This is a genomic window from Bacteroides sp. AM54-2NS (assembly GCF_003602935.1).
GTDB lineage: Bacteria > Bacteroidota > Bacteroidia > Bacteroidales > Bacteroidaceae > Bacteroides > Bacteroides xylanisolvens.
Window position 1 is genome coordinate 1 of record NZ_QTMZ01000037.1, and the last position, 56,911, is coordinate 56,911.

The following is a 56,911-nucleotide window of genomic DNA, read 5'->3' on the forward strand; positions in this document are numbered from 1 at the left end:
TATATAATAGGTATAGTGTTGTTTACCTCTTTTTTTTCGTGCACTGTATAGTGGTGCGACCAAAGAGGTGCGCCTGATTGATTCTTTAAACGGGAAAGCGTATACTTATCGTTATCGAAGCTGGATTCCTCCTATAAATATGCCAATGAAGCTTATCAACAGGTAAATTTTTATAAGTCGGGGAAAGCGGAGGCATCTAATAATCTCGGATTCTGTGCTTTTATGGCGATGGATTTTGACCGGGCGGAAGCGTTGCATAAGGAAGTATATAAACTGACTAAAAATGAGCTTGAACTGTTGATTGCTGATATCGGACTGATGAAGATTTGTCAGCGGACAGCTATGAACAAAGAATTTTATGATTATCGTAACAGTGCGCTCCGGCGTATGAAACGTATTCGGGAAGAGAGTGATTTGTTTGCTGACCGCCACGAGGCACTTCGACTGGATTATGCTTTCACCGAATTTTTCATTGTGTCTTCTATTTATTACTATTATCTTCAGCAAAGGCAGGAAGCCATCGCATCTCTCAATCAGATCCCGGAAGATGAAGTATTGGCAGATACGAATCAGTTGCTTTATTATCATTATATCAAAGGATCGGCTTCATTGGTGGAAGCCACCAAGCCGGAGGACAGGAAAATGCGTGAGTTCGACCAGCTATATATTACCTGGCGGACTGCGGTTCAGACTAATCATCCTTATTTCGAAGGAAATGGTCTGCAAGGGTTGGCTAATCTGATGGTTTCTCCCAATAACTTCGAACTCTTCCGAACAAGGAGGGGATATGCGCTGGATCAGTTCGGTTTTCCTGTAGATTCGCTTTTGCCTTTGCGAATGGCACAGCTTGCGCTTGAAAAATTCCGGGAGTATAATGATTTGTATCAGATTGCCGGTGCGTATGTATCTATCGGTAAGTATATGAATGAGCACGGACGTTATTCGGAAGCATTGGATACGCTTACAAAAGCGTTAGATTGTGTGAACCAACACCATATGCTTTATTATCATCATGCAGTGGATACGTTGGACAAGTTGCGTATTTATGCGGAAGGAGATACGACATATACTGGAGTTCCGTGGATTATGGAGGAAGACGTAAGGACGGTGCCTGAATGGATTTCGAGGATTCGGGAACAATTGAGTGTATCGTATGCCGGGCTTGGAATGAAGTATGCTTCTGATTACAACCGAAATATATATCTGGATATTCTGAATTATACCCGTCAGGATAAAGAGTTGGAGAGTCGTTATCTTTCGTTGGAATCCGATTCACGACAAATGACGCTTGTGCTTTCTTTGGTTATTGCCGGACTTGTACTGGTGGTTATTCTTTGGTGGTTTTTCAATAAGCGATCTAAAATAAGGAATCAAGTAGATGTGGAACGTCTGCAACGGATACTGGCTCTTTGCCGGGACATCACTTCTTCTATACCAATGAATGTTCCGTTAATTCAACAAGGCATCGACCAACTGTTTGGGAAAGGGCGTCTTCAACTGGAAATTCCGGAGGAAGGAAAAGCGGCACTGGTTCCTTTGCATCGGTTGAACCGTGATGAAAAAGCGTTGGTGCACGTGCTTGAACCGTATATCGTTTGGGCTGCGGACAATGAGCAGATGGTAGAAGCGTTGAGTGACGAGCGGATGCAATTGGAAAAGCAACGATATGTTTACGAACAACATATCGCGGGAAATAAACGCCAAAATCTGATTAAGAAGGCTTGTCTGGCCATTGTGAATGGGATAAACCCTTATATCGACCGTATCTTGAATGAGGTGCATAAGTTGACGGAACGAGGATATATCGATCATGCAAAGATAAAGAAAGAGAAGTATCAATACATTGACGAGCTCGTAACTACGATTAATGAATACAATGATATTTTGGCTCTTTGGATTAAGATGAAGCAGGGGACGCTTAGCCTGAATATTGAAACGTTCGATCTCAATGAACTCTTTGAACTGTTAGGCAAAGGGAGACGTGCTTTTGAAATGAAAAATCAGAAGTTGGAAATAGAACCGACTACGGTTATGGTGAAGGCTGACCGGGCATTGACTTTGTTTATGATTAACACGCTGGCGGAAAACGCCCGAAAATATACTCCGGAAGGAGGAACAATCAAAGTGTATGCCCGTACTATGGACGCGTATGTCGAGATTTCCGTAGAAGACAACGGAAGGGGGATTTCCGAAGAAGATGTGGCTCGTATTATCGGTGAGAAAGTATATGACTCTCGTGTCATCGGAATGAAGAATGTAGCTGATCCGGAGGTTCTGAAGGAAAATAAGGGCAGTGGTTTCGGACTGATGAATTGTAAGGGAATCATTGAGAAATATAAGAAAACGAATGAATTGTTCCTGGGATGTGTCTTTGATGTAGAGAGTGAATTGGGGAAGGGGAGTCGTTTCTATTTCCGTTTGCCTTCGGGAGTGCGTAAAGCGATGGGAGTCTTGTTGCTTTGCCTGTTGCTTCCGTTTGGGGTGAGTTCTTGTCTGCATGATCCGATTCCTCCTATGTTGCAGGAGGGCGATTCGATAGTGGTGGTTACGGATTCTGCCTATGAGGATTTACTGGATGCAGCGTCGGATTATGCGAATGCCGCCTATTTTGCTAATGTGGATGAAGATTATGAATTTGCTTTGCAATATATAGATTCTGCTATACTCTTGTTGAACGAGCATTATGAGAAATATGCGCGTCCGGATCGTCCGCATCGGTATATGAAGCTGGTGGGGGAAGGAACGCCTGCCGAAATCAGTTGGTGGAACGAATTGTTTGATTCGGATTATCATGTGATTCTGGATATCAGGAATGAGGCGGCAGTTGCTTTTTTGGCTTTGAAACAGTTGGATGCATACAGTTATAATAATTCGGCATTTACGGATTTGTATAAGTTGCAAGGAGAAGATCAGACTCTCGAAGCGTATTGCCGACAGTTGGAACGGTCGAATACGAATAAGACAGTAGGAATTATTTTATGTTTTGTTTTACTGATTGTTTCTTTGGTCGGATACTATTTCCTGTATATGAGAAAACGTTTGCAGAATCGTTTGAATCTCGAACAGGTACTTGAAATTAATCAAAAGGTATTTGCGGCATCTTTGGTCAGACCGCAGGAACAAGAAAATGCAGAGGCACTTCAACGGGAGGAAAGTACGCTTAAAGAAATCCCGCAACGTATTGTGGATGAAGCATTCGGTTCGGTGAATGAACTATTGACAATTGACCGGATGGGAATTGCCGTTTATAACGAAACGACACATCGACTGGAATACGCTTCTCGTCCTGGGCAGGAAATGCCGGAGATGGTAGAACAGTGTTTTAGTTCCGGAGAATATCTTTCTGAACAGCATCTTCAGGCAATTCCGCTGATGGTGGAAGCAGGAGGTGAACATCAATGTGTCGGTGTGCTTTATCTGGAACGCAGGGAGGGAACGGAGCAGGAAACAGACCGGCTGCTTTTTGAACTGGTAGCGCGATATGTGGCTATTGTCGTATTTAATGCAGTGGTGAAACTGGCTACTAAATACCGGGATATTGAATCGGCGCATGAAGAAACACGCAGAGCTTCCTGGGAAGACAGTATGTTGCATGTACAGAATATGGTACTTGACAACTGCTTGTCGACAATTAAACATGAGACGATCTATTATCCGAATAAAATCAAACAGATTGTAGGGCGGTTGAATACACAGAAGCTTTCGGAAACGGAGGAGCGTGAAGCGGTGGAGACTATGACGGAATTGATTGAATATTATAAGGGAATCTTTACGATTTTGAGCTCGTGCGCTTCCCGTCAATTGGAGGAAGTCACTTTCCGGCGTACTGTAATTCCGGTGCAGGAGCTTTTGGACGCTGCCGGAAAATACTTCAAGAAATCAATGAAGAACCGTTCGGAGAGGATAGAACTGGAGATAGAACCGATGGAAGCGAAGGTGATAGGAGACGTGAACCAGTTGCGTTTTCTATTGGAAAATTTGATTGATGAAGCATTGACTGTGCGTGAAGATGGGGTGATACGTCTGCAAGCACGTCTGGATAATGAATATATTCGTTTTCTCTTTACGGATACGAGACGTGAAAAGAGTGTGGAAGAACTGAATCAATTATTTTATCCGAATCTGGCACGTATGACTTCCGGTGAGAAAGGGGAGTTGAGAGGAACGGAATATCTGGTATGCAAGCAGATAATCCGCGACCATGACGAATTTGCGGGACGCAGAGGATGTCGTATCAATGCCGAACCGGCTGAAGGCGGAGGATTTACGGTTTATTTCACCATTCCGCACCGATAAAAGGAGAACACATAAAAGTTATTAGATAAGAAACATGGAAGAACAGAAGTTTAAAGTTATTATCGTAGAGGATGTAAAACTGGAGTTGAAAGGGACAGAAGAAATATTCCGTCATGAAATACCGAATGCGGAAGTGATCGGTACGGCAATGACGGAAAGTGAGTTCTGGCCGTTGATGGAGGCGCAGCTTCCCGATTTGGTATTGTTGGATTTAGGACTGGGAGGTTCTACGACCATTGGTGTTGACATTTGCCGGAATATATTCAAACGCTACAAAGGAGTCCGGGTACTGATCTTCACAGGTGAGATTCTGAATGAAAAGTTGTGGGTGGATGTATTGAATGCCGGTGCCGACGGAATTATCCTCAAAACGGGAGAACTACTGACGAAAACAGATGTGCAGGCTGTGATGGACGGAAAGAAGCTGGTATTCAACTATCCGATTTTGGAAAAGATTGTAGATCGTTTCAAGAAATCGGTAGCCAACGATGCCAAGCGTCAGGAAGCAGTCATCAGTTATGACATTGATGAATACGACGAACGTTTTCTCCGCCATTTGGCATTAGGATATACGAAGGAGATGATTGCCAATCTGAAAGGGATGCCTTTCGGCGTAAAATCATTGGAGAAACGACAGAATGATCTTATCGGACGCCTTTTCCCAAATGGAGAACGGGTGGGAGTGAATGCTACCCGATTGGCAGTACGTGCACTGGAATTGCGTATTATCGATTTGGATAATCTGGAGCCTGACGAAGAATAAGTAATGGCAAGTAATACCTCTGGAAAGTAATGAAGAATAAATGGCGTATGCCCCATCCCGCTACGATGTTCCTTCTGCTGACAATGGCAGTGGTCTTTCTTTCATGGATATGTGATATCTATGGGTTGAAAGTGACATTGCCGCAGACAGGTGAGGACATCCGTGTACAAAGCCTGTTGAGTCCGGAAGGAATCCGTTGGTGGTTGCGGAACGCTATTAAGAATTTCACGGGCTTTGCTCCGTTGGGCATGGTGATTATCGCTATGTTCGGACTGGGAGTAGCACAACATTCCGGTTTTATTGATGCGTGCATCCGCATGGGAGTAGGGAACCGGCAGGAAAAGAGGAAAATCATCTTGTGGGTGATTGTGCTCGGTTTGTTGTCGAATGCCATTGGGGATGGTGGATATATTATTTTATTGCCTATTGCCGCTATGCTGTTCCAGTGGGTGGGACTTCACCCGATTGCTGGGATTGTTACAGCTTATGTCTCTGTTGCGTGCGGGTATAGTGCTAATATTGTATTGAGTACGATGGACCCGTTATTGGCGCATACCACACAAGAGGCGGCACTGGCGCAAACGGGTTATCAGGGGAACACGGAACCTCTTTGTAACTACTTCTTTATGAGTGCTTCAACAGTAGTCATTACAGCTATTGTGTATTGGATTACTCAAAAATGGCTTCTTCCCACGTTAGGAAAGTATGAAGGCAGTGTGAAAGTGGTGGCTTATCATCCTTTGTCTCGCAAAGAGCGGCGTGCCATTATGATTTCCATTGTTGTAGCAGCTGTTTATGTTGCTCTTATCTTGTGGCTTACTTTTTCTTCTTATGGAATTTTGCGTGGGGTGAACGGAGGTTTGATGCATTCGCCTTTTATTGCCGGTATTTTGTTCTTACTTTCTTTGGGAGCAGGTATTACGGGGATGGCTTATGGATTCAGTTCCGGACGGTATCGCACTGACAATGATGTGATTGAAGGACTTACGCAGCCAATGAAACTTCTTGGAGTGTATTTCGTTATCGCTTTCTTTGCTGCACAGATGTTTGCCTGTTTTGAATATTCCCATCTGGATAAATGTTTAGCTATCATGGGAGCTGATTTGCTCTCTTCGTTTGAGCCGGCTCCTTTGTCCGCCCTCATCCTGTTTATTCTATTCACGGCATTGATAAACCTGATTATGGTATCTGCTACCTCCAAATGGGCTTTTATGTCTTTTATCTTTATTCCGATGTTTGCACAGATGGGAATTGCTCCGGATGTAGCACAATGTGCTTTCCGTATCGGAGATAGTTCGACGAATGCCATTACTCCTTTCTTATTCTATATGCCTTTGGTACTGACTTATATGCGGCAGTATGATAAACAGATTACGTATGGCTCATTGCTTAAATATACCTGGAGATATTCATTAGGTATCCTGGTTGCCTGGACATTGATGTTTATTGTCTGGTATTTGTTGAAAATACCGATGGGATTGTAGCCAGTACGTGAAAAAATATCAAGTAGGCAACATGTGGACGATTCTATTAAATGAAAAAATCGCAAACGCTATTTTAATAGCTGTTTGCGATTTTTCTAAGTGATTCCGAAGCGATTCGAACGCTTGACCCACGCCTTAGAAGGGCGTTGCTCTATCCAGCTGAGCTACGGAACCATCCTTATTTGCGGATGCAAGGTAGTGCTTTTTATGAAAACTCAAAAACTTTCCGGCACTTTTTTATTCATATTTTTCTTTATGGCTATGAATCAGTAATTTATAAAAGAGAAATATTTTGTTTAGTTATATGGTTTGGGATGAATAAATAGGAAAACGTCATTTTTACGAAGAATAACGAAAGTTATATAGGTTTCAAAAAGGTCAAAAAAATAAAATACGGTTGTGTTTTTCTATTATAACTTCTACTTTTGGACGATAAACAACTAAAAAACACATAAAGTTATGAAGAAATTGATTTTTTTATTTGCATTTTGTATTGTAGTGACTAATGTTTTTGCACAAACCGCCCCAGAGCAATTGAAAAAAGAAGGAAATGACGCATTTAATGCTAAAAATTATCCAGTAGCGTATGCGAAGTTCAGCGAATATCTGAAACAGACTAATAATCAAGATTCTGCAACAGCTACTATTGTGGTATAGCAGCAGACGAAGTGAAAAAGTATGCGGAAGCCGTGACCTTTTTCGATATTGCTATTCAGAAAAAATTTAATATAGGAAATGCGTATGCTCGTAAGGCTTTGGCTTTAGATGCACAAAAGAAGACTGCTGAATATGTAGCTACATTAGAAGAAGGGCTGAAAGTCGATCCTAAAAATAAGACAATGGTGAAGAATTATGGTCTTCATTATCTAAAAGCAGGACTTGCAGCACAGAAAGCTGGAAAGGCTGAAGAAGCAGAAGATTGTTTCAAGAAAGTAATTCCGTTGGATCACAAGCAGTATAAAACAAATGCATTGTACAGTTTAGGAGTTCTGTGTTATAATGACGGAGCTAATATCCTGAAGAAAGCTGCTCCTTTGGCAAATTCAGACGCAGACAAATATGCTGCAGAAAAAGCAAAAGCGGATGGAAGATTTAAAGAAGCATTAGACTATTTGGAAGAGGCTGCTAAGATCTCTCCGGAAAATGAAAATGTGAAAAAGATGCTTCCTCAAGTGAAAGCTGTTATGAAGTAATTTGACCAATCTTATAAATGATAAAGGGTTGCCGGTATGATACGTCGGGCAACCCTTTTTTATTGCTATCTTTTTCTAATCTATACTTTTTGTGTACATTTGCCGTTCCTAAACGCTGAAATATTTTATGCATTTATATAATAAGGAACAGGCCATTAAACGGATGAATCAGTTTGGACAACACCATCGTCCTTTTGTTTTTGTTATCAATTATCTACAGGATGCATCTTATATAGAAGAGGTTGCTGCTGTTGATTCTACTGAACTTTTGTATAATTTGAATGGATTTACCAATCAAGCTACGTCAACTGAAAAGTATACACCTTCTTTTTCTGCTAAACCAGCGAACTCTATCCATTGGCAGCCTTCTGCAGAATCTTTCTATTCCTATCAACGCTCGTTTAATATTGTCCGACAGAATATCTTGGCTGGAAATAGTTTTCTCACAAATCTGACTTGTCGCACTCCGGTAGATACCAATCTCACTCTGAAAGATATTTATTATCATTCTAAAGCGATTTATAAGCTATGGGTTAAAGACACTTTTACTGTTTTTTCTCCAGAAATATTTGTGAGAATTCATCAGGGAAAAATTAGCTCATACCCGATGAAAGGGACTATTGACGCTTCCATTCCTTCTGCTGCCCAATTATTGATGAACGATCCTAAGGAGGCGGCAGAACACGCTACTATCGTAGACTTGATTCGTAATGATTTAAGCATGGTTGCCAATCAAGTGTTCGTTTCCCGGTATCGGTATATCGATACATTGCAGACTAATCAGGGGGCGATTCTTCAGACAAGCTCTGAAATTCAAGGCGTATTGCCGGAAAACTATTCGGAACATTTGGGAGAACTTATTTTCCGACTTTTGCCAGCCGGTTCCATTACCGGTGCCCCCAAGAAAAAAACGATGCAGATTATTCGGGAAGCTGAAACCTACGACAGAGGGTTTTATACAGGAATTATGGGCTATTCGGATGGAATTAATCTGGATAGTGCCGTTATGATACGTTTTGTAGAACAGGAAGGAGAAAAAATGTATTTTAAAAGCGGAGGTGGAATCACCTGTCAGAGCGATGCGGAAAGTGAGTATAACGAAATGAAACAAAAAATATATGTACCCATTTATTGAGACTATCCGGATAGAGGATGGACAGATTTATAATCTTGATTATCACACAGAGCGTTTCAATAGAACCCGTTCAGTCTTTTGGAAAGATACTGTTCCGCTTGATTTGCGTGAGTATATATCGCCACCAGTTTTAAACGGGATTCATAAATGCCGGATTGTGTATGGAAAAGAAGTAGAAGAAGTCACGTATGCTCCTTATCAGATGCGGAAAGTGTCCTCTTTGCATCTGATAGAATCCGATACCATTAATTACACTTACAAAAGCACACATCGGGAAGAACTGAACGCTTTGTATGCCCAAAGAGGAATGGCAGATGACATTTTAATCGTGAAAGACGGCTATCTGACAGATACTTCTATTGCCAATATCGCCCTCTACGATGGGCACACATGGTTTACTCCGGCTCATCCGTTACTCCGGGGAACGAAGCGGGCGGAACTTCTGAATAAGCAATTCATTGTTGAGAAAGACATCGCGCAAGTACATTTAAACGACTATTCACATATCATGTTATTCAACGCCATGATTGACTGGGAACGTATTGTATTGCCTATAAATGAGAAACATTTCATTCTATAAACGATAATTAACTGAAATATACAGAGCATTGCTGAACAAATGTCACTTTTGTACTGTTATATTTATGTGTTTTTCATAGTATTAGATATAAGATTAATTAAAGAGATTGTACTCCACTTGTGAAAGCTAAAGTACGTCAGAGACAGAAGAGTCTGTTTTTTTGATAAATGTGTTAAAGCATCGGTTTTACCAGGCCGATGCTTTTTTTATGTCCTTTTACCCCCTTTTTTAGTTTATATGAAATAAAATTTGTACGTTTGTAGAGTAATAATAGAAAATGATAAAGATGAACATACCCGTTATCTTTCAGTTTTTAAAAGATCTTTCCGCGAATAATAATCGTGAGTGGTTTAATGAGCACAAGGCAGAATATGAAACAGCCCGTGCCGAGTTCGACAACTTTTTGGCAACAGTGATTGCCCGTATTTCCCTGTTTGATGAAACTATCCGGGGAATTCAACCCAAAGACTGTACTTATCGCATTTACCGGGATACCCGCTTCTCTGCGGATAAAACACCTTATAAAATACATTTCGGTGGTTATATCAATGCCAAAGGAAAGAAATCCGACCACTGTGGATATTATGTCCATTTGCAGCCGGATGGTTCGATGCTTGCCGGAGGAAGCTTGTGTCTGCCTCCCAATATCCTGAAAGCAGTGCGTCAGTCTATTTATGACAATATCGAGGAATTTGTTGCGATCGTAGAGGATCCGGAGTTTAAGAAATACTTTCCGGTGATAGGGGAGGATTTTCTGAAAACAGCTCCGAAAGGTTTCCCGAAAGACTTCAAGTATGTCGATTATTTGAAATGTAAAGAGTATGTTTGTTCATATAATGTTCCTGATGACTTCTTTACCCGGCCGGATATGTTGGAACAGATGGACAAAGCGTTCCGCCAGTTCAAGCGGTTTGCTGATTTTATAAATTATACGATTGATGATTTTGAATAAATAATGCCTGGAATATAAACTTTAAAATTTAACTTATATGGTAGTAGATACTTTAGAAAATCTGGAGAAATATGCGTCTTTAAATCCTTTGTTTGCACAAGCCATCGACTTCTTGAAGTCTCATGACCTCCAAGCCATGGAAATTGGTAAGACAGAACTGAAAGGGAAAGATCTGTTCGTGAATATCGCACAAACCAAGCCTAAAACAAAAGAGGAAGCCAAACTGGAAACTCATAACGAATTTATTGATATTCAAATCCCGTTGTCGGGAACAGAAATTATGGGGTATACCGCTGCTAAAGATTGTGTTCCGGCAGATGCACCTTATAACGCAGAAAAAGACATTACTTTCTTTGAAGGATTGGCAGAAACATACGTTGCCGTAAAACCGGGAATGTTTGCTATCTTCTTCCCGCAAGACGGTCATGCTCCCGGCATCACTCCGGATGGTGTGAAAAAAGTAATCGTAAAAGTAAAAGCATAATCCTAATTCAATTCTGATATGGAAAAGACACTTAATCTCATAAAAAATGATCCCTGGCTGGAACCTTTTGCTGGTGCTATCACCGGGCGTCATCAGCATGTATTAGACAAGGAAGCTGAATTGACGAATAAAGGCAAACAAACCCTTTCAGATTTTGCATCGGGGTATCTTTATTTTGGATTGCATCGCACCGATAAGGGATGGACTTTCCGTGAATGGGCGCCCAATGCTACTCATATTTATATGGTGGGTACATTTAATAATTGGGAGGAAAAAGCAGCCTATAAGCTGAAAAAACTAAAGAATGGCAATTGGGAAATTAACCTGCCGGCGGATGCCATTCATCATGGCGATCTCTACAAATTGAATGTATACTGGGAAGGCGGACAAGGCGAGCGTATTCCTGCATGGGCTACTCGTGTGGTGCAGGATGAACAGACCAAGATATTCAGTGCACAAGTCTGGGCTCCGGAGAAACCCTATAAATTCAAAAAGAAAACATTTAAGCCCGACACGAATCCACTGTTGATTTATGAATGTCATATCGGAATGGCACAACGGGAGGAAAAAGTGGGCACTTATAACGAATTCCGCGAGAAAATACTTCCCCGTATTGCTGAAGAAGGGTATAACTGTATCCAGATTATGGCCATTCAGGAACATCCTTATTATGGAAGTTTCGGCTATCATGTATCCAGCTTTTTTGCTGCCTCTTCCCGTTTTGGTACTCCCGATGAATTGAAAGCATTGATCGATGCCGCCCATGAGATGGGAATTGCTGTGATTATGGACATTGTTCATTCACATGCAGTGAAGAATGAAGTAGAAGGATTAGGAAACTTTGCCGGTGATCCGAATCAGTATTTCTATCCGGGCGTTCGTCGTGAACATCCGGCTTGGGATTCTCTATGCTTCGATTATGGCAAGAACGAAGTGATTCACTTCCTGTTGTCTAACTGCAAGTACTGGCTGGAAGAATATAAATTTGACGGCTTCCGTTTTGACGGAGTCACTTCTATGCTATATTATAGTCATGGTTTGGGTGAAGCCTTCTGTAACTATGGAGATTATTTCAACGGTCATCAGGATGATAATGCGATTTGTTACCTGACATTAGCTAATGAAGTGATTCATCAGGTAAATCCGAAAGCGATAACCATTGCGGAAGAAGTTTCCGGTATGCCGGGGCTGGCTGCAAAAGTAGAAGATGGCGGTTACGGCTTCGATTATCGTATGGCCATGAACATTCCGGATTACTGGATCAAGACAATCAAAGAAAAGATTGATGAAGACTGGAAACCTTCCAGCATGTTCTGGGAAGTAACCAACCGTCGTCAGGATGAAAAGACCATTTCGTATGCAGAAAGCCATGACCAGGCATTAGTGGGAGACAAGACAATTATTTTCCGTCTGATTGATGCCGATATGTACTGGCATATGCAAAAGGGAGATGAAAATTATGTTGTCAACCGAGGTATCGCTTTGCACAAGATGATTCGTTTATTGACCTCTTCAACCATCAACGGAGGCTATCTGAACTTCATGGGAAATGAATTCGGGCATCCCGAATGGATTGACTTCCCGCGTGAAGGTAACGGATGGTCATGTAAATATGCCCGTCGCCAATGGGATTTGGTAGACAACAAGAATCTGACCTATCATTATATGGGTGATTTTGATAAGGATATGCTGAAAGTTCTGAAGAGCGTGAAAGACTTCCAGGCAACACCTGTTCAGGAAATATGGCATAATGATGGCGATCAGGTATTGGCATACGGACGTAAAGACCTTATATTTGTCTTTAACTTTAATCCGAAACAGTCATTTACCGACTATGGATTCCTGGTAACTCCGGGAGCTTATGAAGTAATATTGAATACGGACGACGTTGCATTTGGAGGAAACGGTTTGGCAGATGATTCTGTAGTGCACTTTACTATTGCCGATCCGCTGTACAGTAAGGAAAAGAAAGAGTGGTTGAAACTCTACATTCCTGCCCGTACCGCCGTAGTGCTTAGAAAGAAGAAATAATTTTATCTTTAAATAAGAAGCCCCTGCAACTATCATTGTATATCTGCAGGGGTTTTCTCGTATATTGCGCTATTGAATGATTTAGTTCTAGTTTACCAAAAAGGTACTTGGTCCGAGAATATCATACATATCACTCACGTTGCGTGTTTTCAGTAATACTCCTTGTGGAGTATAGAATAACTGATATTTGATGTCAACGTTATCTTGGCCTACTTTAATTACAATAATAGCTTGCCATTTAGGAAACTCTACCATCGTCACATTATCTACCACCCAACTTGCGTATGGCCCGGATACAAAAGCATTATAGACTGCCGGTGACAGACGATCAAGGCTAACAAGATCAGTCTGTGTCATCACCCATTGCCCCCGGACGTTAAACCACACATTTTTAGTAAATCCGTTCATTACAAAGTTGGCGCAATAATATCCGTCATCTTGTGACCAGGCAATGCCGTTTGCTTTGGGATACATTTTCTTGAAAGTTGCCTGTACATTGCCGGGAGGGGTATCTCCAAAAACAGATGTAGATAATAGCAAAAACAGTGTGATCGCACAAATCATAAATTTCTTCATAAGCTTTGAGTTTAGAGAATTAGTTATAACTAAACAGCCTTTGAGAATATTTGTTTGAGCGATGTACATAAATAATCCTCCGGGCATTTATAAGTGAAATGCCCGGAGGATAAGGAGTATGCGGTTCTTACTCTTTTTACTTAAAAAGTAATCTTTAAAATTTTTCCGTTATAACCTCCGACTGAAACGTCTGTCGGTTTATAAGGTAATAAGCAGATTTCTTCTTTAGCACCGGTCATCAAATCAATGGCCTGATAAGACTCCATTTGAGGAATCTGCAAAAAGTCGAGGCATGTGAAGGCACGTTGATGGCAACATCTACCAGTTGACTGTCGAAATTAATAACGAAAAACAGAATTTCGTTTTTGTATTTTCGCATAAAAGTATATTGTTTATGCTCATTGAAACGCCATCCGTTTATATTGGCATACATCAAGTCAAAGAATACCCCCTTTTTGATTGCCTGCTCTTCGTTGCAAAGCGTCAGTACTTTTTGATAGATAGAGTAGAGGTGCTTATGCTCTTCAGTAAGCATTTTCCCGTCAAATTTTCCTCCGTTGCGCCAACGACGTATAGTATCTACGCTCCAATAATCAAATATGGTAGTCCGTCCGTCTCTTCCGCTGAATCCTTCGCTATCCATGCCTAGCTCTCCGAACTCCTGACCGAAATAAATCATCATAGGATTGGTGTTCATACATGCAGAAACAATTAGTGCGGGAATCCCTTTACGCGGATTACCGGCAAAGAAATCAGATGCGATACGTTGCTCATCGTGATTCTCCAAAAAGTTGAGCATTTTTTTCTCTATTCCATTCAGACTTTGCCAGCAATGAGTGATTGCAGTGGCAGATTCATATCCGCAGGCTACATTTCGTAATGTATCATACAATCCTACCTTATCATATAGATAGTCAAACTTGCCACGGAACAGATAGTTACGATATTCACTGGGATTATAGACTTCTGCGATGAAAAGTATTTCAGGATAAACCTCTTTTACTTGAGGAATAGCCCATTCCCAAAATTCAACGGGAACCATTTCTGCCATGTCACAACGGAAACCGTCAATGTTCTTTGACGCCCAGAAAAGAAGAATGTCCAGCATCTTTATCCAAGTGTCCGGAGTTGGGGAGAAATGGCAGGTTCCGCCGTTCTGATAATCCACTCCATAGTTTAATTTCACCGTTTCATACCAGTCGGTGATATTGGGCGTAGCATCAAAACGATTGTTACCGGTAGCTTTAGCCGGAAATTCCCGGTAAGGCTCTGCTGCACCGTCTTTCATATCGAACTGGGCACGAAGTTCCGCTTGCGGGATATAATAGAAATTATTGTATGGACTGAAAGATTGACTGGGGTCATCGTTAGCCCCCAATTCCGTCGTACCGTCGGGCTGTGCGTCCGAATGGTATTGGCGTGCTACGTGATTAGGTACAAAATCTATAATCACTTTCAAACCTGTGCGATGTGTACGGTGTACCAGGTTCTCAAATTCTTTCATACGTCCCTGTACATCGTTGGCCAGGTCAGGATCTACATCATAATAATCCTTGATGGCATAGGGAGAACCTGCTTTTCCTTTCACAACGGCAGGGTGGTCCGGACTGATGTTATAACGACGATAATCCGTTTGAGTGGCATGTTCGATGATACCTGTATACCATATATGTGTAGTACCTAATTTTTTGATTTCACCAAGTGCTTTGAGCGTGAAATCAGCCATTTTCCCACAACCGTTGGTGGCAATGTCTCCGTTGTAAACACAATGGTTGTTGTTATTTCCAAACAGACGGGTGAACACTTGATAGATAATTATTTTATTTTCGTCATTCATATAGAGTAGATTATTAATATTCGTATTCATTCTTTTTTTCGATGGATAGGAGGTTACTTCCATATTTTCCCTTTTTCTTCCAACAGTTGATTAAGTACTTCATTGGCTGTATTATATCCTTGTCCGAAGATTTCTTCTGCTTTCTCCAGTTCGGTATTGCTATATCCGTATAGATTGTATGGTTCGATTAATAAATCACACTTTTCCCTTTCTGGAAAAGTATTGGCGCGGAACATAAAATGGAATGAACGCATAGCAATGCTTACAATATTCATTTTGTAGTCCTCTGCCATGATGGGGCTTACGTTGACAGCCACCACCTTATCACACACTCTACGCAGGGTAGAGACAGGAAGATTCATCATCAATCCTCCGTCTACATAGTTAGTGCCATCTATATTGACTGGTGCGAACATAACAGGCATACAGCAGGAAGCTGCGACCCGTTCAGCAATACTGCCGCGGTGAAAATGAACCATGCGTCCATGATCGAGGTCGGTTGCTGTGATAATCAGAGGAAGTTGTAAATCTTCCAAGTTTTTTGCTTTTACGTTGGTTCGGAGAAAGTCTATAAATTCACAAAGGTCAAATAATCCTTTTTTAGGAATTACCAATTTGGTTAAATCCTGGAATTTATGTCCGGAGAAATAATCAAGTACTTTGTGGGGTTCGTTGCCATCTGCATAAAAGACACCGGCAAGTGCTCCTGCGCTTACTCCGGAGATGATTTCCGGTTTAATATCATGCTCTAAAAGAGCTTGCATAACTCCCAGATGGGCAAATCCTTTAATAAATCCTCCGCTTAGTGCATAGCCAATCTGATATTTCCGGCTATTCCTGTTATTTGTGAATACCTCCATGAGTTGCTTTCTTTAGTTCGCCACGAATTTAGTGAATTTATTGAAAGTAGGAGGAATATAATGAATAGTTTTTTTAAGAGAACGTTATAAGTAGTTTTTTGTTATCCATAGAACACAATAAATGCGGATAACATGGAACTTTAATTGCGTAAGTATAAAGTTTTGTTATCCGCATTTAAATATATCACAATAGAGCGCAAATATACGGATGGAATCTTTACACCAGCACTGTGTGCTGATTAGAATCCGAAATCGTCTATCTCCACTTTATGTTCTTCGTTTTCTTTAAAAGGTTTTGCTTCTTTTTGCACTGGATTTCCTTCGATATAGATAGCGCGGAATGGACGGGCAGGGCAAACATATTCGCATCCTCCACAACCTACGCATATTTCTTTGTTTACATGAGGGATCGTTAATCCGTCTTTATATGGTACCATTGCCACAGCCTGTGTAGGACAGTGCTCGGAACACGCTCCGCAACTGGTTCCATCAGTATAAACGATGCAATTTTCTTCGATAAAAACAACATATCCCATTTGTGTAAGATGTTTTTGCTCTACACTTATGGGAAGAATTGCTCCATTGGGACAAACGTCTCCACAAACAGTACAGTCAAAGTTGCAAAATCCTTTCTCAAAACTAACGGTCGGCTGCATTATGCCTGCCAAACCATACTCCATAAAAGCAGGTTGCAGAACATGAGAGGGGCATTTGCTGACACAAAGATGACAGGATGTACATTGTTGTTGAAAGTGTTCCTGATTGATAGATCCCGGAGGAGTGATTGGATTCTCCTTTTTGTATGCCTTTTTGCCTTCCAGTCTTGCAACGGATTCTTTGGCTTGGGACAGGAGTTTGGGAGCAGCTCCGGCAGTAACAAGACCGGCAACCAAAAAGCGGCGTTTGGATGAATCCGTGTCCGGTGATGATGGCACAGGGGCTTCTACGTTTGCTTGTTGTTTCTTTAAAGAAGGGGTGTAGACCAATGCCTTTTGCTTGCATGCTCCCAGGCAATCGAAACAATCTACGCAGCGGCTATAATCAATGGCATGTTCTTTACTATTGATGCAGGAGCTTTGCATTTGGTAGCACAAAGCCCGCATCCATTACATTTCGCAGTATCGATACGGACCTTAAATAATGAAAAGCGGCTCAATAATCCCAATACTGTTCCTACGGGACAAACCGTATTGCACCATGTCCGCCCATGTTTCCATGCCATTACAAAAATAACTGCCAGAGTGATAATAGCAATGAGAAGAGAAGAAATGCTTAAAACAGAGGTATCTACCTGATAAAACGTATAATTGTCGAACCTGGAAAAGACGGATTCCAACAGATTATTCCCCAACATGTAGATAGGTTTGAATATATGCACTACCACACGTCCATACGCGCTGTATGGATCGAGCAGGCCTACAATAAATGTAAATCCGCATAGAAATCCGATTACTGTCAGCCCGAGTACGCCCCAACGCAATTTGTTTTTCGCGGGACTGTAACTATATCTTTTTTTCTTTTTCCCTGTTGATTTTGAAATGCGTGCAATGACATCCTGCAAAATACCCATAGGGCAAATTGTAGAACAATAAACGCGTCCAAATAAGAGCGTTAACACAATGAGAAATAATAAGATACCTATACTTAGTGAAAGGACAGCTGGAATAAATTGCAAATGTGCCAGCCGATGAAAACTGTTCGGTAATATTTCTGCGAAATCGAGAAAAAAGAAAGAAATCAGCACAAATAAAAGTGCTGATATTCCAATACGTAGCTTTCTTAACATTGTTATTTTACATCTTAATTCGCTTGACATTCAGCTTGTCAATGTTCATGGTTCCTATTTTCAGTGCTTCTCCTTTAGCGAGGTGTCCCACAGTATCTAGTGGCATCTCACGTACTTGATTGAAGAATTTGGCAGCAGCCGTGTCCACTGCTACAATATCCGGTGAAATGAACAGTCCTTTCGCTAATACGACATCCGAGGCAGAACGTCCTCGCGGGCCATTGGTTTTCATGATACGATAAGCGTCCACTACGTTCAGTACAGCTTTCTTTTGCAGTGTGCAGATATCGGCAATACATTGCTGCAAGTCATTCTGGTGGAAAAATCCACGGTCCCAGACAATTCCCATGTGATTTTTCATTGAGATAGTCAGATTGGCGCCCCCGTGATTTTTCAGGATGGGAACATTGATCCATACATCGCAATTCAGGATGGCTTCATGTATCTTTGCTTTTTTCATCTTCTGACCGTTGGGTAAGTTTACCGGCTTGTAATAAGACTCCAAATGAGCAGGCATTACTTTTGCTCCGGCAGCTTTTGCCGCCGCTTCGATGCCGCTGTTTTTGTAGCACTTCTGCCAATCGTCACACGTATGGTCGAATACGGTCACTTCTTTAGCTCCGGCAGCAAAGCATTGTTTCACGATTTCAGCAATCAGTTGCGGGTTGGTGTTTCCTGCCAGTTCCGGCACTTTATCCCAACCGATATTAGGTTTTACGACCACCTTCTGTCCCGGTTTGACGAATTGTTTCATACCGCCCAGTTCGCTGATAGCACGGCGGAACATAGCTTCCGGTTCTCCACCCATAACGGCTACCAAGTCCGGATTGCCTCCGTTCGTATTATTAATAGTCTGGGTTAATATCTCCATTGCCTCCGAATGCTGAATACTCAATGCGGCACCGGTTATGGCTACTGTTTTTAAAAAGTCCCTTCTGTCCATTTTTGTTTTTACTTTAGAGTTTTGCAATCGCTTTCAGTAGGGCGTAGCCGCCAAACCATTGAATTAACATACCGGGAATACCAATGCGGAAATCTTGCACTGCTGCATGGAAATTTCCGATGAATGCCCATTCAAAAGCAGTTCCTATAATCTGATAGGAGAGAACGACACCGAGAATAGCCCATAAAGAAACGGATTTCAGTGTTCGTGCAGCCAAGGCGGAAGTACCGGCAAGTAAAGCGGATTTTATCAATATAATGGGGAGTGCAGCTCCCGAAGGCATTGCAAATAACAGGTGATTGATGACAGGAGAAAGAATTGCTGTCAGTAATCCCACACGAAAGCCATATTTATAAGCTGCGATCAACGTGAAAAAATAGATCGGCAATAAAGTAGGGCCACCGTATGGTACAAGATGACAGATTTGTGGAAGTGCAATGTTGCCTGTCACAAATAGCAGGGCAAAGAGGTAAGTTCTTACATTGCTGTAATTCAGTGAATAGAGTTTAGCAGATGTTTCCATTTTCGTTGATAACTTTAAAGTTTAATAGAACGATAATATATAAAAAATTAGACTTCTTTCCGCAGAAAAGGTTTAATCCGGACAAAGAACTATTTGCTAAAGTAACTGTCTAAAATTAGTTAATAGAAAAAAGGAGACTTCGTTGCGTTTTGAATAACAACTTATAATACGAACTAATTTAAGCATTTACTTTATGATATTAAAAATGGGACAGAAAAGTTTCAAGCCTATTTGAAACACTTTGTTTCACTACGGGAAACTGTTTGTTTCACCGCTTGAAACCATTCGTTTCACACCGAGAAACAAACAGTTTCAAAGCTTGAAACATATTTTGAAACTATTTGGTTTGTACTTTAGTCTTATTCGGCGTCCATTCTTTCCCGGATCTTTCCCCATGCATGCGTATCAAACAGGCAACTTTGGCGCATAGTCCCACACATTTCTCTGAATCTGGACATAGGTATCGTATAACTCAACTTATCCGCTTCAAAGTACGGACGCACCGACGGGTCGAAGAAACCGATAAATGTTCGCCTGCCTCCTTTGCGGTTTTCAAGAGTGGCTTGTGTCACTATGGAACTGCAACCGGAACCGAATAAGGAAACGACACCATCTTCGGCATTGTTATCATAGTAAGCCCATGTAGTCAGTCCGGAAAGCATATCAGGATTGGCGATAAACATGACGCCTTCTATTTGTTCCAGACTTGCCACTTTGTCTATACGGGCAAAATGAAGGTATTTCTTTTCAGCTTTAGGCACTCCGATTTGCCGTATGAATTCAACGACCATTTCCGGAGTCTGTTTATATCGTTCTTTTAGTGAGACAAAAGTCGGTACGCGTTCAGGCATTTCTGTAAAACCTGTGTAGAATTTGCCGCCACCGCAACCGATATTTTCTGCATTCAAACTGATAGTGCCACCTTCTCTGACAGTCTTCATACCCTTAAAGAAGCAACCGTTAATTTTCTCTGTTGTTCCTTCCAGTATATCCGAATACCAAAATACAAGAGGTAATTCGGCATTCTCTCCGAATGCCTCCTTGAAGTTCTGAATAAATGTTTGGATGTCCATAGCTTTTCAATTTTAGTTATGTATGTAGGTCTTTGTACAAAGTTAAAATAAAAATAGACATTCATCCTCTTTTTAAACAATAATTACTTATATTTGTCCGGAACAGAATATAAAGAGAAGCGTTATGAAGTATTTACTAATATATATAGGGTTACTTTGTACATCCCTGCAATTGTGGGGACAAGAAACGGTTGCTACAAGAATCGCTCCTCCGACGGGATATGTCAGGGAGGCTTGTGCCGATCATTCGTTTACAGGTTACTTACGTAATTTGCCTTTGATGCCGAAAGGTAGTAAAGTGATGCTTTATAATGGAAAAGAAAAATCGAATCAGTCTGCAGCCTACGCTGTAATCGATATGGAGATAGGTAACCGTGATTTGCAACAGTGTGCCGATGCGGTAATGCGTTTGCGGGCGGAATATCTGTGGAAACATAAACGATATGGAGAAATAAAATTCAACTTCACCAATGGTTTCCCTGCCGGGTACAAGAAATGGGCGGAAGGAAATCGGATAAAAGTCAGCGGCAATCAAGTGCAATGGTATGCTGCGGGCAAAGGAGTGGATTATTCCTATAAAACTTTCCGTAACTATCTCGATATGGTCTTTATGTATGCCGGAACGGCTTCTTTATCCCGCGAGCTTCAGGCTGTGTCTTATACTTCTTTGCAACCCGGTGATGTATTTATTAAAGGAGGCTCACCCGGACATGCGGTCATTGTTGTAGATATTGCTGTTCATCCGACTACCAAAAAGAAAGTGTTCCTGTTGGCGCAGAGCTATATGCCTGCACAACAGATTCATATTCTTGTAAATCCTGTCAGTCGCAGCCTTTCCCCCTGGTATGAATTGGCGGAAACGGATGCGGGGAAACTATATACTCCGGAATGGATTTTTAGCCGGAAAGATTTAAAACGCTTTAAGGAGTAGAATCTTTTCGTTATCTTTGGCATTTAACAAACCGTTTTAATCATACAACAACGAAAAACAACCGATTATGAATCAAGATTTGTCAATGAATGCTAACCAGTTGGTAGCATTCCTTCAAAAGCCAACTTCAGAGTTTACCAAAGCCGACATTATCTCATTTATCCAGCAAAAAGATATCCGCATGGTCAATTTCATGTATCCGGCGGGAGACGGTCGTCTGAAAACCCTGAACTTTGTCATCAACAATCAAGCTTATCTGGAAGCTATTCTTACTTGTGGAGAACGGGTAGACGGTTCCAGTCTTTTTTCTTTCATAGAAGCGGGCAGTAGTGACCTTTATGTGATTCCCCGTTTCTGCACTGCATTCGTTGATCCGTTTGCCGAGATTCCGACGCTGTCCATGCTTTGCTCTTTCTTCAACAAAGACGGCGAACCCCTCGAAAGTGCACCAGAACACACCCTTTACAAAGCAAGCAAAACTTTTACAGAAGTTACCGGAATGGAATTTCAGGCAATGGGCGAATTGGAATATTATGTAATAGCCCCGGATACAGGTATGTTTCAAGCAACCGACCAACGTGGTTATCACGAATCGGGTCCATACGCTAAATTTAATGAGTTCCGCACTCAATGTATGTCTTATATCGCACAGACAGGCGGGCAAATAAAGTATGGACACTCCGAAGTGGGTAATTTTACGCTGGATGGCTATATTTATGAGCAGAATGAGATTGAGTTTCTGCCGGTTCCCGTATCGCAGGCGGCAGATCAGTTGATGATTGCCAAATGGGTGATTCGTAATCTGGGATACAGATATGGATATAATGTGACCTTTGCTCCTAAAATTACAGCCGGTAAGGCAGGGTCGGGCTTGCACGTACACATGCGTATCATGAAAGACGGAAAGAACCAAATGTTGAAAGACGGCGTTTTGTCGGAAACAGCGCGTAAAGCAATTGCCGGAATGATGGTGCTTGCTCCTTCAATCACTGCCTTTGGAAATACCAATCCTACTTCTTATTTCCGTCTTGTTCCTCATCAGGAGGCACCTACCAATGTTTGCTGGGGAGATCGTAACCGTTCCGTATTAGTACGTGTGCCATTGGGATGGGCTGCAAAAACAGATATGTGTACATTAGCTAATCCGTTGGAAGCCGAAAGCCATTTTGACACCAGCCAGAAGCAGACTGTAGAAATGCGTTCTCCGGATGGTTCGGCAGATTTGTATCAACTGTTGGCCGGTTTGGCTGTTGCCTGCCGTCATGGCTTTGAAATTGAAAATGCGCTGGATATCGCTCAAAAGACGTATGTGAATGTGAATATCCATCAGAAAGAGAATGAAGATAAACTAAATTCACTGGCACAACTGCCAGATAGCTGTGAGGCTTCTGCTGATTGCCTGCAGCAACAACGGGCAATCTTTGAACAATATAATGTCTTTAGTCCGGCAATGATTGATGGTATCATCCGCAGACTTCGCAGTTACGAAGATAAAACGTTGCGTGCGGATTTGGAAGGAAAGCCGATGGAGATGTTAGATCTCGTACATAAGTATTTCCATTGTGGATAATCTGCAAACGTAAATTGGTATATAATAAAGGCTATCTTCTGTTTCAAAGAAGGTAGCCTTTAATTTTCTGATGCAGAATTAACTATAAGTATTTGTTTTTCAAAGAGCTTATAACAAAGAAACTATAGAAGGCTAATCAGATAATTGGTGGCAGATAGTTTGATATAATAGAGTTTAAACGTTAAGTATTGGCCTATTTTCATAAAAAAGATGTTTTGAGAAAAGAAAAAGGAGGGAGTATAGTGCATTATCTCCAAATAATGCTTTCCTTTGTACCAACAACAATAAAGAGGTTTATTACGATTTGATTTTTTTACGTGTATCTTCTCATTTATTTGAGCATATCCATTTCTAATTAAGATCTTCCTAAAACTTTCTTATTGAATTATTAATTTTTTATATTTGTATTTTATGAATTTGTACATTGGAAATCTTAGCTATAATGTTAAGGAATCGGATTTGAGAAATGTAATGGAAGAGTATGGAACAGTTGCTTCAGTAAAGTTAATCACAGATCGTGAAACTAGAAGATCAAAAGGCTTTGCGTTTATCGAAATGCCGGATGATACAGAAGCTAACAACGCTATCAAACAATTGAACGGTGCAGAATATGTAGGTCGTTCAATGGTAGTGAAAGAAGCATTGCCAAAGAACTAATACTGAATAAATAGACAGTAATAGAGAAGGGCGCACTAGGAAACTAGCGCGCCCTTCTTCTGTTAATCCTCATTATTATCTTCTTCATCATCCACCATATTATTGAGTTCCAATTCCAGGTCTACCAGCTCTTGTTCCCATAATTTCAGGATATTCTTCGGTGTATCTTTTGCGGCTTTCTTTATTCTTTCTTGAGCAACAGATACTTCATGCTCTAATTGTCTACGTCTGCTCATATTTTTATTGTTTTGATTATGAAATGATAACAACTCGTGTGTGGAATAGTTCGACAGGCAAAATTAAAAAGTAGTGGACTGAACTATTCGCAAATAAAGTATGTTTTGTAGTCTGAATCTTTTAAAACATACAATCATGCTCAATTTAATAGCCGTATTCTTAGTCTGTTCAGGTATCGGAATAGCAGTACATATTGCCATAGACCTGACACATCGTCCGCAATCAATGAAAATAATGAATGCAGTTTGGATATTATCTGCATTGTGGGGAAGTTATTTAGCTTTATGGGCGTATAATAAGTTCGGGCGGAGCAGTCCGATGAAGATGGAGGATGACGGGATGAAAGGGATGGGCATGTCTGACATGAAAGATATGGATATGTCAATGGGAGAGATGAGGCGTCCTTATTGGCAATCGGTAGCTTTGTCGGCTCTTCATTGTGGCGCAGGCTGCACATTGGCAGATATCATAGGAGAGTGGTTTACGAATTATGTTCCTGTAACTGTTGCAGGCAGTCAACTTGTTGGGAATTGGGTACTCGATTTTGTATTAGCTTTGATTATTGGCGTTTATTTTCAGTTTTATGCGATTCGGGAAATGGAAAAAATCTCTGTGGGGAACGCGCTGACACGCGCTTTCAAAGCAGATTTCTTTTCTCTTTTATCCTGGCAGGTAGGAATGTACGGTTGGATGGCAATTGTTTATTTTGTGCTGTTCATCAATGAGCCATTGCCCAAAGATACATGGATATTCTGGTTTATGATGCAGTTGGCTATGCTTTTCGGTTTCTTCTGCGCTTATCCGATGAATGCTCTTCTTATAAAATTAGGTATAAAGAAAGGTATGTAAAATAAATGCAGATTCACTTAAAATGATAAGTATGAAATTACTTATTTTGAGTGAATCTGCATCTGTAATATTACTACTTCTGTTTTTTATTTCTCTTTTGGAGGTTACTTTTTCAATAGTTTGGGTATATCCGAAGGCTCTTGTGCCACTCGGATACCAGCTGCTTCCAAAGATTCAATTTTCTCTTTTGCCGAACCGGAACTTCCCGAAATAATAGCGCCTGCATGCCCCATTTGTTTTCCCGGAGGAGCTGATTGTCCGGCAATAAATGCTACCACAGGTTTAGTTACATTATTACGAATATATTCGGCCGCTTGTTCTTCCGCATTTCCTCCAATCTCTCCAATCAGGACGATTGCTTCTGTTTCCGGATCATTCTGAAACATTTCCAGCAGTTGGCGGAAGTGAAGCCCTACAACAGGATCGCCCCCGATGCCGATAGCGGTAGATTGTCCCATTCCATTAGCTGTTAAGTGATATACAATCTCGTAAGTAAGTGTTCCGCTACGGCTGATGACACCTACATTTCCTTCTAAAAAGACTTGTCCCGGTAAGATGCCAACCATGCTTTTTCCCGGAGAGATAAGTCCCGGACAGTTAGGCCCGATCAACATGGCGCCTTTTTGTTCGGCAAACCGATGCGCCTTAATCACGTCCAGTGTGGGAATTCCTTCTGCAATGCAGACTATGATACGGATGCCTGCGTCCGCTGCCTCCATGATAGCATCTGCCGCAAAACGTGCCGGAACGAAAATGATGGAGGTATTAGCCTTTGTCTGCTCGACAGCATCATACATGGTGTTGAATACGGGGATTCCGTCCACATCTGTTCCTCCTTTGCCCGGAGAAGTACCCCCGACCACATTGGTTCCGTATTCTTTCATCTTCTTGGCATGGAAAAGCCCGTCTCTGCCAGTGATTCCCTGCACAATCAAACGGGTGGATTTATCTATTAGTATGCTCATAATTGCTTTATTTTTTAGTGATTTGGTACGTATTATGCTTTCAGAGCCATAAGAGCAGCCTCTTTCATCGTTGTGGCTATTTGGAAACGGCTGTAATTCCGTAACAGTTCCCGTCCGATATGTTCATTGGTGCCTGTAAGCCGGACGATGACGGGGACATTGCTGTTTATCTGCTCGAATGTCTGAAGAAGTCCCATTGCTACATCATCGCAACGAGTAATCCCACCGAAAATATTAATCAGAACCACTTTTACTTTCTCATCCTGCAATAAGAGTTTCATAGCTTCAATAACCTTGACAGGATTGGAGCTGCCACCGATGTCGAGAAAATTAGCAGGCTGACCGCCGTAAAGTTTAATCATGTCCATAGTAGCCATGGCAAGTCCGGCGCCATTTACCATACAACCGATATTGCCGTCCATGTGAACATAACTGAATCCTTTATCTTTGGCATCTGCTTCCACTTTTTCTTCTTCCGTCGGATCAAACAAAGCATGAATCTCCGGATGCCGATAGAGCGCATTGTCATCAAAAACGATCTTTGCGTCAATGGCCATTAACGTACCTTTCTTTGTAAGTGCCAGCGGATTTACTTCCACTAACGACGCGTCATTCTCCACAAAGATTTTATAAAGTTCCTGAAGGATGGCAGCCATTTTACCTGCCTGTTCCATTTGGGGGAAGAGAGTGAAAGCGAAACGCCTTGCCAGATAGTCGGGAAGGCCAATGAACGGATTGATTGAATATCGGATGATTTTCTCCGGTGTCTGACGGGCTACCTCTTCAATATCCATACCACCGGATGCACTCATCATCAGAACGACAGAACGTGTATTCCGGTCGATGGTATAGCTGACGTAATATTCTGCAGCAATATCAACCGCTTCGCTGACCAGAACTTGATTGACAGGAAGACCTTTAATGCTCATTCCGAGAATGTTCTTGGCTTCCTGATAAGCATCTTCCGTATTGTTTACCAGTTTCACTCCTCCGGCTTTTCCCCGACCTCCGGTTAATACTTGTGCTTTTATAACCACTCTGTCTGTTCCCATCCTCCGGTATGCAGCCAGGACGCCTGCGGCAGTACGGCATAAAGTGTGCCTCTCGACAGGTATTCCGTACTTGGAGAAAATCTCTTTCGCTTGATATTCATGTATTTTCATGGCTCATAAATTTGAGTAAATGATTCCTATAATAAAAACAAAAGAAAGATTCGGAAAGTTTGCCGGAAAAGAAAAGTATCAGGGTGTTTTACAACATGTTCGTTTGTATTCCATTTATGGTTTTCATATAAAAAAAAGCGTGTTGGAACTATTACCAACACGCTCTATATCATTTAAAGATGAAGTCTGTCTTACGGATATTTATGCAATACCGTGAGCATTGACAGTACCGTCAATCTTTTTAATCAATCCTTGAAGTACGGCACCCGGGCCACATTCTGTAAAATCAGTAGCACCGTCAGCAACCATATTCTTTACTGATTGTGTCCAACGTACGGAAGCAGTCAATTGAGCAACCAGGTTCTTTTTGATTTCTGCAGGGTCAGTGTGAGGAAGTGCATCCACATTCTGATATACCGGACATTTAGGAGTATGTATTTCGGTAGCTTTGATAGCAGCTTCCAGTTCTATTTTAGCAGGATCCATCAATGGAGAATGGAAAGCACCACCCACTTTCAGCGGAAGAGCACGTTTGGCTCCGGCAGCTTTCATCAGTTCGCAAGCCTTTTCGATACCCGGTACAGAGCCGGAGATAACGATTTGTCCCGGGCAGTTGTAGTTGGCCGGTACGCAAACTTCACCTTCTGCATTTACTGCTGCACAGATTTCTTCTACTTTTTCATCCGGCAATGCGATAATAGCAGCCATGGTGGAAGGAGTAGCTTCGCAAGCTTTCTGCATAGCCATTGCACGTGCATACACAAGTTTCAATCCATCTTCAAAACTCAATGCACCGGCAGCAACCAATGCAGAGAACTCACCAAGTGAGTGGCCGGCAGTCATTTCCGGTTTGAAGTCATCGCCCATGCAAAGAGCAGAAATAACAGAGTGAAGGAAAACGGCAGGTTGAGTAACCTTTGTCTGACGAAGATCTTCGTCTGTGCCGTCGAACATGATATCTGTAATGCGATATCCGAGGATATCATTTGCTTTTTCAAACAATTCTTTTGCTAAAGCTGAGTTTTCATACAGGTCTTTACCCATTCCTACAAATTGAGCGCCTTGACCGGGAAATACAAATGCTTTCATATTTTTATTATTTAATTGATTTTTAATTGCGGGTGCAAAGTTACGTATTTTTATGATACAACCGCACAAAAAGTACACATTTGTGCAACGGTGTCCGGAAAATGCCATAAAGGGCCGTTACCATGGCCGATATTCAATTCTTTTCCTGCGATAATGGCTTGAGTGATATATGTTTTCGCATGCTGGATGGATTCTCGCATGGGGTAGCCTTTGGCAAGATAGGTGGCAATAGCGGAAGAGAGGGTACATCCCGTTCCATGCAGATTATGGCTTTCTATTTTTTTCTCCTCATATATATGGTAGATAAATTCGGACGTATGCAAAAGGTCGCACATATTGTCTCCTTCCAGATGTCCGCCTTTTAGTAAGATATTAGTCTGATAATCATCCGTCAGCATTTTGGCAGCGGTCTGCATATCCTGAATGTTGTGAATACTTTTACCTGTAAGTACTTTTGCTTCATCAATATTAGGGGTGATTAATGTGACAAGCGGTAAAAGTTCTTTTTTGATTTCTTCTATCGCTTCATTTGTCATAAGTTTCTTTCCGCTGGTAGACACCATTACCGGATCGTAAATGACGTATGCAGGCGAATATTTTTGTAGACAGTCGGAAATTACACGAACGATCTGAATGTCATTTATCATTCCTATTTTGATGGCAACCGGTTGCAGGTCGTCCATCACGGCTTCTATTTGCCCACGAACCATATCCGGAGAGATAGACTGTACGGCGCGTACCCCCAGTGTGTTTTGTACGGTGATGGCAGTGATGGCCGATGCTGCATAGCCTCCTAAAGCCGAGATTGTTTTTATGTCTGCCTGAATACCTGCGCCTCCCGAACAATCGGAGCCGGCAATGGATAAAATGACTGGATGACGTTCCATTTTAGATTTTTTAATATTTACCCGACAAAGATAGAATAAAAAACGATAAGGTACAAAATGACATATCGTTTAAAATACAATAAGTACCTTTCCGGGTGTCTGTTGGAAAAGATATGAAAAGTACTGATAATAAAGCGTCCATCTAGTTTTTGTACTTTATACAATTACTCACCCGTGGAAATACTAAAATACATATTGTAATTCGTAAGATAACACTAACTATTCATATTGTAGAATGTATGATATGTATTTATATGAAAAACAATGTTTTATAGCATAGTTCTTATTTTTGTTTTGATGGTTTTTAGCCTCTATATTTGCATCGTCTTAAAGAAATAGATATGCAAAATTTACAGAAAAATACACCTTTAGCAAACAATCATATATCAGTAGACTGTGTAGTGATTGGTTTTGACGGAGAACAACTGAAAGTGTTGCTTGTAAAACGTGCAGGTGAGGATAATGGAGAAGTATATCATGATATGAAACTTCCCGGAAGTCTTATCTATATGGATGAAGCCCTGGATGAAGCTGCACAACGAGTTTTGTATGAACTGACAGGACTTAAAAATGTGAATCTGATGCAGTTTAAAGCATTTGGTTCTAAAAACAGAACGAGTAATCCGAAAGATGTACGTTGGTTGGAAAGAGCTATGCAGTCAAAAGTGGAGCGTATTGTTACCATTGCATATTTGTCGATGGTGAAGATAGATCGTACGTTGGATAAGAATCTGGACGATCATCAGGCTTGCTGGGTCGCTTTGAAAGACGTGAAAACACTGGCTTTCGACCATAATCTGATTATAAAGGAGGCAATGACTTATATTCGTCAGTTCGTAGAATTTAATCCTTCCATGTTGTTCGAACTGCTTCCGCGTAAATTTACAGCCGCACAATTAAGGACTCTTTTTGAATTAGTATACGACAAAGCCGTGGACGTGCGTAACTTCCATAAAAAAATAGCAATGATGGAATATGTAGTTCCTTTGGAAGAAAAACAACAAGGAGTGGCTCACCGTGCTGCCCGTTATTATAAATTTGATAAGAAGATATATAATAAGGTAAGAAGGTAGACCCTGTTCAAGTATCAAGTATTAAGTATTAGGCGTTGGATGTTAAAGCATTAATTGTCGGACATTGAGAGTAAATCGTAAATAGTAAATCGTTTAATCGTAAATAAAATTATGTTTCTATTAGGTTATGACATAGGTAGCTCGTCTGTAAAAGCGAGTTTGGTAAATGCGGAGACTGGTAAATGTGTATCCTCGGCATTTTTTCCGAAAACAGAAGCGAATATTATTGCAGTGAATCCCGGATGGGCGGAACAAGATCCTGAAAGTTGGTGGGAAAACTTAAAGTTGTCCACGCAGGCTATTATGACCGAATCCGGAGTGAGTGCCGCTGAAATTAAAGCCATCGGTATCTCTTATCAGATGCACGGATTGGTTTGTGTTGATAAGAATCAGCATGTATTGCGTCCTGCTATCATCTGGTGTGACTCTCGTGCGGTGCCATACGGTCAGAAAGCGTTTGAGACAATCGGGGAGGAGAGATGTCTTTCTCATTTGTTGAACTCACCGGGAAATTTTACCGCTTCCAAGTTGGCGTGGATTAAAGAAAACGAACCGGCCATCTATGAGCAGATTGATAAGATAATGCTGCCGGGCGATTATATTGCCATGAAGTTGAGTGGAGAAATCTGTACAACTGTTTCCGGGCTTTCGGAAGGTATGTTCTGGGATTTCAAGAACAATCGGGTGGCTGATTTCTTAATGGATTATTACGGGTTTGATTCTTCTTTGATTGCAGATATTAAACCGACCTTCGCAGAGCAGGGACGTGTAAATGCAATAGCTGCCAAAGAGCTTGGACTGAAAGAAGGGACACCGATTACTTATCGTGCAGGCGACCAGCCTAACAATGCCCTTTCTTTGAATGTGTTTAATCCTGGAGAGATTGCTTCTACGGCAGGAACATCGGGAGTGGTTTATGGCGTGAACGGTGAAGTGAACTATGATCCGCAGTCACGCGTCAATACCTTTGCGCATGTCAATCATACCATAGATCAGACACGTTTGGGAGTATTGCTTTGCATCAACGGAACAGGTATTCTCAACTCATGGGTGAAACGCAACATTGCTCCCGAAGGAATATCTTATAATGAAATGAATGTATTGGCTTCCAAAGCGCCTATCGGCAGTGCGGGAATCAGTATCCTGCCCTTTGGTAACGGTGCCGAACGTATGCTGAATAATAAAGAAATCGGTTGCAGTATCCGTGGACTGGATTTTAATACGCATGGCAAACACCACATTATCCGTGCCGCTCAAGAAGGTATTGTATTCTCTTTTAAATATGGCATTGATATCATGGAGCAAATGGGAATTCCTGTGAAGATGATCCATGCCGGACACGCTAATATGTTCTTGAGTTCTATCTTCCGCGATACTTTGGCGGGAGTCACAGGAGCTACTATCGAGCTTTACGATACGGATGGTTCCGTAGGCGCTGCGAAAGGTGCGGGCATCGGTGCAGGTATCTACAAGGATAACAATGAGGCATTTGCTACGCTTGACAAACTGGATGTGATTGAGCCTAATGTGGCAAAACGACAGGAATATGCTGACGCGTACGCAAAATGGAAATACCGTCTTGAAAAGTCGATGACCGGTAACATACCGGCTCCAGTTCTGTCTTCAGATAAATAATTAACAATTTAAATAATAACCATTTTAAAAATAAAAGAATTATGGCAACAAAAGAATTTTTCCCGGGAATTGAAAAGATTAAGTTCGAAGGTAAAGATAGTAAGAATCCGATGGCATTCCGTTACTACGATGCTGAAAAGGTTATCAACGGTAAGAAGATGAAAGATTGGTTGAGATTCGCTATGGCATGGTGGCATACTTTGTGTGCTGAAGGTGGCGACCAATTCGGTGGCGGAACAAAACAATTCCCTTGGAATAGTAATGCTGACGCTATACAAGCTGCAAAAGATAAAATGGATGCAGGTTTCGAATTCATGCAGAAAATGGGTATCGAATACTACTGTTTCCACGATGTAGACTTGGTTTCTGAAGGTGCAAGCATCGAAGAATACGAAGCTAACTTGAAAGCAATCGTAGCATACGCAAAACAGAAACAAGCTGAAACAGGCATCAAACTGTTGTGGGGTACTGCCAACGTATTTGGCCATGCACGTTATATGAACGGTGCTGCTACTAACCCTGATTTTGACGTAGTAGCTCGTGCTGCTGTTCAGATCAAGAATGCAATCGATGCAACGATCGAACTGGGTGGTCAGAACTATGTATTCTGGGGTGGCCGTGAAGGCTATATGTCTCTTCTGAATACAGATCAGAAACGTGAAAAAGAACACTTGGCAAAAATGCTGACCATCGCTCGTGATTATGCTCGTGCCCGTGGTTTCAAAGGTACTTTCCTGATTGAACCGAAACCGATGGAACCGACAAAACATCAGTATGATGTAGATACAGAAACAGTAATCGGATTCCTGAAAGCTCATGGCTGGATAAAGATTTCAAAGTGAACATTGAAGTAAACCACGCAACTTTGGCTGGTCACACTTTCGAACACGAATTGGCAGTAGCAGTAGACAACGGCATGTTGGGTTCTATTGACGCTAACCGTGGTGATTATCAGAATGGTTGGGATACAGACCAATTCCCGATTGATAACTACGAACTGACACAAGCTATGATGCAAATTATCCGCAACGGCGGTTTGGGTAACGGTGGAACAAACTTCGACGCTAAAACTCGTCGTAACTCTACTGACCTGGAAGATATCTTCATCGCTCACATCGCAGGTATGGACGCTATGGCTCGTGCATTGGAAAGCGCAGCTGCTCTGCTGAACGAATCTCCCTATAAGAAAATGCTGGCTGACCGTTACGCTTCATTTGATGGCGGTAAAGGTAAGGAGTTTGAAGATGGCAAGTTGACTTTGGAAGATGTAGTTGCTTATGCAAAAGCAAACGGTGAACCGAAACAGACTAGCGGTAAACAAGAACTTTATGAAGCAATTCTGAATATGTATTGCTAATTAACCCCACCACAGATTACACGGATTGTCACAGATTGATTTTCTTCTCTCTTATTTTGAATTTTATCTGTGTCAATCTGTGAAATCTGTGGTGATATAAATCCAACTACTACAACACTACTTTATCTACTTATAACCATGATTAATACAACGAACGAGGGTAGTAAACTCTACCTATATTCGATAACCTCTGTCGCCATTTTGGGAGGACTGCTTTTCGGATACGATACAGCGGTTATTTCCGGTGCAGAGAAAGGCTTGGAGGCTTTTTTCCTTTCGGCCTCTGATTTTCAATACAATAAAGTAATGCATGGAATCACATCTTCCAGTGCATTGATTGGCTGTGTACTGGGTGGTGCGATCTCCGGTATATTTGCTTCCCGTTTGGGACGTCGTAATTCTCTAAGGCTTGCTGCCGTACTCTTTTTCCTTTCAGCATTAGGTTCCTATTATCCGGAAGTCTTGTTTTTCGAATATGGAAAGCCGAACATGGATTTGCTGATTGCTTTTAATTTGTATCGTGTTTTGGGCGGTATCGGTGTTGGACTGGCTTCTGCAGTCTGTCCGATGTATATTGCTGAAATTGCTCCTTCTAATATTCGTGGAACGCTTGTATCGTGTAACCAGTTTGCTATCATCTTCGGTATGTTGGTAGTATACTTCGTGAATTTCCTGATTATGGGCGACCATCAAAATCCTATTATTTTGAAAGATGCAGCCGGTGTACTGTCTGTTAGTGCTGAATCTGATATGTGGACTGTTTATGAAGGATGGCGTTACATGTTCGGTTCGGAAGCTTTCCCTGCCGCTTTCTTCGGTCTGTTGTTGTTCTTTGTTCCCAAGACTCCTCGTTATCTTGTATTGATACAGCAGGATGAAAAGGCTTATTCGATCCTTGAAAAGATCAATGGTAAGACAAAAGCACAGGAAATTCTTAATGATATTAAAGCTACTGCTCATGAAAAGACAGAGAAAATCTTTACTTATGGAGTGGCAGTAATTGTGATCGGTATTTTGCTTTCTGTATTCCAACAGGCTATCGGTATTAATGCGGTACTTTATTATGCTCCTCGTATTTTCGAAAATGCAGGTGCAGAAGGAGGTGGCATGATGCAGACAGTTATTATGGGTATTGTAAACATTGTCTTTACATTGGTTGCAATCTTCACTGTAGACCGCTTCGGACGTAAACCACTATTGATAATCGGTTCTATTGGTATGGCTGTAGGTGCATTTGCGGTAGCAATGTGTGATAGCATGGCAATAAAGGGTGTTCTCCCGGTACTTTCAGTGATTGTGTATGCAGCATTCTTTATGATGTCTTGGGGACCGATTTGCTGGGTGTTGATCTCGGAAATATTCCCGAACACGATCCGTGGTAAAGCGGTGGCAATCGCCGTAGCATTCCAATGGATATTCAATTACATTGTATCTTCTACTTTCCCGGCACTGTATGACTTCAGCCCGATGTTTGCATATAGTTTATATGGCATAATCTGTGTGGCTGCTGCCATCTTCGTTTGGCGTTGGGTACCCGAAACGAAAGGTAAGACACTGGAAGATATGAGCAAGCTTTGGAAAAAAAATAAATAAATTAGGTTAGTGTAATTTCATCATGTCATTATGACTTCGGTTTCTTGGCATGGTTCTATTAAGATTATGACATCGTACCAATGGTAGGGTGTCATAATTGTTTTATATACTATTGATAGATAATCACATGTAAAATCATTTAAATGAAGGTATACGAATCGTTTTGCATTTTTGAGTAAATAGATTGTTTGGCTATGCACTTATCTTTGCATTGTGATATTTGTGAGATCGTTTTAATCTATGGATATTGCCAAATGGCATTTTTCTAGTTATAACATATTATTATTGGTTTTTCGTTAGGTAAGATTATGGTTACAGAACAGTATAAAGATGCCATTTATTTCTCAAGTCTTTTTGCTTGGCATTATCCCAATGTTTATAAAGAAATATCAGACATTCTTGTTTACCACCATATAGAGCATGGTACATTACTACACACTAAAGATTATTGGTGTCGAGATTATATGCCAATACAGTGGGGATTTAAGTCTTATATTCAATTTCGCTATGAACCTGATTATTTGAAGGATAAGCCACAGTACAAAACTAATATTATTCCTGTACTTAAAGCTATGAGTAGAGATATGGATATTACACAGTCTCCACTTATTGTTGATGGGGGAAATGTAGTCGTGTGTGAAGCGAATTCAAAGTGGATAGGATCATGTATGAGAGGTCGGAAACCAATTGTCATCATGACAGAAAAGGTATTTCAGGAAAATTCACAGATTGACCAGAGCGAAGTACTGGCAATACTAAAGGAAAACTTTTATGGAGCAGATATTGTATTTCTACCATGGGACAAATATGATATCTGTGGTCATACAGATGGAATTATTCATAATATTGGTGATGGTAAGATATTGGTCAACTTGAAAGTTTATCCTCCAGAGATAGAACGAGAAATGAGACGTAGATTGAGTGACGATTTTGCCGTTATAGATTTAAAACTTAGCAAGTATGATGAAAATAGTTGGGCATATATAAATATGCTTCAGACACGTGATGTAATCATAATTCCCGGACTTGGATTACCTACAGATGGAGAGGCTTTAAGCCAGATAAAAGAATTGCATCCTTCCTATGATGGACGAATTTACCAGATTAATATAGCTCCGATTATAAAGAAATGGGGAGGTGCATTGAATTGTTTGTCTTGGACTGTGACTAAATAATAAGTAGAAAAAATAAAATAAGTAAGAAATATGGAACTAATTATTGGATTTACAATATTATTTTTGATTGGTGTAAAACTGAATCGATGGATAAATGGTAGCCTTGTCAGATTGTTGTCAACAGGATAAGAATAGCATCACTACGGGATAATTCATTAAATTCAAAATTTATAAAATAAAAATTGTATGATATCAGCGTTATCGACTTTCAAACCTATACTTTATATTGATATGGATAATGTATTAGTTGACTTCCAATCAGGTATTAACAAATTGAGTGAATACGAAAAGAAAGAATATGAGGGACGATATGATGAAGTTCCTAACATTTTTGCGAAAATGTATCCATATAAAGGAGCAATTGATGCTTTCCATCGTTTAGTACGTTTTTATGATGTGTACATTCTTTCCACGGCACCTTGGAATAATCCTTCTGCTTGGTCGGATAAACTTGTATGGGTGAAAAAATGGTTAGGTACATATAGCTATAAACGATTAATTCTTAGCCATCATAAAAATTTAAACAAAGGAGACTTCTTGATAGATGATCGCCTCAAAAATGGTGCGGAAAATTTTAGTGGTGAATTGATATTATTTGGTTCGGAGCAGTATCCGAATTGGGACTCTGTTGTTGACTATTTGATATCATCTAAGTGAGAAATAAAAAAAAGTTGATATATTCAGACAACTCTTTACTAAAAAGATTATCTTTACCCAAAGAAATTTAATATTATAATAATCATGGATACTTTGAAAAAAGAAATTGCAATTTTAATACAATGTAGTGACTTTAAGGAAATAGAGAAACAGCTTCAAACAATTAATAAATTGATAGTTACAAATTATATGTTTGAGTTGAGTAATGGGTTGCGGATTTACCCAATTGAAGTAGAAGCTTATTTTAAGCACCCAAAGTTTAATGATGGGTTTGTGCATGGAAATGAACTGCAAAAGAATAATTATGGAAAATTTTATGTTCATCGTACAGGCATGACGAAGAATTCAAAAATTAAAGGTGGCACCAGAGGAGGTATTGATCTTTGCTTATCTGATAGTACTGATATATATTATGGTATCTTGATAAGAAGTGCGCAGTTTGATGATGGCACAATAAAATTCGGACCAAATAATGTTTTAAAATTCATTGTTGAGGATAAGAATTTAGATTATAATACTTTGGAGGAAGAATTTGTTTTAAAAGAAGCTGTTGAAGATTGTCGTGATAGAGAAAATAAATCAATTATTTTACATTCTACACGTGTTGGTTTAGGCAGAAATCAAAGTGATGATTTTAGAGACTCGCAATTGCGAACAATAGCAGGGCCGCTGCTTTTATCTTATGCATATAAAGAAAAGGAAAATGTTTTTAAGCACTATATTATTAATGAAAATATATCAAAAGAGGAAGCCGAAAAGATTTCTATTGATATCCTCGGGTATTGTCCTAAGTCTTTGATAAAGAGTGTATATCAGGCATGATAGTTACTAATTTTGTATAAGAGTGATATTTCACCCTTATACAAAATTATTTAATGATTGGAATCCAAACTTCAGTAAGAAGCTCTTTCACATCTGTGTCAGCGGGAGAGTTCAAGTAATGTTCCAAGATTGGAGTTTCTCCTAAGCAATATGATTGCGGTAATTGTTTCAATATTATCTCATAGAAGGCATCTAACAATGCATAATCTCCTTGATGAATATAAACTGCGTATGTACCTTGAGGTAAATCCATATGTTTTATTGGATTAGTAAGAGGAGGATTGGATCCTACTCTTTTTTGAATGGCTATACAAGCGTAAAAACGGCATTTTTCTAATGAGGTAATGTCTGTATCATCATAAGCTATCCCCCAATAATCTTCCTTATCTGGTAATAAAGAGTTTTCTTTAGCATATTTATATAGGCAATCCCAAGTGTATGTCTCAAAAGCAACTGTGCTACAAGTGTCATAATTGCCAATATAAGATAAAAATAAGACAGGTATTGTTTCTGATTCCACTATGCGGTAAGGAGAAATACATGAAGGATAAGTATGACTTGTTTCCAATAATTTCTTTTGTAGTTCTCGAGGAGTGAGATTGTATTTTTTTTGAAGTGTATTATTTAAAGCTGACTGGTTAGCAAATCCAATATATTCATATATTTCAGCTATACTTTTTTTATTATCTTTGAGTAATTGCTGGGCGTATTCCATACGTGTGCGAATGATATATTGATGTATTGTTTCGCTAGTGTAAGCTTTAAACATCAGCTGAAGATTGCGAGCAGACATGCATGCTATTTTAGCTAATTCTGGTATAGACATCAAACGATTGAACTCATCAGCAGTTTTACCTGTCCAATTCTTTTGTATCATGGAATTTAGATAATGAAGAATAGTCTCGATTTGTCCTTGATAGGAGAATTTGTTGGAATTCATATCTTTTCTTTATCTTTTGGGGTACTCTTTTATCATGATTGATATTCGCAAAGATAGTATTTATATGCTCATCCTATATGAAAATGATTCAAAAGTTGATTCTGTCTTGAGCATATTGACTTCGAAATATCAATGTAATAAAAGACATGATTATTACAATGATTTCTCATATCCGTTTCTGGCTTAAAAAATATTTCTTTGGAAAATCTAATTGTTTTATCTTTGAAATTTTCCAGATTAGAGAGAAGTGGATAGAAGAAGTAGAATCAAATAAAAGCAGCTATTTTCCGCAGCTAAAGCAATGCTTTAGCCTACTTAAAGCGCCGCTTTCCTTCTCTTAAAACGCTGCTTTTTTTCTTTCTGCTTAAGCTGTATTCTCTATATATAAGAAACATTTATTTAATCTACTCCTTCATTTTTCTTCTGAATTACCAGTAAATAAGAATTTTGTGGGTGAAGGAGTGCTTCTTCACCTTTGGAATTTGCAGAAAAAGAATGCATAAAATAGATAATACAATAAAATATATATTTGTGTAAAAGATATTATCGTTCGATTATTCCTTTTGACTATTAAATGAATTGATGTTAGAAAATATCTATTTGATTTTTTTTGTTTTTCAATTTATTAGAATAACTTTGATGAATATACTTATAGCTAACATTGTCCGCCATTCTTTATTCTCACAAATTAGTTGATTATTTTTTATATTGTTACTATTATGATTAGAATTATAGCTAGTATAAGGTTATATAAGGATGGTCGTAGAACCCCATTTTATAGTGGGTATCGACCTTTATTTGATTTTATTGAGGAGACGAAAACTTCTGGTCAAATAACTTTGCTTGATAGGGAGGCTTTTTATCCCGGAGATGAGGGGGTAGTTGAAATAGCTTTTCTTATTAGAAGAGCTTTAGGAGATAATTTTTCTGAAGGCACTAAGTTTACCTTTGGAGAAGGACGAAAGCACGTAGGAGAAGGTGAAGTAAAAGAAATATTAGAGTTAGAGTAATGTCAAAGTATATAAGTTTGAATTGAATAACTCAATTTACATAAAATACTATTATTAATTTTTCTTGGTTTCAAAACACAATTAAAGGATTAACTATACCTTTGCACTATCTTTTATAAAACACGTATTGTTATGGAACAACATCCGATAAAAATTAATAAAGTGCAGATACGCAATCTGCAAATAGAAGATTATGTACAACTATCCCAATCGTTTACCCGTGTTTATTCTGACGGTAGCGATGTGTTTTGGACTCGTGAGCAGATACAGAAGTTGATTAAAATCTTTCCGGAGGGTCAGATCGTCACAGTCGTTGACGATAAAATAGTTGGTTGTGCTCTTTCTATTATTGTTGATTATGATAAAGTAAAGAACGACCATACGTATGCACAGGTTACGGGTAAGGAAACATTCAATACACATAATCCCAAAGGAAATATCCTGTATGGCATTGAAGTATTCATCCACCCGGGCTATCGTGGTTTGCGTCTCGCACGTCGTATGTATGAATATCGTAAGGAGCTTTGCGAAACATTGAATCTGAAAGCGATCATGTTTGGCGGACGTATCCCGAATTATCATAAATATGCTGACAAAATGCGTCCGAAAGAATATATCGAACGGGTACGTCAACGCGAAATTTATGATCCGGTACTTACTTTCCAGTTGTCGAATGATTTTCACGTTCGTAAGGTAATGACTAATTATCTGCCAAATGATGAAGAATCAAAACATTATGCTTGTTTGCTCCAGTGGGATAATATCTATTATCAGCCACCTACACAGGAATATATCAGTCCCAAAACTACGGTTCGCGTAGGATTGGTGCAATGGCAGATGCGTAGTTATAAAACGTTGGATGACCTGTTCGAACAAGTAGAATTCTTTGTGGATGCAGTCTCCGATTATAAAAGTGATTTTGTTCTTTTCCCGGAATATTTCAATGCTCCTTTGATGTCGAAGTATAACGATAAAGGAGAATCGCAGGCTATTCGCGGATTGGCAAAGTATACGGATGAAATTCGGGAACGGTTTATGAATCTGGCTATTAGCTATAATATCAACATTATAACCGGAAGTATGCCATACGTAAAAGAGGACGGATTGCTTTATAATGTAGGTTTCCTTTGCCGACGGGATGGAACCTACGAAATGTACGAGAAATTACACGTCACTCCCGATGAAATAAAAAGTTGGGGACTTAATGGTGGTAAACTTCTGAATACTTTTGACACGGACTGTGCAAAGATTGGAGTTTTGATCTGCTATGATGTCGAGTTCCCCGAACTTTCCCGCCTGATGGCAGATCAGGGAATGCAGATATTATTTGTTCCTTTCCTGACAGATACCCAGAATGCCTATTCCCGTGTTCGTGTTTGTGCGCAGGCACGTGCCATCGAGAATGAATGTTTTGTGGTCATTGCCGGAAGTGTCGGAAATCTTCCCCGTGTGCACAATATGGATATTCAATATGCCCAATCGGGGGTATTTACCCCATGCGACTTTGCTTTTCCAACGGACGGAAAGAGGGCGGAGGCAACTCCTAACACCGAAATGATTTTGGTATCGGATGTTGATCTGGATTTGCTGAACGAACTGCATACTTATGGTAGTGTACGCAACTTGAAAGACCGCAGGAATGACCTGTATGAGGTGAGATACAAGAAATAAAAAGAGTGACGCTATGCTGTCCGGATAGCGTCACTATATGCCTTGGATAGCGTCACTATCCGGGGCATATAGTGACGCCCTTTTTATAGAATACTTTTTTATTTGGAAGACGTGCCACTCTCCAATATACTAACGATAGAAAACAGCGTAAAGCAAATAGCTCCGAGACCTACCAAAACACGTGCCGGAATGAAATAATCAGCATGTATAGTAGCAAGCTCGAATACAAAAGCCGCCAGGAACAGACAAGCCAATGCCGTAAATACCGGAATCATAGGAATACGGTTGGCTAATTTGAACTCTTGCCTCCATATCTTAGCCAGCAGGATTACTTTGCTGGAAATACTGTAACATACTAACCCCAACCCGAGCATAATATATCCGGTGGTACCGTTTGCACTTCCGGAATCCGCCAAAATCACGAATAATCCCCATACAAAAGAGATAGATCCCATTAATAAAACCAGTTTCGGCCATTTATTCCGTTCTTTTTCTGAATAATCATTACGTATCTGGCGTGCTATGGTAGCTACCAGTGCAATCAAACTGGTACAAATACATGCCAGACCGACCATTACATGCCCCGCCACAAAATAAGCAGGATGAGAATGACTGTTGCCCAATAATACAAATGCCCATATCCATGCGATCAGCGAAACGATGATGGCAACAATGACCAATGCCCGTCTCTGATTAAGGGAAAAAGCTCCTTCCGGAACTTCATTACTTGTCGCTTTTGAATTCCTCGGAATTAAAGAGAATCGGGTAGAAGAGGTGGCGGCGGTAGCTACACAAGTGGTAATAAATCCAACGCCGGTGATAACGTGTCCTGCAACAAATGCAGAGGTGGAAGTGGCATTACTGAAAATGCAGATGCCTCCAATAATAGTAATGATGGCTGCCAGATAGCCTATAACCGGCAAAACGTATTTGGCCGATTTATTATAAGTATGTATGATTTGCCGGATGATAGTGGCAGCCGTGCAAAACAGTGCAATGCATATCATACCGAGTGAAAACACAACAGGACCGGCCACAACACGACTCCCGTCATCTCCATAACCATAAATAAACGCTCCGTATCCGAAGCAAAAAATAGCCATCGCCAAAGGGATTGCTCTGAATAAAATGCTAATACCGTAATTCATAAGTTAAAGTGCTTTTAGGTTCCCACTAAAACAAGGAGATACCTGTTTTGTTTAGGCTGTAGGCGGTTTATAATCGTTAACTTCACACGAATCCGATTAAAAGTCCTAGCTTTTTGCTCAACTAAACAAATGTTTTTGTAAATTTGCACCCTTAAAAATGGGGATACCCCTCAAATTGTAAATTGTAAATAGTAAAATCGTAGACAGCTATGGGTAAGAGATTTACTGAATATTCGCAGTTTGACCTTTCGCAGGTGAACAAAGATGTGCTGAAGAAATGGGACGAGAACCAGGTTTTCGCCAAGAGTATGACAGAACGTGATGGCTGTCCTTCGTTCGTGTTTTTCGAAGGACCTCCCTCGGCTAATGGTATGCCGGGTATTCACCATGTAATGGCTCGTACCATTAAGGACATTTTCTGTCGCTACAAAACGATGAAGGGTTATCAGGTGAAGCGTAAAGCCGGATGGGATACGCACGGACTGCCTGTGGAACTAAGTGTAGAAAAGGCATTAGGTATCACAAAAGAAGATATTGGTAAGAAAATCTCTGTTGCCGACTACAATGCGGCTTGTCGGAAAGACGTGATGAAATATACCAAGGAGTGGGAAGACCTGACTCATCGGATGGGATATTGGGTGGATATGAAACATCCTTATATCACGTATGATAATCGCTATATTGAGACATTATGGTGGCTATTGAAGCAACTGCATAAAAAAGGATTGTTGTATAAAGGATATACGATCCAGCCGTATTCACCGGCTGCAGGAACAGGATTGAGCTCACATGAGTTGAATCAACCAGGCTGTTATCGGGATGTAAAAGATACAACGGCCGTTGCCCAATTTAAAATGAAGAATCCTAAACCGGAAATGACGGAATGGGGAACTCCTTATTTTATCGCTTGGACAACTACTCCATGGACATTGCCTTCAAATACGGCTCTTTGTGTGGGACCCAAAATTGACTATGTGGCTGTACAGTCTTACAACGCTTATACCGGAGAACCTATCACGGTTGTTCTGGCAAAAGCTTTATTGAATGTACACTTCAATGCAAAGCTGCTGATCTGAAATTGGAGGACTACAAAGCCGGAGATAAACTTGTACCGTTTAAAGTGATTGCCGAATATAAAGGTACTGATCTTGTCGGTATGGAATATGAGCAGCTGATTCCTTGGGTAAAACCTGTTGAAGTATCTGAAAATGGTACTTGGAAAGCTAGTGATAAGGCTTTCCGTGTAATACCGGGTGATTATGTTACTACAGAAGATGGTACAGGTATCGTTCACATTGCACCTACATTTGGTGCAGACGATGCGAATGTGGCACGTGCTGCAGGAATCCCGTCACTTTTCATGATTAATAAGAAAGGCGAAACTCGTCCGATGGTGGATTTAACTGGTAAATTCTATCTGTTGAATGAGCTGGATGAGAATTTCGTAAAAGAATGTGTTGATGTAGATAAATACAAAGAATATCAGGGTGCATGGGTGAAAAATGCTTATGATCCTCAATTTATGGTGGATGGCAAATACGATGAGAAAGCTGCGCAGGCTGCCGAATCGTTGGATATTGTCATTGCCATGATGATGAAAGCAGACAACAAGGCTTTCAAGATAGAAAAGCATGTCCACAACTATCCGCACTGCTGGCGTACAGACAAACCGGTACTTTATTATCCATTGGATAGCTGGTTTATCCGTTCTACCGCTTGCAAGGAGCGAATGATGGAATTGAATAAAACCATCAACTGGAAACCGGAATCTACCGGAACCGGCCGTTTCGGCAAGTGGCTGGAAAATCTGAATGACTGGAACCTTAGCCGTTCTCGTTATTGGGGTACTCCATTGCCTATTTGGCGTACAGAAGATAATACGGATGAGATATGTATCGAATCTGTAGAAGAACTTTATAATGAAATCGAGAAATCGGTAGCTGCCGGATTTATGAAATCCAATCCATACAAGGATAAAGGTTTCGTGCCGGGTCAATATTCGGAAGAAAATTATGATAAGATTGATCTTCACCGTCCTTATGTAGACGACGTCATATTGGTATCGAAAGATGGCAAACCGATGAAGCGTGAATCAGACTTGATTGATGTATGGTTCGATTCGGGTGCTATGCCATACGCGCAGATCCATTATCCGTTCGAAAATAAAGAACTGTTGGATAACCGTCAGGTATATCCGGCTGACTTTATTGCAGAAGGAGTAGACCAGACTCGTGGTTGGTTCTTTACCTTGCATGCTATCGCTACCATGGTATTTGACAGCGTGTCCTACAAAGCTGTTATCTCTAACGGTTTGGTACTCGATAAGAACGGTAACAAGATGTCCAAGCGTTTGAATAACGCTGTCGATCCGTTTACTACGATTGAAAAGTATGGTTCCGACCCGTTGCGTTGGTACATGATTACCAATTCTTCTCCATGGGATAACCTGAAATTTGACGTTGAAGGAGTGGAAGAGGTTCGCCGTAAATTCTTCGGTACCTTATATAATACGTATTCATTCTTTGCGCTTTATGCGAATGTAGACGGATTTGAGTATAAAGAAGCGGATGTACCGATGGCAGAACGTCCGGAGATCGACCGTTGGATCTTGTCTGTATTGAATACATTAATAAAGGAGGTAGATACATGCTATAATGAATATGAACCGACAAAGGCAGGACGTTTGATCTCTGATTTTGTGAATGATAATTTGTCCAACTGGTATGTTCGCCTGAATCGTAAACGTTTCTGGGGTGGTGAATTTACACAGGATAAATTGTCTGCTTATCAGACATTGTACACTTGTCTCGAAACAGTTGCCAAACTGATGGCTCCTGTATCTCCGTTCTATGCAGACCGGTTGTATACTGACTTGATTACAGCAACAGGACGCGACAATGTAGTTTCTGTCCATCTTGCCGAATTCCCGAAATATCAGGAAGAAATGATAGACAAGGAACTGGAAGCCCGCATGCAAATGGCACAGGATGTTACATCTATGGTGTTGGCATTGCGCCGCAAGGTGAATATCAAGGTACGCCAACCGCTGCAATGTATCATGGTTCCGGTGGTAGATGAAGAGCAGAAAGCTCATATCGAAGCTGTGAAGAACCTGATAATGAATGAAGTGAATGTAAAAGAAGTCAGATTCGTTGATGGTGCAGCCGGTGTATTGGTGAAAAAAGTGAAATGTGACTTTAAAAAGCTAGGCCCGAAATTTGGCAAGCAAATGAAAGCAGTAGCTGCTGCTGTTGCAGAAATGTCACAGGAAGCCATCGGTGAATTGGAGAAAAACGGAAAGTATACATTAAATCTGGATGGTGCGGAAGCTGTTATTGAAGCATCGGATGTCGAGATCTTTAGTGAAGATATTCCGGGATGGTTGGTTGCCAATGAAGGCAAACTGACAGTAGCGCTTGAAGTGACCATTACCGAAGAACTGCGTCGCGAGGGTATTGCCCGTGAACTGGTGAACCGTATTCAGAATATACGTAAGTCAAGCGGCTTCGAGATTACAGACAAAATAAAAATAACAATCTCGAAAAATACGCAAACAGATGATGCGGTAAATGAATATAATACTTATATTTGTAACCAGGTTTTAGGCACATCTCTTGAACTTGTAGATGAAGTGAAAGACGGAACAATGCTGGAGTTTGACGACTTCTCATTGTTTGTGAACGTGATAAAAGACTAATACTATATTGATTAACCTTTTAAAATTGTAAAGTTATGGCAGAAAAGACTAGATATTCGGATGCGGAACTCGAGGAATTCCGTGCCATTATTATGGAGAAACTGGAATTGGCACAACGTGACTATGAACAGTTGAAGAAAAGTTTGATGGGACTGGACGGTAATGATACCGACGATACATCTCCTACGTATAAAGTATTGGAAGAAGGAGCTAATACGCTCTCCAAGGAAGAAACGACCCGACTGGCACAACGTCAGCTGAAGTTTATCCAAGGATTACAAGCTGCTTTGGTACGTATTGAGAATAAAACGTACGGCATTTGCCGTGAAACCGGAAAGTTGATTCCGGCAGAACGTCTGCGTGCTGTTCCTCATGCTACATTAAGCATTGAAGCAAAGAACAGTGGTAAAAAATAACAGATAGCAAGTAGGCTACAGGTAACGAGCTACAAGTAGCTGCGCAAAGTTTACGCACGGCACTTGTAGCTCGTTATGTTTAACTTATAATAAACACATGAAGAAACTATTCACGAAGGGGAGAATTGCCCTTCTCGTTATCTTTTCCGTATTGATTATTGACCAGATCATCAAGGTCTGGATTAAAACTCACATGTACTGGCACGAAAGTATACGTGTGACCGATTGGTTTTATATCTATTTCACCGAAAACAACGGGATGGCTTTCGGTATGGAAATCTTCGGCAAGTTATTCCTGACAACATTCCGCATTGTTGCGGTAGCATTGATAGGGTGGTATCTCTATAAAATCATAAAGAAAGGGTTCAAAACAGGTTATATCGTCTGTGTGGCTCTTATTCTGACCGGTGCTTTGGGGAACATCATAGATAGCGTGTTCTATGGAGTTATTTTCAATGAAAGCACTCATTCGCAGATTGCCAGTTTCATGCCCGAAGGTGGTGGATATTCTACCTGGTTTTACGGAAAAGTGGTGGATATGTTTTACTTTCCGATTATAGATACAAACTGGCCTACATGGATGCCGTTTGTGGGTGGAGAGCATTTTATATTCTTTAGTCCGATCTTTAATTTTGCGGATGCCGCTATCAGTTGCGGTATCATTGCCTTGTTACTCTTTTATAGTAAATATTTGAATGAGTCTTATCATTCGCTGGATAAAGATAAAAAGGAAGCTACGGATCATGAAAAATAAATTTCGGTTTCATCTGTGTCTCATCTGCATGTTCGTTTTTGCGGTAGCCGGGTGTAAAGTGAAAAGACCCAGTGATGTAATCTCGGAATCGAAGATGGAGAATTTGCTGTATGATTATCATGTGGCAAAGTCTATGGGAGATAATTTGCCTTATAGTGAGAACTATAAGAAAGCATTGTATATCGACGCCGTTTTCAAGAAATACGGGACTACACAAGCTGCATTTGATTCATCCATGGTTTGGTATACCCGTAACACAGAGATTTTATCGAAAATTTATGATAAGGTGAAAAAACGCTTGAAAGACGAACAGGAACTTGTTGGTGATCTGATAGCCAAGCGTGATAAGAAACCGAAAATGACTAAGCAGGGTGATAGCATCGATGTCTGGCCGTGGCAGCGTATGGTACGTTTGACCGGTGAAATGATGGATAATCAATATGTATTTACTTTGCCGACCGACTCTAACTACAAAGACCGGGATACATTGGTATGGGAAGTGCGGTATCGTTTCCTGGAGCCGATGCTTGCCGACTCTTTAAGAGGTGTCACTATGGCTATGCAGGTGATTTATGAAAAAGATACGATCAATCATTGGAAAATGGTGACTGAACCGGGTGTGCAACAAATTCGTTTGTTTGCAGACACATTAGGTTCGATGAAAGAAATAAAAGGTTTCATTTATTATCCGATGGATAGCCAGGAAAAAGGCGGGGCAGTATTGGCCGACCGCTTCATGATGACTCGTTATCATTGTACGGATACGCTCGCATTTGCTGTACGCGATTCTTTGAATAAGATAGAAGCATTGAAAGCGGATTCTTTGAAGAAGATAGCTACTAAAGAAAATGCCGACTCTTTACATAAGGTCATAGACAAGAATAAAGATGACATTCAGCGTCTGACACCGGAAGAGATGAACCGTCGTCGTACGGGAACTCATCGTGAGAAGAAGCCGGAGCAGATTCAGGTGGAACAGCATATCCAAAAGGAACGGATAGAGCAAAGAAAAGAACGCCAGATGAATCAACGCAGGCAACAACAAAGACGTTCAAACAACTGATTGTAATGAAACGCTTTGCTTCTCATTATTTGCTGATACCTGCCGTCGGATATATGAAGCAGCAGGTAGTGGAGATCACTGACGAAGGAGTTGTCCGAGGTGTGTTCCCATTGACCGAAGAGATTGAATCGGTTGAATGGATGCCGGGAGTGATAGTGCTACTTTCTGAAAGTCAGATGGAAGAAATAAAAAACACTGGATGATTTTAAAAAACATCCCAGTGTTTCAAATCAATCTTCCCAGTGTTTCGAATCAATCTTCCCAATGTTTTAATGAGTATCTGCAGGAAGCAGAAAAGAAGGGGGAAGCTTTATTCCCTTATTTATTTTATCCTTTTGATTTTACTTCCATGCAGCCTGTCGACGGAACTCGGCACAGATTACTGCGGTAGCAATGGCTACATTCAGAGACTCGGATGTCTCTTGGCCTGCCGGGTAATTGGGGATATATAATTTTCGGTTGATTAATGTGGCTACCTCTTTCCCTATGCCATTCCCTTCATTTCCCATTACGATCAAGCCATTGGCCGACAATGGTTGTTCATACATGTTTTTTCCATCCAGGAACGTACCGAACACAGGAGTATCTCCGAGCGACCGGATAAAATCGGGGAGGGAAGTATAATGCACTTTCACCCGGGCAATTCCCCCCATAGTGGCTTGTATGGTCTTAGGGTTATATACATCTACCGTATTCTGCGAGCAGATAATATGTTCGATGCCAAACCAGTCGGCCAAACGGATAATGGTACCCAGATTTCCGGGATCCTGCACATCGTCCAATGCAAGGCAAAGTGATGAACGAACTGCCTCCGGATCCAAAGTATATTGTGGTTGTTCGAAAATAGCAAGTACCTGTTGGGGAGTTTTCAATAAACTGGCCCGTGAAAGATCTTCCTGTGAAACTTCTACCAGTTCACTTGCGTCAATACCCGGATGCTCCTGAAACCAGGAGGGAGTGCAGCTAAAAAACGACAGGGAAAATGTCCGAGTAAATCACCTACCAATTTAGGACCTTCAGCCAGGAATACCCGCTCTTCTTTACGTATTTTCTTCAGTTCCAGCGAGTGGATATACTTTATTTTGTTTTTACTTAATGATGCCATAGATTTGATATTCTTTTGCAAAGCTATAAAGATATTTCCAATCTATCCTTACTTTCCTCTCTTTTTCTTAAATTATTTTCCCCGTCAGAAAATATAATTTATCTTTGTAGGCGCATTTTTCATGCTATCGATGTAAAACCGTATGAGGAGAAATTTTCTTTGTTTACTTGCTTCTGCTGCTGTCTTGTCACTTGCTTCGTGTACTACCACAAAGTTTGTGCCGGATGGTTCTTATTTGCTGGATGAAGTTAAAATTCGTACGGACCAGAAAAACATACGGCCTTCTTCCTTACGTATGTATGTTCGTCAAAATCCTAATGCCAAGTGGTTCAGCCTGATAAAGACTCAACTTTATGTCTACAATCTGTCGGGACGTGATTCAACCAAATGGGGAAACAAATTTTTAAGAAGGATAGGGGATGCTCCTGTAATATATAGCGAGGACGAAGCGAAACGCTCTGAAGAAGAGATCACTAAGGCTGTGCACAATATGGGATATATGGCGGCAACCGTGAAGCGTTCGACTAAAATAAAAAAGAAAAAGATTAAGCTGTATTATGATGTAACGGCCGGCAAACCCTACGTTGTTCAATCTATCAAATATGATATTTATGATCCTAAAATAGCCTCTCTTCTCAAACAGGATTCTGCCAGAAGCTTGTTGAAGGAAGGAATGTATTTGGATGTGAATGTATTGGATGCGGACAGGCAACGTATCACGAATAAGTTGCTTCGGAATGGCTATTATAAATTTAATAAGGATTATATCGGATATACGGCCGATACGGTTCGTAATACTTATAATGTAGATCTGACTCAACATTTGCAGATGTATAAAGCGCATGCGAGTGATTCAGCAAGGGCACATCAGCAATATTGGATCAATAAGATTAATTTTATTACGGATTATGACGTTTTGCAGTCTTCTGCCTTGAGCAGTGTGGATATTGATGATTCGGTTCATTATAAGGGATATCCGATTTACTATAAGGATAAGCTCTATTTACGTCCTAAAGTGCTTACGGATAACCTCCGGTTTGCTTCCGGCGATTTGTTTAATGAGCGTGATGTGCAGCAAACTTATTCCAGTTTCGGGCGTTTGTCTGCATTGAAATATACGAATATCCGTTTTATTGAGACTCAAGTTGGAGATTCAACAATGCTCGATTGTTACGTGATGTTGACTAAGAGCAAGCATAAATCGGTATCCTTTGAGGTAGAGGGAACCAATTCTGCCGGTGACTTGGGAGCGGCAGCTTCCGTTTCTTTCCAGAATAGGAATCTCTTTCGCGGGTCGGAAACGTTTATGATAAAATTCCGTGGAGCGTATGAGGTTATTTCCGGGCTTCAGGCAGGCTATTCAAATAATAACTATACGGAGTATGGAGTGGAAACGAGTATCAACTTTCCTAATTTCCTGTTCCCTTTTATTTCCTCTGATTTTAAACGGAAGATCAGGGCGACAACAGAGTTTGGTTTGCAGTATAATTATCAGTTGCGCCCGGAATTCTACGTACGATGGCTTCTGCAACTGGAGTTACAAGTGGACGCAACGTCAGAAGATACAACACCGTATTGATTTGATAAATATTGCTTTCCTTTATTTGCCCCGTATCTCTGAAAGATTTAAAGAAGACTATATAAATAAAGGACAGAACCATATATTCCAGTATAATTATCAGGATCGACTGATTATAAATATGGGATATAGCTATAATTATAATAGCGTGGGAGGATCGATTATCAATAATACGATTGCTTCTAATTCATACTCCATCCGTTTTAATTTCGAATCGGCGGGAAATGTAATGTATGCTCTGTCAAAGGCTGCAAACATTCGGAAGAACAGTAATGGTGAATACGCTATTCTGGGAATTCCTTATGCTCAATATCTGAAAGGGGAGTTTGATTTTGCTAAGAATATCAGAATCGATTATCGTAACTCTTTTGCGTTTCATGCTGGTGTGGGAATAGCTGTACCTTATGGAAATGCGAAGACTATTCCGTTTGAGAAACAATATTTCTCTGGTGGAGCCAATAGTGTCCGCGGATGGAGTGTTCGCGATTTGGGACCGGGCTCTTTTGCAGGAAATGGGAATTTGCTCGATCAATCCGGAGATATTAAACTGGATGCCAGTATTGAATACCGAAGCAAGTTATTCTGGAAGTTTCAGGGGGCGGTATTTATTGATGCTGGTAATATCTGGACCATCCGGAGTTATGCCAATCAACCGGGAGGGGTTTTCAAGTTTGATAGGTTTTATAAGCAAATAGCAGTGGCCTACGGATTAGGTCTCCGCCTGGATTTGGATTTCTTTATTTTGCGTTTTGACGGAGGTATGAAAGCTGTCAATCCTGCCTATGAAACGAAGAAAGAACATTTCCCGATTATTCATCCTAAATTTAGTCGTGACTTTGCTTTCCATTTTGCTGTGGGATATCCTTTCTAACCAGCCATTTATTATTTTCTCTTACTAATTGGAGGGTATCTTGCAGAGAGCTCATATATTCTATTTTTCCTTCAACAGGATTAATGACGAATGTATTTTTTATTTGGTAAACAACCGTTGCTTTCTCTGAATTAGCATCTATCTCACTGGATATAACAGAAACTTTCGCAGCACCTCGTGTCTTGAGTAGATCAAGGTGAGTCTGTCGGACATTGGACGCTAAAAAGCTAAGATAGGACAGGGAAGAAGGAGTACTCCATGCTTTGGCGGCCGGGTAATTGAAATTATAAAAGGCTTCGCAGAAATCTATAGCTGTTTGTTCTATTTGAGTTTGAGGAGTTTGTTGCTGGCAGGACAGGCAAGTGAATATTAGGACAGAATAGATAAGTGTATATAGTTTATTCATAGTATAAAAAGATGCTGGATGGAAGATGAGATTGAAAAAGGAGATGAAACTACTTATTGAAGTTTCATCTCCTTCGTATTTTTTTTAATTTTTAGCGGGCGGCAAACATAAGATTGCTCATTGTAGCTTGGCGTGCTGCCAGCATGCCTTGAGCATCCAACGTTACATTCATCTTTTCGCCATTCGGTAAGAACAAATCAGCAGTGCCGTCATTGTTCATTTTTACTAATTCAGCGCTTTCACCGTTTGCAACAACATTCCATGTGTTAGCTTCTTTGTTGTAGATCAAATCCATTGAAGCAGTTTCGCCTTCTTTAGTAATAGAATATCCATTCTCAAGAGTTTTCACCATGTAGTTGCCGTTCTCTCCTTTTACTTTCTTTACGTCACCTACATTAGCCATCGGATTGGAACCACTCCAGAATTCGATAGAATTGATAACTAAAGCATCAGCCAGGTAAGCTACGCCATAAACCGGAACAATGTTGAAAGCAAGGAATACGAGTTCGTTTACAAACTTGTTTCCAACTGATTGATTCCAAGAAGACAGGCGGTTGAATAAACTGAATGATCCTACACAAGAACTGAATAATAGCTACCGCTAAGCACTACTGCGACTAAAGTCAGTTTCCCTCTTTTCATGTTAAAACATTTTTGATTAATAAAAAATATTGATAATTTCTCTCATACAAGTATGCAAATATAATATTTTTTAATTAATCAGGGGGATTATTTCTAATTTTTGTATGCTCTTGATTTTCGTCTTGACAATTCGTTTCCTATGATATGGTCTATTGAAAATTTACCCGGACCGGCAATATACATCAATATGAATACCACTAAATAAATGAAAGCTAGTTCTTTAACAGCAAATACGTCATTTGCGTGAACTACAAAGAAAGCTACTATCATCGTGAAAATCATCGGGATCATGGCTAAGCGATACAAGAAGCCTACAATAAATGCCATTGAACACACAAGTTCACCAAAAATAGCTAATCCGAGAGACAGGGGACTTCCTATTCCAAGCGGATCAGGAAATACAGTTGACAACTCTTGGAAACTACTCCATTTTTGGATACCATGGTTCATTAATAATATGCCGAAGATGATCCGGACAGCCAATAGCAACAAAGACACTTTTGTTGTATTCGATTTTGTGGGGAATAAGAAATCATGAATCATAAGTCGTTCTATTTTTAAGTTTATCTTTATTTATATAAACATAAAAAATATTGAAATTGTTCTTTGCTGATAGCACAACTTGTAGAATCTCTGCCAGTTCTTCGGTTATTCCTTGTTTATGAATAAATAAACTTTGTATCTTTGTAGAAAATTCTAAAGATATGGCGCAACATACTTATGACAATGAAGCTGTTCAGGAGTTATTGAACTGGGCAAAAAAGATGATCGAAACAAAGAATTATCCAACTGAAAGATATCAGGTCAATCAATGTACTACAATTATTGATGGTAAATCGTATTTGGAATCGTTGATTGCTATGATTTCCAAAAACTGGGAAAATCCGACTTTTTATCCTACTATTGAGCAATTATGGGAGTTCAGGGAAAAGTGGGAAAACAAAGAATCGTAGTGAATGGCCGTTCCATGTTGGGAGATAAGTTATTTCATCATATAGAAATGCACTCTTAATCATGTCGGATAAGAGTGCATCATCTATTTTTTGTATATCTGTCAGCTGCTATTTATCTATTTATTAGAAAGGCAGCCATCTTTTTTTCTTTTTTGATGGCGTTTTTTCCTCTTCTCCGTTTTGGCCATAGACATCTGCAAACGTCTTTTTCTCTTTAATCATTGCATAAATGACTCCCCAATCCGGCAAACCGCCTAAGTTCCGGTCGTCAATGAACATATCAGCTTTCAACTTTCGTGAAAATCCCTGATGGCCTTTTTGCTCTTCAGGATAATCCTTATTAACGGCATAAAATTCTAAACCTCTGGCTTTGCACCATTCGACAGCTTCGTCCAAAAGTGCCCCTTCACGCACACTCCATAGTATTAAACGATGCTTTTCTTGTTGCAATAACTTCAATGTGTCAACAGCGAATGGAATTTCTTCACCAATGCGTGGATAACGATGTTCTACAATCGTTCCGTCAAAATCAACAGCTATAATCATAGTTTTTAATTACCTAATTTTGAACAAAGATACGGACAGTAAGCCAAAAAAACGTATCTTTGTCTCAAATTAACATTTTAATAAATTAATAAATACATGAACAATTCCCCTCAGCGTGCTGCTAAAGGCTTTACGAGAGCATTTTGGGTCAGCAACACAGTCGAACTGTTTGAGCGTATGGCATACTATGCCGTTTTCATCGTTCTCACTATTTATCTATCTTCCATTTTAGGTTTTAATGATTTTGAAGCAAGTATGATTTCCGGGCTTTTTTCCGGCGGGTTATATCTGCTTCCTATTTTTTCCGGTGCTTATGCTGATAAGATAGGTTTCCGGAAGTCAATGATTATAGCATTTTCCTTATTATCCGTCGGATATTTAGGATTGGGAGTATTGCCTACTTTGCTGGAAGCTGCCGGCTTGGTTAGTTATGGCGTCACTACTCAATTTAATGGTTTGCCCGATAGCTATACCCGGTGGATCATTGTGCCGGTCTTGTTTGTACTTATGGTGGGAGGATCATTTATTAAGTCCATCATTTCTGCATCTGTGGCCAAAGAAACAACGGAGGCAACGCGTGCGCGTGGTTATTCCATCTTTTATATGATGGTAAATGTAGGTGCTTTTACCGGTAAAACAATTATCGATCCTTTGCGTAATGTTATTGGTGAGCAGGCGTATATCTATATTAATTATTTCTCCGGTGCGATGACAATTATTGCTTTGCTTGCTGTTATTCTCCTTTATAAATCAACGCACACGGCTGGTGAAGGAAAAAGTCTCCGTGAGATTGGGCAAGGATTTATGCGCATCATCACCAACTGGCGTTTATTGATTCTTATTCTGATTGTTACAGGGTTCTGGATGGTGCAACAGCAACTTTACGCCACTATGCCTAAATATGTGATCCGGTTGGCCGGCGAGACGGCGAAACCGGGATGGATTGCTAATGTGAATCCCTTTGTGGTGGTTTGTTGCGTTAGCTTTATCACGCGTTTGATGGCAAAACGTAGTGCGATTACTTCGATGAATGTGGGAATGTTTTTGATTCCTTTTTCGGCGTTGCTGATGGCATGTGGAAATTTGCTGGGAAATGAGCTTATTACAGGCATGAGCAATATTACCCTGATGATGATTGCAGGTATAGTGGTACAGGCACTTGCCGAATGTTTTATTTCGCCGCGTTATCTGGAGTATTTCTCTTTGCAGGCTCCTAAAGGCGAAGAAGGAATGTATTTAGGATTCAGTCATTTACATTCCTTTCTTTCTTCCATCTTTGGTTTTGGTCTGGCGGGAATTTTGCTTACCAAATACTGTCCGGATCCTGCTTTGTTCGAGACACGGGCGGCATGGGAGGCAGCTAGCGCAAATGCCCATTACATATGGTATTACTTTGCTGCTATTGGTCTGATTGCCGCTGTAGCGCTACTATTATTTGCGAAAATCACCGAATCCATCGACAAAAAGAAGGAATCTTCTCGGTAATTCTATTCTTTTTTATGTATATTTGCCGTCACTTTGCTGTAAAAGTTGACGGCATTTTGCATTTTAATAAAGAGGATAAAACATGAAAGTAAAATTTATAAGCCTGGCGAGTGGCAGTAGTGGGAACTGTTATTATCTGGGTACTGAAACCTATGGAATACTGATAGATGCCGGAATCGGCATACGTACTATCAAAAAAACACTGAAAGATTATAATATCTTGATGGATAGTATTCGTGCGGTATTTATAACGCACGATCATGCTGACCATATCAAAGCTGTGGGTAATCTGGGAGAAAAATTGAATATTCCTGTTTATACAACCGCACGTATTCATGCTGGAATTAATCGTAGCTATTGTATGACGGAGAAATTGAGTTCGTCAGTTCGTTACCTGGAAAAGCAAGAGCCGATGACTTTGGAGGATTTTCATATCGAATCTTTTGAAGTGCCGCATGATGGAACGGACAATGTGGGGTACTGCATTGAAATCGACGGCAAAGTCTTTTCCTTCTTAACGGACCTTGGAGAAATTACTCCTACAGCTGCCCATTATATCAGTAAGGCCCATTATCTGATACTTGAAGCTAACTATGATGAGGAAATGCTCAAAATGGGGCCTTATCCTCAATATTTGAAGGAGCGGATTGCAAGTAAGACCGGCCACATGAGTAACTCTGATACTGCGGAGTTTTTAGCGGAAAATATCACTGAACATTTGCGCTATATCTGGTTGTGTCATTTGAGTAAAGACAATAATCATCCGGAGCTAGCTTATAAAACGGTGGAATGGAAATTAAAGAACAAAGGTATTCTTGTAGGTAAAGATGTGCAACTACTTGCTTTAAAGCGAAATACGCCTTCCGAGCTTTATGTGTTCGAATAAAGACGAAAAAAAGATAGTAAAAAAGCTGCATGATTGTTTGGTCAAATAAAATAAAAGACCTACTTTTGCAACCGCAAACGAGGAATTAAGCACTCTTAGCTCAGTTGGTAGAGCAACTGACTCTTAATCAGTGGGTCCAGGGTTCGAATCCCTGAGGGTGTACAAATTCAAGGTTGCAATAAATAACATGTTGCACTCTTAGCTCAGCTGGTAGAGCAATTGACTCTTAATCAATGGGTCCAGGGTTCGAGTCCCTGAGGGTGTACAAAAAAGAGGTAACTAAGGTTGCCTCTTTTTTTGTATATCAAGTGCCCGCCTGAAAATCAAGGAATAATGGGTCAGTCCGAAAACCGGAATAATATGGGCTCAGTCTGAAACCTTGGGGGATTGCGTTAAAATTCTTATTTTTGCATCATGAAAACATCCTCTTCCCAAACGATTGATCCTGTTGCTTCTTTAAGCTTGTTCTTGCCTTCAGGAATCCTTGATTACTTTACCCTAGTCAATCATGTTTCTCAGGATACTTGCTTTATTCTTTATTTAGAGGAGAAAGCCACTATTCC

At 40.4% G+C, this 56,911-nt stretch carries 41 protein-coding genes, 3 tRNA genes and 10 pseudogenes; 34 read left to right on the forward strand and 20 right to left on the reverse strand.

The window, feature by feature from the left end; genetic code table 11:
- The first annotated feature begins 15 nt into the window (after positions 1-15).
- The 3 genes and pseudogenes from DXA05_RS19145 (at position 16) to DXA05_RS19155 (ending at position 6,543) form a co-directional block, all read left to right on the forward strand.
- Positions 16-4,296 (forward strand): annotated as a pseudogene (locus tag DXA05_RS19145) (DUF5113 domain-containing protein).
- Positions 4,297-4,330: 34 nt separating this feature from the next.
- On the forward strand, positions 4,331-5,059 hold the full coding sequence (locus tag DXA05_RS19150; RefSeq protein WP_004317459.1) for a DUF5932 domain-containing protein: 729 nt from the start codon (positions 4,331-4,333) through the stop codon (positions 5,057-5,059).
- A 29-nt stretch (positions 5,060-5,088) separates the two neighbouring features.
- Positions 5,089-6,543, forward strand: a complete 1,455-nt coding sequence (locus tag DXA05_RS19155; RefSeq protein ID WP_008022495.1) for an AbgT family transporter — start codon at positions 5,089-5,091, stop codon at positions 6,541-6,543.
- A 100-nt stretch (positions 6,544-6,643) separates the two neighbouring features.
- On the opposite strand, the gene DXA05_RS19160 is transcribed toward DXA05_RS19155, so the two are convergent.
- Positions 6,644-6,717: transfer RNA gene (locus DXA05_RS19160), tRNA-Arg, on the reverse strand.
- Positions 6,718-7,002: 285 nt separating this feature from the next.
- Here DXA05_RS19160 and DXA05_RS19165 point away from each other — a divergent pair.
- From DXA05_RS19165 to DXA05_RS19190, 6 genes and pseudogenes are all read left to right on the forward strand, one after another.
- Positions 7,003-7,736 (forward strand): annotated as a pseudogene (locus DXA05_RS19165) (hypothetical protein).
- Between the two features lie 127 nt (positions 7,737-7,863).
- The gene (locus DXA05_RS19170; protein ID WP_128859504.1) at positions 7,864-8,871 is read left to right on the forward strand and encodes an aminodeoxychorismate synthase component I; all 1,008 of its coding nucleotides are present in this window, start codon (positions 7,864-7,866) and stop codon (positions 8,869-8,871) included.
- Positions 8,855-9,451: an aminotransferase class IV family protein gene (locus DXA05_RS19175; protein WP_128859505.1), complete on the forward strand. Its 597-nt coding sequence runs from the start codon at positions 8,855-8,857 to the stop codon at positions 9,449-9,451. The genes DXA05_RS19170 and DXA05_RS19175 overlap by 17 nt, the downstream gene beginning before the upstream one ends.
- A 277-nt stretch (positions 9,452-9,728) precedes the next feature.
- Positions 9,729-10,403 (forward strand): DUF2461 domain-containing protein, encoded by a 675-nt coding sequence (locus tag DXA05_RS19180; protein ID WP_032811766.1) that lies wholly within the window; start codon positions 9,729-9,731, stop codon positions 10,401-10,403.
- Between the two features lie 37 nt (positions 10,404-10,440).
- The gene (locus tag DXA05_RS19185; protein WP_008022485.1) at positions 10,441-10,887 is read left to right on the forward strand and encodes a YhcH/YjgK/YiaL family protein; all 447 of its coding nucleotides are present in this window, start codon (positions 10,441-10,443) and stop codon (positions 10,885-10,887) included.
- An 18-nt stretch (positions 10,888-10,905) separates the two neighbouring features.
- Positions 10,906-12,918, forward strand: coding sequence for an alpha amylase C-terminal domain-containing protein (locus DXA05_RS19190; RefSeq protein ID WP_118195205.1), 2,013 nt, complete (start codon positions 10,906-10,908; stop codon positions 12,916-12,918).
- Positions 12,919-13,005: 87 nt separating this feature from the next.
- Here DXA05_RS19190 and DXA05_RS19195 read toward each other — a convergent pair whose 3' ends face one another.
- The 7 genes and pseudogenes from DXA05_RS19195 to DXA05_RS19225 form a co-directional block, all read right to left on the reverse strand.
- Positions 13,006-13,494: a PepSY-like domain-containing protein gene (locus DXA05_RS19195; protein ID WP_008640124.1), complete on the reverse strand. Its 489-nt coding sequence runs from the start codon at positions 13,492-13,494 to the stop codon at positions 13,006-13,008.
- Positions 13,495-13,634: 140 nt separating this feature from the next.
- Positions 13,635-15,331: pseudogene (locus DXA05_RS19200) on the reverse strand (alpha-amylase family protein).
- Positions 15,332-15,384: 53 nt separating this feature from the next.
- The gene (locus DXA05_RS19205) at positions 15,385-16,191 is read right to left on the reverse strand and encodes a patatin-like phospholipase family protein (protein ID WP_008022480.1); all 807 of its coding nucleotides are present in this window, start codon (positions 16,189-16,191) and stop codon (positions 15,385-15,387) included.
- 239 nt (positions 16,192-16,430) lie between these two features.
- Positions 16,431-17,977, reverse strand: a pseudogene (locus DXA05_RS19210) (4Fe-4S dicluster domain-containing protein).
- 7 nt (positions 17,978-17,984) lie between these two features.
- Entirely contained in the window at positions 17,985-18,920 is a 936-nt protein-coding gene (locus DXA05_RS19215) for a DUF362 domain-containing protein (protein WP_004316874.1), read from the reverse strand.
- Between the two features lie 13 nt (positions 18,921-18,933).
- The gene (locus tag DXA05_RS19220; RefSeq protein ID WP_004316873.1) at positions 18,934-19,443 is read right to left on the reverse strand and encodes a hypothetical protein; all 510 of its coding nucleotides are present in this window, start codon (positions 19,441-19,443) and stop codon (positions 18,934-18,936) included.
- Positions 19,444-19,802: 359 nt separating this feature from the next.
- On the reverse strand, positions 19,803-20,516 hold the full coding sequence (locus tag DXA05_RS19225; protein WP_128859506.1) for a DUF169 domain-containing protein: 714 nt from the start codon (positions 20,514-20,516) through the stop codon (positions 19,803-19,805).
- Between the two features lie 124 nt (positions 20,517-20,640).
- Between DXA05_RS19225 and DXA05_RS19230 the strand changes: the two genes are divergently transcribed.
- From DXA05_RS19230 to DXA05_RS19240, 3 genes are all read left to right on the forward strand, one after another.
- A complete protein-coding gene (locus DXA05_RS19230) occupies positions 20,641-21,447 on the forward strand; it encodes a DUF4846 domain-containing protein (RefSeq protein ID WP_128859507.1) in 807 nt (268 codons plus the stop codon).
- Positions 21,448-21,514: 67 nt separating this feature from the next.
- The gene (locus DXA05_RS19235) at positions 21,515-23,017 is read left to right on the forward strand and encodes a glutamine synthetase family protein (protein WP_008022468.1); all 1,503 of its coding nucleotides are present in this window, start codon (positions 21,515-21,517) and stop codon (positions 23,015-23,017) included.
- 411 nt (positions 23,018-23,428) lie between these two features.
- Positions 23,429-23,674, forward strand: a complete 246-nt coding sequence (locus DXA05_RS19240) for an RNA-binding protein (protein ID WP_008640136.1) — start codon at positions 23,429-23,431, stop codon at positions 23,672-23,674.
- A 62-nt stretch (positions 23,675-23,736) separates the two neighbouring features.
- Here the strand turns inward: DXA05_RS19240 and DXA05_RS26555 are convergent, their stop codons facing one another.
- Positions 23,737-23,910 carry a hypothetical protein gene (locus DXA05_RS26555; RefSeq protein WP_004316403.1) on the reverse strand — a complete coding sequence of 58 codons (174 nt, stop codon included), beginning with the start codon at positions 23,908-23,910 and terminating at the stop codon, positions 23,737-23,739.
- A 136-nt stretch (positions 23,911-24,046) separates the two neighbouring features.
- Here DXA05_RS26555 and DXA05_RS19245 point away from each other — a divergent pair, with 136 nt between their 5' ends.
- Entirely contained in the window at positions 24,047-24,760 is a 714-nt protein-coding gene (locus DXA05_RS19245; RefSeq protein ID WP_009041290.1) for a DUF4396 domain-containing protein, read from the forward strand.
- Between the two features lie 104 nt (positions 24,761-24,864).
- Here DXA05_RS19245 and sucD read toward each other — a convergent pair whose 3' ends face one another.
- From sucD to thiD, 4 genes are all read right to left on the reverse strand, one after another.
- A complete protein-coding gene (sucD, locus tag DXA05_RS19250; RefSeq protein ID WP_008022462.1) occupies positions 24,865-25,725 on the reverse strand; it encodes a succinate--CoA ligase subunit alpha in 861 nt (286 codons plus the stop codon).
- A gap of 32 nt (positions 25,726-25,757) precedes the next feature.
- A complete protein-coding gene (gene sucC / locus DXA05_RS19255; protein ID WP_128859508.1) occupies positions 25,758-26,888 on the reverse strand; it encodes an ADP-forming succinate--CoA ligase subunit beta in 1,131 nt (376 codons plus the stop codon).
- A gap of 201 nt (positions 26,889-27,089) precedes the next feature.
- Positions 27,090-27,977, reverse strand: coding sequence for an ACP S-malonyltransferase (fabD, locus tag DXA05_RS19265; RefSeq protein WP_004316407.1), 888 nt, complete (start codon positions 27,975-27,977; stop codon positions 27,090-27,092).
- A gap of 50 nt (positions 27,978-28,027) precedes the next feature.
- Complete coding sequence (thiD, locus tag DXA05_RS19270; RefSeq protein WP_128859509.1) at positions 28,028-28,864, reverse strand: bifunctional hydroxymethylpyrimidine kinase/phosphomethylpyrimidine kinase; 837 nt, start codon at positions 28,862-28,864, stop codon at positions 28,028-28,030.
- A gap of 341 nt (positions 28,865-29,205) precedes the next feature.
- Between thiD and DXA05_RS19275 the strand changes: the two genes are divergently transcribed.
- From DXA05_RS19275 to DXA05_RS19305, 7 genes and pseudogenes are all read left to right on the forward strand, one after another.
- Positions 29,206-29,937, forward strand: a complete 732-nt coding sequence (locus DXA05_RS19275) for an NUDIX domain-containing protein (RefSeq protein WP_004295874.1) — start codon at positions 29,206-29,208, stop codon at positions 29,935-29,937.
- A gap of 111 nt (positions 29,938-30,048) precedes the next feature.
- Positions 30,049-31,572 (forward strand): FGGY-family carbohydrate kinase, encoded by a 1,524-nt coding sequence (locus tag DXA05_RS19280; protein ID WP_008640143.1) that lies wholly within the window; start codon positions 30,049-30,051, stop codon positions 31,570-31,572.
- A gap of 41 nt (positions 31,573-31,613) precedes the next feature.
- A pseudogene (gene xylA / locus DXA05_RS19285) lies at positions 31,614-32,929 on the forward strand (xylose isomerase).
- A gap of 138 nt (positions 32,930-33,067) precedes the next feature.
- Positions 33,068-34,522, forward strand: a complete 1,455-nt coding sequence (gene xylE / locus DXA05_RS19290) for a D-xylose transporter XylE (protein ID WP_004316410.1) — start codon at positions 33,068-33,070, stop codon at positions 34,520-34,522.
- A gap of 308 nt (positions 34,523-34,830) precedes the next feature.
- Entirely contained in the window at positions 34,831-35,697 is an 867-nt protein-coding gene (locus DXA05_RS19295; RefSeq protein WP_004316411.1) for an agmatine deiminase family protein, read from the forward strand.
- A 186-nt stretch (positions 35,698-35,883) separates the two neighbouring features.
- Positions 35,884-36,354, forward strand: a complete 471-nt coding sequence (locus DXA05_RS19300) for a hypothetical protein (protein WP_004316412.1) — start codon at positions 35,884-35,886, stop codon at positions 36,352-36,354.
- A gap of 84 nt (positions 36,355-36,438) precedes the next feature.
- Complete coding sequence (locus DXA05_RS19305) at positions 36,439-37,176, forward strand: hypothetical protein (RefSeq protein ID WP_128859510.1); 738 nt, start codon at positions 36,439-36,441, stop codon at positions 37,174-37,176.
- Positions 37,177-37,222: 46 nt separating this feature from the next.
- Here DXA05_RS19305 and DXA05_RS19310 read toward each other — a convergent pair whose 3' ends face one another.
- The gene (locus tag DXA05_RS19310; RefSeq protein WP_229077605.1) at positions 37,223-38,053 is read right to left on the reverse strand and encodes a GyrI-like domain-containing protein; all 831 of its coding nucleotides are present in this window, start codon (positions 38,051-38,053) and stop codon (positions 37,223-37,225) included.
- A 209-nt stretch (positions 38,054-38,262) separates the two neighbouring features.
- On the opposite strand from DXA05_RS19310, the gene DXA05_RS27905 reads away from it, so the two are divergent.
- From DXA05_RS27905 to DXA05_RS19325, 3 genes are all read left to right on the forward strand, one after another.
- Positions 38,263-38,457, forward strand: a complete 195-nt coding sequence (locus DXA05_RS27905; protein ID WP_008018215.1) for a hypothetical protein — start codon at positions 38,263-38,265, stop codon at positions 38,455-38,457.
- 378 nt (positions 38,458-38,835) lie between these two features.
- Positions 38,836-39,126 (forward strand): hypothetical protein, encoded by a 291-nt coding sequence (locus DXA05_RS19320; RefSeq protein WP_008640146.1) that lies wholly within the window; start codon positions 38,836-38,838, stop codon positions 39,124-39,126.
- 132 nt (positions 39,127-39,258) lie between these two features.
- Positions 39,259-40,797 (forward strand): carbon-nitrogen hydrolase family protein, encoded by a 1,539-nt coding sequence (locus DXA05_RS19325; protein ID WP_004295880.1) that lies wholly within the window; start codon positions 39,259-39,261, stop codon positions 40,795-40,797.
- 98 nt (positions 40,798-40,895) lie between these two features.
- On the opposite strand, the gene DXA05_RS19330 is transcribed toward DXA05_RS19325, so the two are convergent.
- The gene (locus tag DXA05_RS19330) at positions 40,896-41,945 is read right to left on the reverse strand and encodes a DUF2776 domain-containing protein (RefSeq protein WP_128859511.1); all 1,050 of its coding nucleotides are present in this window, start codon (positions 41,943-41,945) and stop codon (positions 40,896-40,898) included.
- Positions 41,946-42,154: 209 nt separating this feature from the next.
- On the opposite strand from DXA05_RS19330, the pseudogene ileS reads away from it, so the two are divergent.
- The 5 genes and pseudogenes from ileS (at position 42,155) to DXA05_RS19355 (ending at position 48,266) form a co-directional block, all read left to right on the forward strand.
- Positions 42,155-45,642, forward strand: a pseudogene (gene ileS / locus DXA05_RS19335) (isoleucine--tRNA ligase).
- Between the two features lie 35 nt (positions 45,643-45,677).
- Complete coding sequence (locus tag DXA05_RS19340) at positions 45,678-46,058, forward strand: TraR/DksA C4-type zinc finger protein (RefSeq protein WP_004295883.1); 381 nt, start codon at positions 45,678-45,680, stop codon at positions 46,056-46,058.
- A 97-nt stretch (positions 46,059-46,155) separates the two neighbouring features.
- On the forward strand, positions 46,156-46,812 hold the full coding sequence (locus tag DXA05_RS19345; RefSeq protein ID WP_004295884.1) for a lipoprotein signal peptidase: 657 nt from the start codon (positions 46,156-46,158) through the stop codon (positions 46,810-46,812).
- Positions 46,802-47,875 carry a DUF4296 domain-containing protein gene (locus DXA05_RS19350; RefSeq protein WP_087318089.1) on the forward strand — a complete coding sequence of 358 codons (1,074 nt, stop codon included), beginning with the start codon at positions 46,802-46,804 and terminating at the stop codon, positions 47,873-47,875. Before DXA05_RS19345 ends, DXA05_RS19350 begins: the two co-directional genes overlap by 11 nt.
- A gap of 5 nt (positions 47,876-47,880) precedes the next feature.
- A pseudogene (locus DXA05_RS19355) lies at positions 47,881-48,266 on the forward strand (hypothetical protein).
- Here DXA05_RS19355 and DXA05_RS19360 read toward each other — a convergent pair.
- Positions 48,217-48,980 (reverse strand): annotated as a pseudogene (locus DXA05_RS19360) (RNA methyltransferase). The pseudogenes DXA05_RS19355 and DXA05_RS19360 overlap by 50 nt on opposite strands.
- 142 nt (positions 48,981-49,122) lie before the next feature.
- On the opposite strand from DXA05_RS19360, the pseudogene DXA05_RS19365 reads away from it, so the two are divergent.
- A pseudogene (locus tag DXA05_RS19365) lies at positions 49,123-51,430 on the forward strand (BamA/TamA family outer membrane protein).
- Here the strand turns inward: DXA05_RS19365 and DXA05_RS19370 are convergent.
- From DXA05_RS19370 to DXA05_RS19380, 3 genes and pseudogenes are all read right to left on the reverse strand, one after another.
- The gene (locus tag DXA05_RS19370; RefSeq protein ID WP_087318087.1) at positions 51,384-51,836 is read right to left on the reverse strand and encodes a hypothetical protein; all 453 of its coding nucleotides are present in this window, start codon (positions 51,834-51,836) and stop codon (positions 51,384-51,386) included. The pseudogene DXA05_RS19365 and the gene DXA05_RS19370 overlap by 47 nt on opposite strands.
- A 91-nt stretch (positions 51,837-51,927) precedes the next feature.
- A pseudogene (locus tag DXA05_RS19375) lies at positions 51,928-52,478 on the reverse strand (DUF3332 domain-containing protein).
- Between the two features lie 93 nt (positions 52,479-52,571).
- The gene (locus DXA05_RS19380) at positions 52,572-53,021 is read right to left on the reverse strand and encodes a DoxX family protein (RefSeq protein WP_087318086.1); all 450 of its coding nucleotides are present in this window, start codon (positions 53,019-53,021) and stop codon (positions 52,572-52,574) included.
- Positions 53,022-53,182: 161 nt separating this feature from the next.
- Here DXA05_RS19380 and DXA05_RS19385 point away from each other — a divergent pair, with 161 nt between their 5' ends.
- Positions 53,183-53,431 carry a hypothetical protein gene (locus tag DXA05_RS19385; RefSeq protein WP_015531160.1) on the forward strand — a complete coding sequence of 83 codons (249 nt, stop codon included), beginning with the start codon at positions 53,183-53,185 and terminating at the stop codon, positions 53,429-53,431.
- 123 nt (positions 53,432-53,554) lie between these two features.
- On the opposite strand, the gene DXA05_RS19390 is transcribed toward DXA05_RS19385, so the two are convergent.
- Positions 53,555-53,977, reverse strand: a complete 423-nt coding sequence (locus DXA05_RS19390) for a hypothetical protein (protein WP_004316432.1) — start codon at positions 53,975-53,977, stop codon at positions 53,555-53,557.
- Between the two features lie 96 nt (positions 53,978-54,073).
- Between DXA05_RS19390 and DXA05_RS19395 the strand changes: the two genes are divergently transcribed.
- The 4 genes from DXA05_RS19395 to DXA05_RS19410 all read left to right on the forward strand — a co-directional run bounded on the left by DXA05_RS19395 (position 54,074) and on the right by DXA05_RS19410 (position 56,613).
- Entirely contained in the window at positions 54,074-55,462 is a 1,389-nt protein-coding gene (locus DXA05_RS19395) for a peptide MFS transporter (protein ID WP_087318085.1), read from the forward strand.
- An 82-nt stretch (positions 55,463-55,544) separates the two neighbouring features.
- Complete coding sequence (locus tag DXA05_RS19400) at positions 55,545-56,348, forward strand: MBL fold metallo-hydrolase (protein WP_004316193.1); 804 nt, start codon at positions 55,545-55,547, stop codon at positions 56,346-56,348.
- 89 nt (positions 56,349-56,437) lie between these two features.
- Positions 56,438-56,510: transfer RNA gene (locus DXA05_RS19405), tRNA-Lys, on the forward strand.
- Positions 56,511-56,540: 30 nt separating this feature from the next.
- Positions 56,541-56,613: transfer RNA gene (locus tag DXA05_RS19410), tRNA-Lys, on the forward strand.
- Positions 56,614-56,911: the final 298 nt, after the last annotated feature.

Coding starts and splice junctions, on each gene's coding strand:
- DXA05_RS19380 (WP_087318086.1), bottom strand. CDS start 53,021: ATGATTCATGATTTCTTATTCCCCACAAAATCGAATACAACAAAAGTG.
- DXA05_RS19310 (WP_229077605.1), bottom strand. CDS start 38,053: ATGATACAAAAGAATTGGACAGGTAAAACTGCTGATGAGTTCAATCGT.
- DXA05_RS19235 (WP_008022468.1), top strand. CDS start 21,515: ATGAATCAAGATTTGTCAATGAATGCTAACCAGTTGGTAGCATTCCTT.
- DXA05_RS19225 (WP_128859506.1), bottom strand. CDS start 20,516: ATGGACATCCAAACATTTATTCAGAACTTCAAGGAGGCATTCGGAGAG.
- DXA05_RS19325 (WP_004295880.1), top strand. CDS start 39,259: ATGGAACAACATCCGATAAAAATTAATAAAGTGCAGATACGCAATCTG.
- DXA05_RS19175 (WP_128859505.1), top strand. CDS start 8,855: ATGTACCCATTTATTGAGACTATCCGGATAGAGGATGGACAGATTTAT.
- sucC (WP_128859508.1), bottom strand. CDS start 26,888: ATGAAAATACATGAATATCAAGCGAAAGAGATTTTCTCCAAGTACGGA.
- sucD (WP_008022462.1), bottom strand. CDS start 25,725: ATGAGCATACTAATAGATAAATCCACCCGTTTGATTGTGCAGGGAATC.
- DXA05_RS19320 (WP_008640146.1), top strand. CDS start 38,836: ATGATTAGAATTATAGCTAGTATAAGGTTATATAAGGATGGTCGTAGA.
- DXA05_RS19205 (WP_008022480.1), bottom strand. CDS start 16,191: ATGGAGGTATTCACAAATAACAGGAATAGCCGGAAATATCAGATTGGC.
- DXA05_RS19150 (WP_004317459.1), top strand. CDS start 4,331: ATGGAAGAACAGAAGTTTAAAGTTATTATCGTAGAGGATGTAAAACTG.
- DXA05_RS19295 (WP_004316411.1), top strand. CDS start 34,831: ATGGTTACAGAACAGTATAAAGATGCCATTTATTTCTCAAGTCTTTTT.
- DXA05_RS19275 (WP_004295874.1), top strand. CDS start 29,206: ATGCAAAATTTACAGAAAAATACACCTTTAGCAAACAATCATATATCA.
- DXA05_RS19240 (WP_008640136.1), top strand. CDS start 23,429: ATGAATTTGTACATTGGAAATCTTAGCTATAATGTTAAGGAATCGGAT.
- DXA05_RS26555 (WP_004316403.1), bottom strand. CDS start 23,910: ATGAGCAGACGTAGACAATTAGAGCATGAAGTATCTGTTGCTCAAGAA.
- DXA05_RS19350 (WP_087318089.1), top strand. CDS start 46,802: ATGAAAAATAAATTTCGGTTTCATCTGTGTCTCATCTGCATGTTCGTT.
- DXA05_RS19230 (WP_128859507.1), top strand. CDS start 20,641: ATGAAGTATTTACTAATATATATAGGGTTACTTTGTACATCCCTGCAA.
- DXA05_RS19305 (WP_128859510.1), top strand. CDS start 36,439: ATGGATACTTTGAAAAAAGAAATTGCAATTTTAATACAATGTAGTGAC.
- DXA05_RS19170 (WP_128859504.1), top strand. CDS start 7,864: ATGCATTTATATAATAAGGAACAGGCCATTAAACGGATGAATCAGTTT.
- DXA05_RS19215 (WP_004316874.1), bottom strand. CDS start 18,920: ATGGACAGAAGGGACTTTTTAAAAACAGTAGCCATAACCGGTGCCGCA.
- DXA05_RS19400 (WP_004316193.1), top strand. CDS start 55,545: ATGAAAGTAAAATTTATAAGCCTGGCGAGTGGCAGTAGTGGGAACTGT.
- DXA05_RS19370 (WP_087318087.1), bottom strand. CDS start 51,836: ATGAATAAACTATATACACTTATCTATTCTGTCCTAATATTCACTTGC.
- DXA05_RS19245 (WP_009041290.1), top strand. CDS start 24,047: ATGCTCAATTTAATAGCCGTATTCTTAGTCTGTTCAGGTATCGGAATA.
- DXA05_RS19220 (WP_004316873.1), bottom strand. CDS start 19,443: ATGGAAACATCTGCTAAACTCTATTCACTGAATTACAGCAATGTAAGA.
- DXA05_RS19395 (WP_087318085.1), top strand. CDS start 54,074: ATGAACAATTCCCCTCAGCGTGCTGCTAAAGGCTTTACGAGAGCATTT.
- xylE (WP_004316410.1), top strand. CDS start 33,068: ATGATTAATACAACGAACGAGGGTAGTAAACTCTACCTATATTCGATA.
- DXA05_RS19195 (WP_008640124.1), bottom strand. CDS start 13,494: ATGAAGAAATTTATGATTTGTGCGATCACACTGTTTTTGCTATTATCT.
- DXA05_RS19330 (WP_128859511.1), bottom strand. CDS start 41,945: ATGAATTACGGTATTAGCATTTTATTCAGAGCAATCCCTTTGGCGATG.
- DXA05_RS19340 (WP_004295883.1), top strand. CDS start 45,678: ATGGCAGAAAAGACTAGATATTCGGATGCGGAACTCGAGGAATTCCGT.
- DXA05_RS19385 (WP_015531160.1), top strand. CDS start 53,183: ATGGCGCAACATACTTATGACAATGAAGCTGTTCAGGAGTTATTGAAC.
- DXA05_RS19300 (WP_004316412.1), top strand. CDS start 35,884: ATGATATCAGCGTTATCGACTTTCAAACCTATACTTTATATTGATATG.
- DXA05_RS19155 (WP_008022495.1), top strand. CDS start 5,089: ATGAAGAATAAATGGCGTATGCCCCATCCCGCTACGATGTTCCTTCTG.
- DXA05_RS19180 (WP_032811766.1), top strand. CDS start 9,729: ATGATAAAGATGAACATACCCGTTATCTTTCAGTTTTTAAAAGATCTT.
- DXA05_RS27905 (WP_008018215.1), top strand. CDS start 38,263: ATGATTATTACAATGATTTCTCATATCCGTTTCTGGCTTAAAAAATAT.
- fabD (WP_004316407.1), bottom strand. CDS start 27,977: ATGAAAGCATTTGTATTTCCCGGTCAAGGCGCTCAATTTGTAGGAATG.
- DXA05_RS19345 (WP_004295884.1), top strand. CDS start 46,156: ATGAAGAAACTATTCACGAAGGGGAGAATTGCCCTTCTCGTTATCTTT.
- DXA05_RS19280 (WP_008640143.1), top strand. CDS start 30,049: ATGTTTCTATTAGGTTATGACATAGGTAGCTCGTCTGTAAAAGCGAGT.
- DXA05_RS19190 (WP_118195205.1), top strand. CDS start 10,906: ATGGAAAAGACACTTAATCTCATAAAAAATGATCCCTGGCTGGAACCT.
- DXA05_RS19185 (WP_008022485.1), top strand. CDS start 10,441: ATGGTAGTAGATACTTTAGAAAATCTGGAGAAATATGCGTCTTTAAAT.
- DXA05_RS19390 (WP_004316432.1), bottom strand. CDS start 53,977: ATGATTATAGCTGTTGATTTTGACGGAACGATTGTAGAACATCGTTAT.
- thiD (WP_128859509.1), bottom strand. CDS start 28,864: ATGGAACGTCATCCAGTCATTTTATCCATTGCCGGCTCCGATTGTTCG.